This window comes from Calidifontibacillus erzurumensis (genome assembly GCF_013303125.1).
In the GTDB taxonomy this organism is placed as follows: Bacteria; Bacillota; Bacilli; order Bacillales; family Bacillaceae_J; genus Calidifontibacillus; species Calidifontibacillus erzurumensis.
Genome location: NZ_JABTTE010000009.1, coordinates 57,672 through 115,342, shown reverse-complemented (window position 1 = coordinate 115,342; position 57,671 = coordinate 57,672). Strand labels below are relative to the sequence as shown.

The 57,671-nt window shown below is 36.2% G+C and carries 52 protein-coding genes, 2 pseudogenes and 1 riboswitch (2 of these 55 cut by a window edge); of the genes and pseudogenes, 3 read left to right on the top strand and 51 right to left on the bottom strand.

Going from position 1 to position 57,671, the window contains the following annotated elements:
• The 8 genes from hprK to HR057_RS08615 form a co-directional block, all read right to left on the bottom strand.
• Positions 1-747, bottom strand: the 5' portion of a protein-coding gene (gene hprK, locus HR057_RS08650; protein WP_173731036.1) for an HPr(Ser) kinase/phosphatase. The gene continues 189 nt to the left of window position 1, outside the view; only the first 747 of its 936 coding nucleotides appear in the window; its start codon is at positions 745-747; its stop codon lies beyond the left edge, outside the window.
• Positions 748-933: 186 nt separating this feature from the next.
• Entirely contained in the window at positions 934-1,293 is a 360-nt protein-coding gene (locus tag HR057_RS08645) for a phage holin family protein (protein WP_173731035.1), read from the bottom strand.
• Complete coding sequence (locus HR057_RS08640; protein ID WP_173731034.1) at positions 1,290-1,496, bottom strand: PspC domain-containing protein; 207 nt, start codon at positions 1,494-1,496, stop codon at positions 1,290-1,292. The genes HR057_RS08645 and HR057_RS08640 overlap by 4 nt, the downstream gene beginning before the upstream one ends.
• A gap of 130 nt (positions 1,497-1,626) precedes the next feature.
• On the bottom strand, positions 1,627-2,739 hold the full coding sequence (locus tag HR057_RS08635) for a DUF4097 family beta strand repeat-containing protein (RefSeq protein ID WP_173731033.1): 1,113 nt from the start codon (positions 2,737-2,739) through the stop codon (positions 1,627-1,629).
• A 78-nt stretch (positions 2,740-2,817) separates the two neighbouring features.
• Positions 2,818-3,120, bottom strand: coding sequence for a DUF4870 domain-containing protein (locus HR057_RS08630; RefSeq protein WP_173731032.1), 303 nt, complete (start codon positions 3,118-3,120; stop codon positions 2,818-2,820).
• Positions 3,121-3,428: 308 nt separating this feature from the next.
• Positions 3,429-6,302 (bottom strand): excinuclease ABC subunit UvrA, encoded by a 2,874-nt coding sequence (gene uvrA / locus HR057_RS08625; protein WP_173731031.1) that lies wholly within the window; start codon positions 6,300-6,302, stop codon positions 3,429-3,431.
• A gap of 27 nt (positions 6,303-6,329) precedes the next feature.
• Entirely contained in the window at positions 6,330-8,309 is a 1,980-nt protein-coding gene (gene uvrB / locus HR057_RS08620; RefSeq protein WP_173731047.1) for an excinuclease ABC subunit UvrB, read from the bottom strand.
• Between the two features lie 289 nt (positions 8,310-8,598).
• Positions 8,599-8,838: a DUF2198 family protein gene (locus HR057_RS08615; protein ID WP_173731030.1), complete on the bottom strand. Its 240-nt coding sequence runs from the start codon at positions 8,836-8,838 to the stop codon at positions 8,599-8,601.
• Between the two features lie 400 nt (positions 8,839-9,238).
• Here HR057_RS08615 and HR057_RS08610 point away from each other — a divergent pair, with 400 nt between their 5' ends.
• Together HR057_RS08610 and HR057_RS08605 are read left to right on the top strand one after the other, a co-directional pair.
• A complete protein-coding gene (locus HR057_RS08610) occupies positions 9,239-9,556 on the top strand; it encodes an ArsR/SmtB family transcription factor (RefSeq protein ID WP_173731029.1) in 318 nt (105 codons plus the stop codon).
• Positions 9,557-9,558: 2 nt separating this feature from the next.
• Entirely contained in the window at positions 9,559-10,542 is a 984-nt protein-coding gene (locus HR057_RS08605; protein WP_173731028.1) for a cation diffusion facilitator family transporter, read from the top strand.
• A gap of 503 nt (positions 10,543-11,045) precedes the next feature.
• On the opposite strand, the gene HR057_RS08600 is transcribed toward HR057_RS08605, so the two are convergent.
• The 34 genes and pseudogenes from HR057_RS08600 to flaG form a co-directional block, all read right to left on the bottom strand.
• Positions 11,046-11,639, bottom strand: a complete 594-nt coding sequence (locus HR057_RS08600; protein ID WP_173731027.1) for a DNA-binding protein — start codon at positions 11,637-11,639, stop codon at positions 11,046-11,048.
• A gap of 627 nt (positions 11,640-12,266) precedes the next feature.
• Positions 12,267-12,352: riboswitch (cyclic di-GMP riboswitch) on the bottom strand.
• Positions 12,353-12,765: 413 nt separating this feature from the next.
• Complete coding sequence (locus HR057_RS08595; RefSeq protein ID WP_173731026.1) at positions 12,766-13,953, bottom strand: PDZ domain-containing protein; 1,188 nt, start codon at positions 13,951-13,953, stop codon at positions 12,766-12,768.
• A 604-nt stretch (positions 13,954-14,557) separates the two neighbouring features.
• On the bottom strand, positions 14,558-15,982 hold the full coding sequence (locus HR057_RS08590; RefSeq protein WP_173731046.1) for a S41 family peptidase: 1,425 nt from the start codon (positions 15,980-15,982) through the stop codon (positions 14,558-14,560).
• A 746-nt stretch (positions 15,983-16,728) separates the two neighbouring features.
• Positions 16,729-17,187 (bottom strand): SgcJ/EcaC family oxidoreductase, encoded by a 459-nt coding sequence (locus tag HR057_RS08585; protein WP_173731025.1) that lies wholly within the window; start codon positions 17,185-17,187, stop codon positions 16,729-16,731.
• Between the two features lie 1,009 nt (positions 17,188-18,196).
• Positions 18,197-19,096, bottom strand: coding sequence for a nickel transporter permease (nikC, locus tag HR057_RS08580; RefSeq protein ID WP_173731024.1), 900 nt, complete (start codon positions 19,094-19,096; stop codon positions 18,197-18,199).
• 27 nt (positions 19,097-19,123) lie between these two features.
• Positions 19,124-20,128, bottom strand: coding sequence for an ABC transporter permease (locus HR057_RS08575; RefSeq protein WP_173731023.1), 1,005 nt, complete (start codon positions 20,126-20,128; stop codon positions 19,124-19,126).
• Between the two features lie 72 nt (positions 20,129-20,200).
• Positions 20,201-21,826: an ABC transporter substrate-binding protein gene (locus tag HR057_RS08570; protein WP_173731022.1), complete on the bottom strand. Its 1,626-nt coding sequence runs from the start codon at positions 21,824-21,826 to the stop codon at positions 20,201-20,203.
• 66 nt (positions 21,827-21,892) lie between these two features.
• Positions 21,893-22,864, bottom strand: a complete 972-nt coding sequence (locus HR057_RS08565; protein WP_173731021.1) for an ABC transporter ATP-binding protein — start codon at positions 22,862-22,864, stop codon at positions 21,893-21,895.
• A gap of 5 nt (positions 22,865-22,869) precedes the next feature.
• Complete coding sequence (locus HR057_RS08560; protein WP_173731020.1) at positions 22,870-23,850, bottom strand: ABC transporter ATP-binding protein; 981 nt, start codon at positions 23,848-23,850, stop codon at positions 22,870-22,872.
• Between the two features lie 677 nt (positions 23,851-24,527).
• The gene (locus HR057_RS08555) at positions 24,528-25,799 is read right to left on the bottom strand and encodes an RNA-guided endonuclease InsQ/TnpB family protein (RefSeq protein ID WP_173731019.1); all 1,272 of its coding nucleotides are present in this window, start codon (positions 25,797-25,799) and stop codon (positions 24,528-24,530) included.
• A gap of 1 nt (position 25,800) precedes the next feature.
• Positions 25,801-26,268: an IS200/IS605 family transposase gene (gene tnpA / locus HR057_RS08550; RefSeq protein ID WP_407926120.1), complete on the bottom strand. Its 468-nt coding sequence runs from the start codon at positions 26,266-26,268 to the stop codon at positions 25,801-25,803.
• Between the two features lie 86 nt (positions 26,269-26,354).
• A pseudogene (locus HR057_RS08545) lies at positions 26,355-26,725 on the bottom strand (aspartate/glutamate racemase family protein); the annotation flags it as partial.
• Between the two features lie 61 nt (positions 26,726-26,786).
• Positions 26,787-26,957, bottom strand: coding sequence for a hypothetical protein (locus HR057_RS08540; protein ID WP_173731018.1), 171 nt, complete (start codon positions 26,955-26,957; stop codon positions 26,787-26,789).
• A 618-nt stretch (positions 26,958-27,575) separates the two neighbouring features.
• Entirely contained in the window at positions 27,576-27,743 is a 168-nt protein-coding gene (locus tag HR057_RS08535) for a DUF4083 family protein (RefSeq protein WP_196237897.1), read from the bottom strand.
• A 128-nt stretch (positions 27,744-27,871) separates the two neighbouring features.
• Positions 27,872-28,654: an alpha/beta fold hydrolase gene (locus HR057_RS08530; protein WP_173731017.1), complete on the bottom strand. Its 783-nt coding sequence runs from the start codon at positions 28,652-28,654 to the stop codon at positions 27,872-27,874.
• 299 nt (positions 28,655-28,953) lie between these two features.
• Positions 28,954-29,250 carry a hypothetical protein gene (locus tag HR057_RS17015; RefSeq protein WP_230474398.1) on the bottom strand — a complete coding sequence of 99 codons (297 nt, stop codon included), beginning with the start codon at positions 29,248-29,250 and terminating at the stop codon, positions 28,954-28,956.
• A 198-nt stretch (positions 29,251-29,448) separates the two neighbouring features.
• Positions 29,449-29,601, bottom strand: a complete 153-nt coding sequence (locus tag HR057_RS17010; protein ID WP_230474397.1) for a hypothetical protein — start codon at positions 29,599-29,601, stop codon at positions 29,449-29,451.
• 267 nt (positions 29,602-29,868) lie between these two features.
• Positions 29,869-30,342, bottom strand: a complete 474-nt coding sequence (locus HR057_RS08520) for a PCYCGC domain-containing protein (protein WP_173731016.1) — start codon at positions 30,340-30,342, stop codon at positions 29,869-29,871.
• An 842-nt stretch (positions 30,343-31,184) separates the two neighbouring features.
• Entirely contained in the window at positions 31,185-31,985 is an 801-nt protein-coding gene (locus tag HR057_RS08515) for an arsenite methyltransferase (RefSeq protein WP_173731015.1), read from the bottom strand.
• Positions 31,986-32,071: 86 nt separating this feature from the next.
• Entirely contained in the window at positions 32,072-32,398 is a 327-nt protein-coding gene (locus tag HR057_RS08510; RefSeq protein ID WP_173731014.1) for an ArsR/SmtB family transcription factor, read from the bottom strand.
• 121 nt (positions 32,399-32,519) lie between these two features.
• Complete coding sequence (arsC, locus tag HR057_RS08505) at positions 32,520-32,942, bottom strand: arsenate reductase (thioredoxin) (protein ID WP_173731013.1); 423 nt, start codon at positions 32,940-32,942, stop codon at positions 32,520-32,522.
• Positions 32,943-32,955: 13 nt separating this feature from the next.
• Positions 32,956-34,017, bottom strand: coding sequence for an ACR3 family arsenite efflux transporter (gene arsB, locus HR057_RS08500; protein ID WP_173731012.1), 1,062 nt, complete (start codon positions 34,015-34,017; stop codon positions 32,956-32,958).
• A gap of 27 nt (positions 34,018-34,044) precedes the next feature.
• Entirely contained in the window at positions 34,045-34,392 is a 348-nt protein-coding gene (locus HR057_RS08495; RefSeq protein WP_173731011.1) for an ArsR/SmtB family transcription factor, read from the bottom strand.
• A 432-nt stretch (positions 34,393-34,824) separates the two neighbouring features.
• Positions 34,825-36,045 (bottom strand): murein hydrolase activator EnvC family protein, encoded by a 1,221-nt coding sequence (locus HR057_RS08490; RefSeq protein WP_173731010.1) that lies wholly within the window; start codon positions 36,043-36,045, stop codon positions 34,825-34,827.
• Positions 36,046-36,413: 368 nt separating this feature from the next.
• Positions 36,414-37,307 carry a permease-like cell division protein FtsX gene (gene ftsX / locus HR057_RS08485; RefSeq protein WP_173731009.1) on the bottom strand — a complete coding sequence of 298 codons (894 nt, stop codon included), beginning with the start codon at positions 37,305-37,307 and terminating at the stop codon, positions 36,414-36,416.
• Complete coding sequence (gene ftsE / locus HR057_RS08480; protein WP_173731008.1) at positions 37,297-37,983, bottom strand: cell division ATP-binding protein FtsE; 687 nt, start codon at positions 37,981-37,983, stop codon at positions 37,297-37,299. Before ftsE ends, ftsX begins: the two co-directional genes overlap by 11 nt.
• 766 nt (positions 37,984-38,749) lie before the next feature.
• Positions 38,750-39,103 carry a cytochrome c551 gene (cccB, locus tag HR057_RS08475; protein ID WP_173731007.1) on the bottom strand — a complete coding sequence of 118 codons (354 nt, stop codon included), beginning with the start codon at positions 39,101-39,103 and terminating at the stop codon, positions 38,750-38,752.
• 564 nt (positions 39,104-39,667) lie between these two features.
• A protein-coding gene (gene prfB / locus HR057_RS08470; protein ID WP_173731006.1) for a peptide chain release factor 2 occupies positions 39,668-40,778 on the bottom strand; the annotation gives its coding sequence in 2 pieces (ribosomal slippage) (positions 39,668-40,705 and positions 40,707-40,778; 1,110 coding nt in all).
• A gap of 210 nt (positions 40,779-40,988) precedes the next feature.
• Positions 40,989-43,499, bottom strand: a complete 2,511-nt coding sequence (gene secA, locus HR057_RS08465) for a preprotein translocase subunit SecA (RefSeq protein WP_173731005.1) — start codon at positions 43,497-43,499, stop codon at positions 40,989-40,991.
• Positions 43,500-44,229: 730 nt separating this feature from the next.
• A complete protein-coding gene (gene hpf, locus HR057_RS08460; RefSeq protein WP_173731004.1) occupies positions 44,230-44,781 on the bottom strand; it encodes a ribosome hibernation-promoting factor, HPF/YfiA family in 552 nt (183 codons plus the stop codon).
• 563 nt (positions 44,782-45,344) lie between these two features.
• A complete protein-coding gene (locus HR057_RS08455; protein WP_173731003.1) occupies positions 45,345-45,698 on the bottom strand; it encodes a flagellar protein FliT in 354 nt (117 codons plus the stop codon).
• Positions 45,698-46,099, bottom strand: a complete 402-nt coding sequence (gene fliS / locus HR057_RS08450; RefSeq protein ID WP_173731002.1) for a flagellar export chaperone FliS — start codon at positions 46,097-46,099, stop codon at positions 45,698-45,700. Before fliS ends, HR057_RS08455 begins: the two co-directional genes overlap by 1 nt.
• 74 nt (positions 46,100-46,173) lie before the next feature.
• Positions 46,174-47,685, bottom strand: coding sequence for a flagellar hook-associated protein 2 (locus tag HR057_RS08445; RefSeq protein ID WP_173731001.1), 1,512 nt, complete (start codon positions 47,683-47,685; stop codon positions 46,174-46,176).
• A gap of 199 nt (positions 47,686-47,884) precedes the next feature.
• On the bottom strand, positions 47,885-48,250 hold the full coding sequence (flaG, locus tag HR057_RS08440) for a flagellar protein FlaG (RefSeq protein WP_173731000.1): 366 nt from the start codon (positions 48,248-48,250) through the stop codon (positions 47,885-47,887).
• A gap of 179 nt (positions 48,251-48,429) precedes the next feature.
• Between flaG and HR057_RS08435 the strand changes: the two are divergent.
• Positions 48,430-49,036 (top strand): annotated as a pseudogene (locus tag HR057_RS08435) (IS110 family transposase); the annotation flags it as partial.
• 418 nt (positions 49,037-49,454) lie between these two features.
• On the opposite strand, the gene pseI reads toward HR057_RS08435, so the two are convergent.
• The 9 genes from pseI to HR057_RS08390 all read right to left on the bottom strand — a co-directional run.
• Positions 49,455-50,501, bottom strand: a complete 1,047-nt coding sequence (pseI, locus tag HR057_RS08430; RefSeq protein ID WP_173730999.1) for a pseudaminic acid synthase — start codon at positions 50,499-50,501, stop codon at positions 49,455-49,457.
• 15 nt (positions 50,502-50,516) lie between these two features.
• On the bottom strand, positions 50,517-51,365 hold the full coding sequence (locus HR057_RS08425; protein WP_173730998.1) for a methionyl-tRNA formyltransferase: 849 nt from the start codon (positions 51,363-51,365) through the stop codon (positions 50,517-50,519).
• Between the two features lie 14 nt (positions 51,366-51,379).
• Positions 51,380-52,363, bottom strand: coding sequence for a UDP-2,4-diacetamido-2,4,6-trideoxy-beta-L-altropyranose hydrolase (pseG, locus tag HR057_RS08420; RefSeq protein WP_173730997.1), 984 nt, complete (start codon positions 52,361-52,363; stop codon positions 51,380-51,382).
• A 14-nt stretch (positions 52,364-52,377) separates the two neighbouring features.
• Positions 52,378-53,112 carry a cytidylyltransferase domain-containing protein gene (locus tag HR057_RS08415; RefSeq protein WP_173730996.1) on the bottom strand — a complete coding sequence of 245 codons (735 nt, stop codon included), beginning with the start codon at positions 53,110-53,112 and terminating at the stop codon, positions 52,378-52,380.
• 9 nt (positions 53,113-53,121) lie between these two features.
• Positions 53,122-54,294 (bottom strand): UDP-4-amino-4,6-dideoxy-N-acetyl-beta-L-altrosamine transaminase, encoded by a 1,173-nt coding sequence (pseC, locus tag HR057_RS08410; RefSeq protein WP_173730995.1) that lies wholly within the window; start codon positions 54,292-54,294, stop codon positions 53,122-53,124.
• Between the two features lie 38 nt (positions 54,295-54,332).
• Positions 54,333-55,307, bottom strand: coding sequence for a UDP-N-acetylglucosamine 4,6-dehydratase (inverting) (pseB, locus tag HR057_RS08405; protein WP_173730994.1), 975 nt, complete (start codon positions 55,305-55,307; stop codon positions 54,333-54,335).
• A gap of 152 nt (positions 55,308-55,459) precedes the next feature.
• Positions 55,460-56,722, bottom strand: a complete 1,263-nt coding sequence (locus tag HR057_RS08400; RefSeq protein WP_173730993.1) for a motility associated factor glycosyltransferase family protein — start codon at positions 56,720-56,722, stop codon at positions 55,460-55,462.
• On the bottom strand, positions 56,719-57,093 hold the full coding sequence (locus tag HR057_RS08395; RefSeq protein ID WP_173730992.1) for a hypothetical protein: 375 nt from the start codon (positions 57,091-57,093) through the stop codon (positions 56,719-56,721). The genes HR057_RS08400 and HR057_RS08395 overlap by 4 nt, the downstream gene beginning before the upstream one ends.
• Before the next feature lie 86 nt (positions 57,094-57,179).
• On the bottom strand, positions 57,180-57,671 hold the final stretch of the coding sequence (locus HR057_RS08390) for a motility associated factor glycosyltransferase family protein (RefSeq protein ID WP_173730991.1). It continues 1,290 nt past the right edge of the window; the window shows 492 of its 1,782 coding nt (coding positions 1,291-1,782); the start codon falls outside the window, past its right edge; its stop codon occupies positions 57,180-57,182.

Sequence of the window (57,671 nt, the reverse complement as noted above, 5' to 3'; positions counted from 1 at the left end):
CTCTTCATCAAGACCTAATCGGTCATACACTTTCGTTGGATCCCAAAGCTCAAGATTAATAACTAATGAGATTTTTTTATAATTGCGGATAGCCCCTGCCCCGAACAATGTCATGACATTGATGATTCCAAGTCCGCGAATCTCGAGTAAATGTTTTATTAGTTCAGGAGCGCTGCCAATTAGCGTATCTTGGTCTTCTTGGCGAATCTCCACACAGTCATCAGCAATTAAGCGGTGGCCGCGTTTAACGAGCTCAAGCGCCGTTTCACTTTTACCTACACCACTTTTTCCAGTAATTAACACCCCAACACCATAAACATCCACTAAAACACCGTGAATGGCAGTTGTAGGTGCTAACAAACTTTCTAAATAATTTGTCAAACGACTTGATAAACGCGTTGTTTTATACTGCGAACGGATCACCGGCACATCATTTTGCGTCGCAGCCTCAATTAACTCAATTGGGACATCTTGTCCTCTCGAAATAATGATGCCAGGTGTCATATCTGTACATAACATTTCCATTCGTTCCTTACGAACTTCCGGCGGCAATTGAGCAAAGAAAGAAAGTTCAGTTTTCCCCAAAATTTGCAGACGTTCAGCCGGATAAAAATCAAAAAAGCCTGCCAACTCAATGCCCGGCCTTGACAAATCACTCGTTGTAATTGGACGATTAATACCCTCTTCACCGCAAATCAATTCAAAATTAAATTTATCAATGACATCTTTCGTGCGTACTTTCGCCATGTGTTTCCTTTCCTCCACTCCACAAACCCTACATACTATATTTTTATATTTTAGCATTATTTTCATAAAACACGAAATTATTTAGTCCTTTTGTTTTCAATCTGCAAGTCCAACCTATAGCAGTTAAATATAAAAAAATAACGCTCCTGCATAAACAGAAGCGGTGGTCCCAATCTAAAAGTCCATTTAGTCTTTTTTACTGAGCGGTTCGATAATAACTTTTTGAATGAGTAAATTTAATATTGAAATAAAAACTGCTGCCAGTAGAGCTGCACCAAAACTTTCAATTTCAAACGCTGAACCCATAATTTCGTCAGTTATTAATAATGTAATTGCATTAATGACAAAGAGAAATAATCCAAAGGTCAACACTGTAACTGGAAGAGTAATTAAAACAAGCAACGGTTTTACAAAAATATTTAAAATAGAAATGATTAAACTAGCTATAATCGCTGAACCAACGCCATCAATATGAAATGATTTGACATAGCCCGCAACTACGATGAGAACTAAACTGTTTATTAAAATGTGGGCTAGCCATCTCATCCATCGATCACGCCGTCATCATAAGGGATGATAAAGGCTAAAATAATATAAATGAATATACCAGGAAAAGCACCAGTAAAAATTAATAACAACACATACAAAACTCTTAAAATTGTTGGGTCAATGCCGGTATATTCTCCTAAACCGCCAAGAATACCCGCTATTTTTCTATTGTATCTTGATCTGTACAATTTTTTCTTCATAACTGAACATCCTTTCTAATAGTTTTCGGCAAGAGCTTCATCCACAAATTCATTCTTGGAGGAAGCCCCTTATGAAATTTGATAGAACCCTTGGCATATATAATCATGTACCTGTTTTCCCAACTGCAAATTAATTTTCTTCATTTTTTACTACGATCGAACCTGTTGTTGAGCTAGCTTCAACATATAGTTTGCCCGTTTTTCCTTTGTTAGCGGAAAAATGCATTTCTTTTTGAATCATATCTTTCTTTTCATCGATGATTTCTAAATCAGAAAGGTCGCATGTAAAGCCGCCGATATTTGATTTCACTTTACCTTTTACTTCGATTGTATTTGGCACCGTTAAATCAATATTACCTGTTGTTGTATTTAGAACAACGAATTTACCTGAAGCATCCGTCAATTTACAGTTAATATTGCTGCTGAAAGTTTGCAAGTCTACTTTTTCAAACGATCCTGTAACATCGATTTGCCCATTAATAGTTTCCGCCTCAATTTCTTGAGCACGGCCGCCCTCAATTTTAATATGACCATTCGCTGTTTCGAGTTCAAAGTCTTTCCCATCAATATCAGCGAACTCTATATTTCCGTTAGCTGTATTCACCTTTAACTTGCTTACGCGCAATTGTTTACCGTCAACATGGCCATTAAACAGACGTAATTGTATTTTATCGTACAGCACATCAGGAATATAAATGACCGTCTTCAATTTTAATTGCTTCGGTTCAACGGAAAAACGCATGCTTTCTCCATCGATGAAAAAACGGGTATTTTTTAAGAAATATGTTTTTGCTCCTTCAAACGATTCATGTCTGTAGACTTTCGCTTTACATTCGATCCGTACATCTTGTTCTTTCCATGGAATGATCGTTAAAGATCCGTTGGAAATATCCACATGGATATGAGACAAAATGACATCACGATGCTGAAAAATATGGTTCACTTCCTGATATGGGCCAAAATTAAAATCAAAATCGACATCTTTGATTTTTTGCAAGGCACTATCAATAAACTCCGTAAACTTGTCCTTAAAAGACTGCCGTTTCTCAAATTTTCTTTCCTCTTCTCGATAAGTGGAATCTTCTGAAATGTAAGTTGAGATTTCTGTTCCTTCAGATTTTGATACCGGCTCTTGTGCGTCCTTTTTCGGTCCTTCAATGGCTTCCAATAATTTTAAAGCTTCATCAACAGTAATTTTGCCATCATCTAACATTTGTAAAATTTGCTTGCGTTCTTCATTCATTTTTATTCCTCCATCCATTGAAAAATTATATTGATTTCGAAAAACTATCGATTATTTAATTTTTATAGGCCAATGTTTTTAATAGATCAAAACTTTGATGCCTTTGACAATATTCCAGACAACGACCGCAATATTGATCAAACCAATCGCTAATAGGATGGAAAAACCGCCAATGATAGAAGGATGTCCGCCAGATAGTAGAAATAAAAAGATAAAACCTATCACTGATAAAAAAGGAATTACATGGGAAATCAGTGCTTTTTTTGCATGTTCTTTTACTTCATAGCTATCAACAATAAAATAAATAGCAATTGGAAAAAGAAAACCTGCAAAGAAAATGCTGAAATAACATAATGACGAAATAAGCCGGTTTGTATCCACTGAAAACATCTCCTTTTTTTATTCATAGATATATACGAACGAATTAGGCATTTCGTTTCATGATTCGAGAAAAATGTTATGAAATTAAAAAAAAAGATGGCTATATAACAGCCATCCAACAGCCATCCATGGAATTTAATTTTCTAATATTCTATTTCGATGATAGTTTTAGAAATCAAAGAGCTTAGAAGGCAGTCAAAGATCACATGCACTGCACTTCCTAACGCTTTCCGATCAGCTTGATTGTTGGAATACCGTGATCAAATGTATCCGTGTGCGTCTTGTCTTTTTTGATCCAATCTATGATTTTAATTGCCAATGGCTTCAATTTTTTCAAGCCGTTCTTCCATTCGGGCGCGGTCGCGTTCTATGATCGGCTTTAAATATTTGCCCGTGTAAGAGCCTTCGACTTCGCAAATCTCTTCCGGCGTGCCAGTTGCAATAATCTGGCCGCCCCGGCTTCCACCCTCTGGTCCTAAATCGATAATATAGTCAGCCGTTTTTATCACGTCTAAATTATGTTCAATGACAAGGACGGTATCGCCGTTTTCCACAAGCCGCTGCAATACTTTAAGGAGACGTGCAATGTCATCAACATGCAAGCCGGTCGTCGGTTCATCTAAAATGTACAATGAGCGGCCGGTAGAGCGGCGATGCAGTTCTGATGCTAGTTTTACACGTTGGGCTTCCCCGCCGGATAAAGTTGTTGCTGGCTGACCCAACTTAATATATCCGAGACCAACATCAGCAATCGTCTGAAGCTTACGCTTAATTTTTGGGATATTGGCAAAAAACTCAAGCGCATCATCGACAGTCATGTTTAATACATCGGAAATGTTTTTATCTTTATATTTCACTTCCAACGTTTCACGGTTATAACGTTTGCCATGGCAAACTTCACACGGAACGTAAACGTCTGGCAAAAAGTGCATTTCAATCTTTATAATACCGTCGCCGCGGCAAGCTTCACAACGGCCGCCTTTCACATTAAAGCTAAAGCGTCCTTTCTGGTAGCCGCGCATTTTTGCTTCATTCGTCTGGGCAAATACATCGCGAATATCATCGAAAACGCCTGTATACGTAGCCGGATTGGAACGCGGTGTCCGGCCAATCGGCGACTGATCGATGTCAATCACTTTATCTAAATAATCGATTCCTTTAATTTCTTTATGAGCTCCCGGTTTATGTTTCGATTTATACAAATGATGGGCAACTGCTTTATACAATACTTCATTAACAAGCGTACTTTTTCCTGAGCCAGATACACCGGTTACGCAAATGAAAGTTCCAAGCGGGATTTTAACCGAAATATTTTTAAGATTGTTTTCTTTTGCTTTGACAACTTCCAAATAACGGCCATCACCTTTCCGGCGTTCCACCGGCAGCGGGATAAATTTTTTACCGGACAAATATTGGCCAGTGAGCGAATTTGGATCATTCATCACTTCTTCCGGAGTCCCTTGGGATGTCACTGTACCACCATGGACACCAGCACCAGGCCCAATATCGATAATATAATCGGCTGCAAGCATCGTATCTTCGTCATGTTCGACGACAATAAGCGTGTTGCCGAGATCACGCATATCTTTCAACGTTTGAATAAGACGGTCATTGTCACGCTGATGCAAACCGATCGATGGTTCGTCTAATATATAAAGCACACCCGTCAGACGGGAACCGATTTGCGTTGCCAAACGGATCCGCTGTGCTTCTCCCCCAGACAATGTTCCAGCAGACCGCGAAAGTGTTAAATAATCAAGACCGACATTGATTAAAAATCCTAAGCGCTCATTAATTTCGCGAAGAACGAGCCGCGCAATATTCTTTTCTTTTTCCGTCAATTGAAGGTTTGAAAAAAATTGATAGGCTTCTTCAACTGATAAATTCGTAATTTCTCCGATATGTTTTCCGTCAATCAATACGGCCAAACTTTCTTTTTTCAGGCGGTGCCCTTTACAAGTAGGACAAGCCTTGTGCGCCATATATTGTTCCATTTGTTCGCGAATATAATCGGAAGATGTCTCATGATAGCGCCGTTCAATATTTTTAATAACACCTTCAAACTCAACATAATTTTCGCGGATTTGGCCAAAATCATTTTCATAGCGGAAATGAATTTTTTCCCCGCCGCTGCCATATAAAACCTTATCTAATAAATGTTTCGGAATATCTTTGACCGGAATTTCCATGTCTATGCCATAATGATCGCAAACAGCTTTTAAAAGCTGCGGGTAATATTGCGAACTCGTAGGTTCCCAAGGTGCAATCGCATGCTCAATGAGCGAGCGGTCCCAATGTGGAATGACAAGATCGAGATCCACTTCAAGCTTTACTCCCAATCCATCGCATTCAAGGCAGGCACCAAACGGACTATTAAATGAAAACATTCTTGGCTCGAGCTCTCCGATTGAAAACCCGCATTCAGGACAAGCATGGTGCTCACTGAAAAACAGCTCTTCCTCACCGATAATATCAACGATGACATAGCCTTCCCCAAGCTTTAGAGCTGTTTCAATGGAATCCGCAAGCCGTGAGGAAATGCCTTCTTTTACAACGACACGGTCGACGATCACTTCGATCGAATGCTTTTTATTTTTTTCTAGTTTAATGTCGTCGTTAATTTCCATCATTTCGCCGTCGACCCGCACGCGTACATAACCTTGTTTTTTAATATTTTCAAACACTTTGATATGTTCGCCTTTTTTACCGCGTACGACTGGCGCTAAAATTTGCAATTTTGTCCGTTCCGGGTATTCAAGAATCCGGTCAACCATTTGTTCAATCGTCTGTGATGTAATTTCAATCCCATGATTCGGACAGACAGGGCGGCCGATGCGGGCGTATAAAAGGCGCAAATAATCATAAATCTCCGTTACGGTTCCAACGGTTGAGCGCGGATTGTTGCTCGTTGTTTTTTGATCAATCGAAATAGCAGGTGACAGCCCTTCAATCGTATCAACATCCGGTTTGTCCATTTGCCCTAAAAACTGGCGGGCATAAGCTGATAGCGATTCTACATAGCGGCGCTGCCCTTCAGCGTAAATCGTATCAAAGGCAAGCGATGATTTTCCGGACCCGGACAACCCGGTCAAGACGACTAGTTTATCACGCGGGATGGTGACATCGATATTTTTTAAGTTGTGGGTGCGGGCACCTTTTATGACTATATTTTCAACTGTCATTGTAGTCTCCTTTCTTTTTAATACCCATTACCTTTCAGCTTTTAATTCTAAAAGCAGGTCGCGCAGTTCAGCAGCACGTTCGAATTCAAGCGCTTTGGCTGCTTCTTTCATTTCTTTTTCTACTTGAATAATTAATTTTTCCCGTTCTTGTTTGCTTAGTTTTCCTTTTGGTTTCTTCTCATCATATGTTTCTTGGTCTTCCGCTGCAGTCGTTGCACGGATGAGATCGTGAACCGCTTTTTGAATCGTTTTCGGTGTGATGCCATGCTTTTTGTTAAATTCTTCTTGGATTCTGCGGCGGCGCCTTGTTTCATCGATCGCAATTTTCATAGAATTTGTGATTGTGTCTGCATACATGATCACATGGCCATTGGCATTCCGGGCAGCACGGCCAATTGTTTGGATCAGGGATCGTTCTGAGCGTAAGAAACCTTCTTTATCTGCATCTAAAATAGCAACGAGCGAAACTTCAGGAATATCCAGTCCTTCCCTGAGCAAGTTGATGCCAACTAAAACATCAAATTTTCCAAGGCGCAAATCGCGGATGATTTCAATCCGTTCCAATGTTTTTATTTCAGAATGTAAATACGCAACTTTGATGCCGATATCTTTTAAATAATCGGTTAAATCTTCCGCCATTTTCTTAGTCAATGTCGTTACAAGGACGCGCTCATTTCTTTCGACCCTCGTTTGAATTTCACCGATTAAATCATCAATCTGTCCTTCAATTGGGCGCACATCAATCGTAGGGTCAAGCAGCCCTGTCGGACGGATAATTTGCTCAATGACATCCGGTGCATGTTCAAGTTCATACGGTCCTGGTGTAGCTGATACAAAAATAGCTTGGTGAATCGCCTTCTCAAATTCTTCAAATGTTAACGGGCGGTTATCAAGAGCTGATGGCAAACGAAAACCGTGGTCAACGAGCACTTGCTTGCGCGCTCTATCCCCGTTGTACATGCCGCGCACTTGTGGTAATGTCACGTGTGATTCATCGACAATAAGCAAGAAATCGTCCGGGAAGTAATCGAACAATGTATAAGGAGTTGAGCCCGGCGGTCTGAGCGTCAAATGGCGTGAATAGTTTTCGATCCCAGAGCAAAAGCCCATTTCCCTCATCATTTCAATATCATAGCGTGTCCGTTGTTCTAGCCTTTGCGCTTCCAGCAGCTTGCCGTTGTCCCTTAGCTCTTTCAGCCGTTCTTCTAGTTCTGCTTCAATATTTTGAATAGCAATTTTCATTTTTTCTTCACGAGTAACGAAGTGGGAAGCCGGAAAAATAGCGACATGTTCACGGTCGCCGATAATTTCGCCGGTCAGGGCATCGACTTCGCGGATCCGGTCGATCTCATCGCCGAAAAATTCAACACGAATGCAGTGTTCATCGCGTGAAGCCGGGAAAATTTCGACGACATCCCCACGCACCCTGAATGTACCGCGCGTAAAGTTAATATCATTGCGTGCATATTGGATATCTACAAGATCACGAAGCAATTGGTCCCGGTCTTTTTCCATTCCTACCCTAAGTGATACGACCAATTCCCGGTATTCTTCCGGTGAACCTAAACCGTAGATGCAAGATACACTGGCAACGATGATCACATCATTCCGTTCAAAAAGGGCAGATGTTGCCGAGTGGCGCAGCTTGTCGATCTCGTCATTAATGCTGGCGTCTTTTTCAATATACGTGTCTGTATGTGGTACGTACGCTTCCGGCTGATAATAGTCGTAATAGCTGACGAAATATTCAACGGCATTGTTTGGGAAAAACTCTTTTAACTCGCTGTAAAGCTGGCCAGCGAGTGTTTTATTGTGAGCTAGAACTAGCGTTGGTTTATTCACTTCTTTAATGACGTTAGAAACCGTAAATGTTTTCCCTGTCCCTGTTGCACCAAGGAGCGTCTGAAACTTTTTCCCTTGGCGAATGCCTTCCACAAGCTTGGCAATCGCTTGAGGCTGATCCCCTTGCGGCTGATATTTCGACTTCAGCTCAAATTGTTTCACAATCACACCAAGTACCTCCGTTCAAACCATTTACTCCATTTCATTTTATCATAGGATAGAAAGCGACTCCAATTTTAACGAACGAATGTTGGGTTTTTTCGTAGAGGGAGGCAGAAGGGTAGGTAGAGGGGTCAGGCACCTACCCCCAGAGGTGCCTGACCCCTCTGCGGTACCGTCTCCGGCACCGTCTGCGGGGCGGTGACAGACCCCTCTGTTGTACCGTCTCCGGCACCTTCTCTGGCAACAAATAAAAAAGCATGGACAATCGAGTGGATTTCCATGCTTGATCTTTTTAGTATTTTCTTCTATTTATATTTTTCAGCTTTTTCATCATTCTCCCAGCCACTAGAAAGCCGACGATGACGGAGAGAATCCATGTTATGGTAACGGTTTTCGGTTCCCCATATCCTTGAAAAATTGCAAAAATAATTCCAATTGTTAGCAGGGTACTAATATAATGATTAAAAGTAACTCTCGTTAAAAATATTATCATTAAAAAGGGCGCCACAACGGCTAGTATCACTTTAGTCATTTAAATAAAAGTCCCCTTCCCGATCAAAAAAAATAATTCTCAATTGATTTTACTACAACCATATGATCCATACAATCGAAAGGGTTTTCTTACAATAATTATATTTAATACGTTTTACGTAAAGAGATTAGCTTCCACTTGTTACCACCTTTATGTAATGGGTCAAACTTCACTTTCCTAACCGGAAAAAAGTGAAAATTTCTCCGCAGCCTTTTTCTTAAACAATATTCATACATGTTCTGTCAAAACGCCCCCTTTCAAGTTATCGAAAATTATTCTTAAAATTCCGAATTTATCTATTTTTCCCCTTTACAAAATGCCTATCTTCGCTTATTCTATATTTAAACATATGAGCAAGTGTTCATATGTTAATATTTGAATCATTGGAGGAACCTCATTCATGTTAAAGGAAGAACATCTTTTTTTAGATGATGAAATCGTTGAAATTGTTTCTAGAAATTTTAAAGCAATGGGGGACCCAACTAGAATTAAGTTATTGTATTTGTTATCGCAAGAAGAATGTTCTGTAGGTCATATTGCTGAAGTTTTAAATATGTCTCAATCGGCCATTTCCCATCAGTTATCGTTTTTAAAAAATCTTAGATTAGTCAAATCACGTCGAGATGGAAAATCAGTTTATTATACATGCGATGACGAACATGTCATTGAGATATTAAATATCATGATTCGTCATTCAACTCATCATTTGGAGGAATGAAAATGTGTCATCATCATTTTGGAAATGGCGGCCATCATCATGAACATAGCCATTGCGGGCATCACCACGGACACCACTTTCACGCACATCACCATGGACACGACCACCATTCATCAAGAGAAGGAAATAGAAAAGGGCTAACGATTGCATTAATTATAACAACAGGCATCATGCTTCTGGAATTTTTCGGCGGATTATTGACGAACAGCTTAGCTTTGCTTTCTGATTCAGGCCATATGCTGAGTGATGCCAGTTCTTTAGCTCTTAGCTTAGTTGCCATGTGGTTTGCGGCAAAACCTGCATCCCCTAGCAAAACATATGGTTTTTACCGATTTGAAATTTTAGCTGCTCTTTTTAACGGAATTACACTCTTTTTAATTGCAGGGTTCATTATTTATGAAGCATACGGACGATTTTTATCACCCCCTGCTGTGGCAAGTGGTTCCATGATGCTTATTGCTTTCATCGGCCTTTTTGCAAATTTGATGAGCATGTGGGCATTAATGAAAAAAGGAGACATAGAAGGCAATGTGAATTTGCGGAGTGCCTATCTTCATATATTGGGAGATGCTTTAGGTTCAGTCGGTGCCATACTAGCGGGTTTATCGATGTATTTCTTTGAATGGTATATAGCCGACCCAATCATCAGTGTTGTTGTTGCCCTTCTCATCTTGAAAAGTGCTTGGGGAGTTATTACGCATACCATCCATATTTTAATGGAAGGAACACCAACCACCATTAACCAACAAGAAGTAAAAAAGGTGCTCGAAGAAATACCAGGTGTTATTAATATTCATGACTTGCACATTTGGACAATCACATCAGGATTAAACTCTTTAAGCTGCCATATTTTAATTGAAGATCATCAAGATAGCCAATTTGTTCTTCAAGAAGCGATTATTAAAATAGAAACAATCTTTCATATTAAACATGCAACAATCCAAGTTGAAAAATCAAATCTCCGACATGCAGAAATAGAAGTATAGGTACATCAAGCCGCTCTTGACCTCATCAGCGATTCAAAGATTTTACTTAAAAAAGGTAGACCATTTTCACAATGGATGCCTTTTTATTTTGTTTTGGTTAACCAAACTGACAGTCCAATTTCCATCACGAAAGCTATACTTTCCATTGCTTGTTAGGAAGGTTCAATTTTCATATCGAGGTTAAAAAATCTTTAATGAGGCATGATAGGTACAAAAAGTGGATGGTCTTCAATCAACAGCAAACCAATCATGCCTCTTATGAAATTTAAAGCCTATGTTTTTCAACTGTATTCTCCTAAACAATAAAATGATGTATCCAAAATTTCAGTCTTCTGCCTAAACAGACATCATCGCAGTATGTAGTCTACAATTCATGCTGTTATCCTAGACAATAACACTTGCTGCTTCATGTTAAATTGCTTAAAAATTTCTTCAGTAGAAAAAGGTATTGACAGCTATGATCAAACTTTGTAAAGTTGCAATTGAGTTGTTTTTCTGTAAGTTTAAGAATCTTGAATTTGTAACATAAATTGTTTTATTCTCTTATGACGATTTCCTACACTTATAGCACTGCGGTTTAATCTCTTACCAATTTCTTTATAAGTAAGTCCCTTTTCACGTAATGTTAAAAGAAGTTGATCCTCTACTGTCGTCCATCCTTTATAAACTCTCCTTTTATTCATCTGATAATCTTTTTGCCTTTCTTTCTCTACCCAATCAGGCTCAGGTAATAATGTATTTGGTTCAATATTTGAAAACTGTACTTTTTCTTTATTTTCTTCAGCCCATTTCCAAAAGTCTAAAATGTCAACTAAGTAAAAAGTTTTGGTATTTCGGGTCTTTTTTTTCGTACATGGCAACCCATGTCTATCAACCCATCCTTTTACAATATTACGATCTACTTTCAAGTGTTTCGCCAATTCTCCTAGGGTAACGAGCCCTGTTTGCTCTCTAGTATTAGAAAGTCCTAAACGATTTAATTTCATTACTACCGCATCATAAGAGCGATTGATTCTTTTAGCTATTGTTGTTAGTTTTATAACACCAATATTTTCTTTCAAATCATTTAATTCTTCGCTCGTCCATGCTCGGCGCATTTTTAATCCCCCCTAAATACTTTTTATTGCTTTGAAATAGTAGACAATCTATACCATAAATTTTGTATAGGTTGATTCTGCTAAATCGTTCGTACTTGCGGACTAGTTGATCTAATTAAGAAAAAGAATCTTTCTCAATATATTAGTCCACCATACTAGTAGATAGGATAATTTTGTATAGATTTTCATTTATAGAAATTATTACTATTAATTTAGTTAAACAAACGAGAATCATTCTCAAAAATAAATCTTTATATCTTGTAGATAAGTGATCCCTATTACTTATAAACTATTTGTTAATCAAAATAATATCTTTTTTAGTTTTCGTTCAAGCCCAGAATCCTATATGAATTATTTTTCACATAGTATCAAACTTTCATACTATTAAAAGATTGTTTTGAAAGAATTTTTTGTAAATTCACTGTTCATTTAGCACTTTTACGGATCCCAGAGCCTCCATTTTCAAAAATTAATTATTCCAATTTAAAAACTTGGTATTATTAATAATATGAAAGGGGTGATCCAAATTAACCTTTAGTGATAAATTTGGACAACCTCCCTCATCATTTAAAATATTGTTTTTAATCCAAAAAAAATCCAACCTTCATTCAGTTGGATTTTTGAATGAGAGGTAACCCGGCTATCATTGGTGTAAAACCTTTAGACCCGTGGCTTTGCGTCCCAACCTTTCAGTTGGTTTGCCTTTATCACCATTGGTATTTAATTGTAAAAAAAACGCTTTCACTTTATTACTTTATCGGAATGGGTAATAAGGATTAATTACTTTATACCCATATTTTCACAAAAATGTTTAGTAATTTCAATATGTAAGTATATATATTTAGGTAGTATTTTTTAATCCTGAAAATTCCCTTTTTTTGCGAAAAAATCCACTGTTTTCACTGTTTTCTCCCTATTATCTAGCTATTTCTTAAAATTTTGATATTTTTTAATTACTTTTTGTATTTTTATGTATAATAACTTTAATATCTGTATGACCTAATTTGAATTAACTAGTAAATATACCATAATATAGTAAATTTGGAGTAAATAAAGTCCTTTAAGAAAATGAAAAAATCCCCACCGATAACGATGAGGACTATATTTAATAGTTTCTACCATTCTATTATTTTGTTAATGCCCAATCATTTTCATCATTAACGAAAAGCAAACCAAGTTCATGATGCTCGTTTTCATATAGCGCCCGTTGGACGAAACGAACTTCTCCATTGTAGTCCAATACATCCAATTTACAGAAAGCCCGGTTGACATGAAGTGCTTCATAAAATTGTTTTGCAGTTTTCACTTGGATGCCATTCACTTTTGTAATAATCTCTCCAACTTTTAATCCCATTTTATCCGCTGGCGAATCCGGAATGATTCCTAAAATAACTAAACCTTTATTATTAGAAAAGTACGGTGCGCTGCCCATATCGGCCACTTTCTGTTTAAGTGCAATTAATTCGCGGCCGATGATTGCAACAACAGATGCTGCAACAGCTAATATAGGAAGCCAATAAGATGCAACGGTCAATATAGTGACGAATATCGCCAATAAAAGCACTCGTCTCCCTGCCAATTGGATTGCTTCTTTCGGCAATGATGCTTGAATAAATTGGTGGAATCCAATTCCAAATGGTACAGCTAAAAGGGCAAAGTTAGCGAACGGTGTCTTAATGACTGGCCACCATGGCAATGTTGATGACAGAGCATCACCCGGTATGAATAAAAGTACAGGTACAAGCCACAATTTTTTTGCTTCATGGACACCAATTTGTTTTCCTCTTTTACTTTTTTTCAAAGCCGGTGAAGTTTGGAGATGACCTTTACGAACAATTAAAAAACCTTCAGCAAGAAGCATCAGTGATAGAAGCACCGCCATCATAAAAAGCGGACTTTCTTCTAATTCTGTCATCCAGTTTGCAAGCAGTTGATTTTCAACTGTAATGTTCGGAACAAATAACGAAATGAGCATCGCGCCCCCAATGACATAAGCGGGTGAAAGCAACCGCGGCTGCATGATTAAAAGAACAAGTATTGCTAAAACCGACGTAAGAGCAATAAAACCTACTGGGATGACAATCCCTAAACCAAGGAGCACTATTGATACGCATACGCCAGATATAAGTCCATACAAAATGCACTCAACGATTTCACTATTAAAAGGGAAAATGCGCACACTAAAATCTTTCCGTTCTTTTTTTGTCCGCTGTATCCCGATAAGCCATGCAAAAAGGAGTAATATGTAAAAGGCCGGATTTAGAAAAAAACGGCCAAGACCGTACAAAAGCTCTAGCAGCCAAACTTCTGCCATAAAGCACCATCCTTTAATTGATCAAAACTACTGCCATTAAAATGTTCTGCAAATAATTCCAAATCAACTGTACAAAAATAGCCGTATATTCATAACGGATATATTCGACAACTTTTCTCGTATTCCTGCCAGTTTTATTTCCTATACCTCTTTATAGCGTTTCAGAAAATGTTATGGATCTAAGGATATGATTTTATATGTACGATCTCTTGCCTGCTTGGTCGCACAGCAAACAACATCAACAGTTACATCCTTCCAGCATCCAAAAAGTTTTTGGAAAAATGCTGCTTCTTAAGGACCTTTTCAACAGACCAAACTGTACTACTTCACAACATATGATCAGCCTGCTGGAACATTCTAGGAAACACCTGCCCTCGACAGCTTTACAGTATATGAAGCTTTTATTGGAACGTTCTGGGCAACGTCAACTTCGCAGCTTGACAGTTTGTAGGGCTTTTGCTGGAACGTTAGGCTTCCTCCTTCTCAACTGCTTTACTTATTACTAGACGCTTCTACCTTGCTCCCTCCAAACTGTATCCATAGCAAATTCCAAAAAAAATCGGCCGCTTCACAAGCGGCCTTCTCAATCATCATATGTCTCTTACTATTTAAACAACATTTTAATGGCTGTTTGCAATTGAATGTCATTTTTTTCATCTCTGACAGCTTCGATAATTTTTTCTTCCAGTTTTGATGATGTTGCTTTGTCGATCTGTCCGGTCACTGGGAGATTATTTGCTTTTTGGAATGCTCGGACAGCAACTTCTGTTTGTTTGTCAAAATAACCATCAGCTCTGCCTGGCTCAAAGCCAATTCCTTTCAGCATCAATTGAGCACTTTTTACTTTTTCGTTATTCATATCATAGACCAACGGCTCTTTTTCAATTTGCAGCGGACTTGTGTAGAAGTAATCTGGTTGTTTTACTTCCACGGTCGGCTTCACTCCTGTTTTGTGAATCCAGTTGCCCTCTGGTGTCAACCATTTATAAATAGTCAACTTAATATTGCTGCCATCACCTAGAGGAACAGCCTGTTGCACCGTACCTTTTCCAAAAGATGTTTCACCGACAATTTCATAGCCCCCTGCTTCTTTTAAAGCAGCTGCTAATATTTCAGAAGCTGAAGCACTGCCTTTATCAATCAATACCGTAATTGGATAATTTTTCGGTTCTTTTAAAGTTGAGAAATAGCGTTCTTTCTGACCGTTTCGGTTTTCAATTTGGACATATGGCTTATCTTTCGTTACAAAGTGTTTTAAAATTTCTTCTACGCTTTGTAGATATCCTCCTGGATTGCCGCGGACATCAATAACGAGACCGGTGATCTTTTGTTTTTCAAGATCTTCTAAATGTTTCGCAAAATCTTTAGCCGTGTCTTCTGAAAAACTTGTAATTTCAATGTAACCAATTTTGTTTCCGCGATAATCTTTCACTGAACTATATACAGTTTCAATCGGGATTTCATCTCTCGTCACCTTAATCGTTAAAGTTCCTTCCACGCCAGGACGTTCGATTTCAAGTGTTGCCACCGATCCTTTTTTGCCGCGGATTTTCAAAACAGCTTCAAAAAGATCAAGCCCAGCTAAACTTTCACCATCAACACTTAAAATGCGATCATTTGGTTTTAAGCCGGCTTTTTCCGCTGGAGAATCTTTGAACGGAGCAACGATCGTCACTTTGCCGTCGGTCATACTCACCTCGGCACCAATTCCTTCAAATGAGGAATCCAATGATTGCTCAAATTGGAGGGCCGTTTCTTTATCCATATAAACAGAGTAAGGATCTTCCAATGTATTGACCATCCCGGAGATAGCTCCCTCTACCAATTGCTCACGATCAACTTTTTCCACATAACTTGTAGAAATGAGCTCTAATGCTTGCCTAATTTTAGCAACATCCCCTTCAAGTGTCGGGTCTCCTTTCGCAAACACATTGCTAAAGAAGGACGTTCCATTTAATACAAAATAAGTAATACCCGCTCCAGCCAAAAGAGAGAGCGCCATCAATATAACTACAATTCTTGCGCGTATTCGCAACATACACACCCCTCTATGGATCTATTTCATTTCCCTGCATCTTTGTTACCACGAACATATCTCTCAATTACATATTGTACGATTAACGCTCTACTTGTCGAGAACGAGCCACATTTGCATAAAAAATATGTAATGAAAGAACCTTTTCAAAACTGCTTTCAACTGATTAGTCTACAATAACGGTGCATAAAACAACAAGTTTGCCTCCAATGTGTTGATTTCGCTTGAACCTGCGTCAATCCAAGAATGAAGAGGATGAGCATACATTGATCAAAAACTCTTCGGATCGAGTTCAATCCTAAAAGAATAGAATTTGCCTCTATTCGTTTTTTGTCTTTCTAACAAAAGACTAATCCGGATCGTGCTCAATTCTAAAAATAGAAATGGCCTCACTTCCCTTTTAAATTTCCAAACAAAAAACGTGATTGATCGAGCTCAATCCTAAAAAGATCAGCATTGGCCCCACTTTTCTTTAAACAGGACAGCTTACCATTAATCTTCCTTTTTATGCACTACGCGGCCATTTTTCACGTTTCGTTCTTTAGATTCATTGTACCACATCTACCATTGTGCAGAAAAAGAAGGTGCCCGAAAAATGGAAATCCTCTAAAATGCTGAAGGATGAAGGAAGCATTGGTATGGGGCATCGAAAATCATGATAGAACTTCCTATATAGCCCCTTGATGGTCACTACAAACTATATGCCATGCTTGTACGATTTATGTTATTAGCTTGCCGCATTAATTATCCTGATTTAATACTTCTCTAAGTTCAGCTGTCATTTCCTCTACTAAATGCGGCCTTCCGTGAAACTGAGCAGGTGTATTTTGAAATAGTTCAATTACCCATTTTCCGCCATTTCTTTTTGCGACAACCGTGTGATGTGTGTTTGCCGCAGGGTTAATATCGGATTGCTGCGCTGGCACCATCCCTGCTATCGCCCGCAAAATAGCTATATCTGGACCTAACAGACGGACGTTTCTCACTTTGCTTATAAATTTTCCTGTTGGATGGTCATCAAAAATAGGTTTTAAATGTGAGAAAATTTCTTCTTTGCCAATGGCAAGGCTGCCATCAAACCCTATCATTTCCCCATCTTCTGCAAATACGTCAGCCATTTCACGGGCATTTCGGTTATTCCACCCATTTAATAACTGTTTATAAACTGTTTCTATTTCTTTCATAACAGAATTATTCATAAATAATATATTCTCCTTTCGATCAATCAGAACCAAGGTCTAAGAACAATCGTGTTATTTATGTTAAATAAAATATATAAAAACTTCCTTCCAAAAATTCGGATTTTGGAAAAGCATTCGGTAAATTGAATTCTTATACCGGCCCTTTCCCATTACCAAAACCAATATCTAGAACGTTGAGCCACTATAAACCGGTCCAACCACTTTTCAAAGTTTAGGGGTATATCTTTTCGATTCCCAACTTGGATATACACAAGATAAGAACTATTATTTTTGGCTTCTTTTTCTGAATCAATGAATTGGTATTCGCCATAACCTTTATAATAACCTATCATATACCAACTTTTCTCATAGGCGTCCTTATAATAAATTTCGTATTTCCGATAATATTGCATGATTTGCTCTAAATCAAATAGCTCAAAAAAATCAAAGCCCAGTAGAAAATATTTTTGCCCCATTATGCAATTTTAAGAACTGTTTGTAATCATCTGTTTAATGAAAAATCCTCCAGTTCTCTCTCAGAAGCCGGATCATTCCATTCACAGGTTACTTCTATAAGTTCACCATTTTCTTGTTGAAGCGTTCGTTAATTTACCAGTTGTTCTAACCTATGTTTTAAAGCCTGGAGGACTACATCAACGGCCATACATACCCTTACTATAACAAATATATCAATTTCGATTATAAAAGTATTCATTTGATGCTTAAACAAAAGATGTCTATTACTATGAAACAATAGGTTACTAAGCCTATCATGAGAAACTATCATAAGGTTGTTCAGGAAGCAGTATTTTTTAACTTAAAATTGTCTTATCCCATCTGGCAGTCTACCATTTTGATTATTGCACTTATGCACTTTTTTACTTTTGTGACTGCCCGGACCGTGCGGAATGATTTATAGATCTGAAAATAAAAAAGGACCGCCTCAAAGGTCATTGCTTCAACTTTATTGAGCAATAGTGGTTATAGCAAAAAGTTTGCAAATACCTTTGAGGCTGTCCCATTTGTATTAATTTTTCATTTTTGGATCGAGTGCATCGCGCAAACCGTCGCCCATGAGGTTAAAACCTAAAACGGTCAGCATAATGGCAAGTCCAGGGAATATCATGGTCCACGGTGCTTGAATTAAATACTGCCTTGAATCGGCGAGCATTTTTCCCCATTCAGCTGTAGGTGGTTGAGCACCTAAGCCTAGGAAACCTAATGCGGCACACTCAATAATGGCCGTCGCAATGGCCAGTGTCCCTTGGACAATAATAGGAGCAATACTATTCGGAAGGATATGCTTAAATAATATACGGCTGTCGTTCATTCCGAGCGCTTTGGCAGCCATAATATATTCTTCCTGTTTAACACTTAAAACTTTCGAGCGGATTAACCGTCCGAAGTTTGGAACGTTAATGATAGCAATAGCTATTAATGCATTTTGCAAAGATGGTCCTAATACGGCAACGATGGCAATCGCAAGGAGAATACTAGGAAAAGCAAGCATAATATCAAAAAATCGAGAAATAATGGTATCCACCCATTTTCCATAATAGCCTGCAATAATACCGAGCGCACAACCGATAACAATGGACCCTAATACAGAGAAAAATCCGACCCATAATGAAACGCGGGCACCGAAAATCACTCTAGATAAAATATCGCGGCCGAAATCGTCCGTGCCAAACCAATGTTCACTTGATGGCGGCTGCAACGTTTTTCCATATTCATGTTCGTTAAAGCCGCTTGGTGCAATGATAGGAGCAAAAATAGCTAAAATGATAAAAAATAAGACGATGCAAGCTCCAACAACAGCTAATTTATTTTTCTTAAACCCTTTCCAAGCTTCAAGCCATGGAGAAGAGACTTTTTCACTTTTTATTACGACCGTTTGATTATTTAAATTTTTAGCCGGCTCAACCATTTTATGTACCCCCTTCCACGCAATCTCTTAGTTGTATTTAATTCTTGGATCAAATGCAGCATAGAGCAAATCAACGATTAGATTGATTAAGACAAAGATCGTTGCAATGACTAAAATACCGGATTGAACAACAGGATAATCCCGGAAACCTATTGCTTCATATATATAACGACCGATTCCTGGCCAACCGAAAATCGTTTCTGTTAAAATAGCTCCGCCCAATAAAAGTCCCATTTGTAAACCGATAACTGTTAAAACAGGTATAACTGCATTTCTAAGTGCATGTTTATAAACAACTCTGAACATGCTTAACCCTTTTGCACGTGCTGTACGAATATAGTCAGACCGCATAACTTCCAACATACTAGAGCGAGTAATGCGGGCAATAATAGCCATCGGGATTGTAGCGAGGGCAAAACCAGGCAAGATTAAATGTTTAATAACGTCAACAAATTGATCGAATCTTCCTTGAATAAGTGTGTCAATTAAATAAAGGTGAGTAATGGCTTCAACCGGGTTACGGATCGATTCCCTTCCTGTCGTAGGAAGCAAATCTAATTTAATAGCAAAAAGCCATTGTTCCATTAAACCTAACCAGAAAATTGGCATGGAAACACCAATTAATGCTAAAACCATTGCCGTATAATCGAACCATGAATTTTGAAACCAAGCACTAATAATTCCAGCATTCACTCCAATAAACACGGCAATAATCATAGCGAAAAGGGAAAGTTCAAACGTTGCTGCTAAATACGGCCAAATTTCTTCACTAATAGGAGAAGAAGTACGTAATGATTCACCTAAATCTCCTTGGAGCAAACCTTTTAGATAGTCAAAATATTGGATATACCATGGCCGATCAAGTCCTAATTTTTGATTTAGAGCTTCAATCGCTTCCTTTGAAGCTTGCTGACCTAAAATAACTTGAGCTGGGTCACCTGGAATGGCACGAATCATAAAAAATACAATGAATGTCATCCCGATTAACACAGGAACTAACATGAGAAGGCGCCTAATTGTATATGCCAGCATAAAAACACCTCAGTTTTTCTGTAATTCATATACGTTTTAAAAAGGGGAGTGAAACCACTCCCCAGCAATTTCTTATTTAAACTCTACAGTCATAAGCTCATCTGTTCCTGTTGGATGAGGAATGAATCCAGAAATATTAGCTTTTCCAGCTAAAAGTGGTGTAGAGTGAACGAGCGGAACCCAAGGTGCATCTTCGTGAATAATTTCTTGGGCTTTTTTGTAAAGTTCATTTCTAGTTGCCTGATCTGGTGTAGATTGAGCTTGAACTAGAATTTCATGCAATTCATCGTTTGCATAGTACGTATAGTTATTGCTTCCGATTGAATCTTTATCAAGTAAAGCGTATAAGAAGTTGTCTGCATCCCCGTTGTCACCAGTCCAACCGAGCAAGAATGCTTCCGCTTCACCTTTTGATGCTTTATCTAAATACGTTGCCCATTCAAAAGATACGATTTTTGTTTTTACCCCGATTTCAGCAAAGGTTGCTTGAATAGCTTCAGCAACTTTACGTCCATCTGGCATATAAGGACGTGCAACAGGCATTGCCCATAATTCCATTTCAAAACCATTTGGATAACCAGCTTCAGCTAGCAACGCTTTTGCTTTCTCTAAGTCAAATGGATATGGCTCGATTCCATCATAATACCCTTGAATAGAAGGTGGCATTGGGTTTTTGGCAGGCTCTGCAAGGCCGTTAAATAATGCATCGATAATCCCTTGTTTGTCTACCGCATGGTTTAATGCTTGGCGCACAAGTTTATTATTTAATGGATGATTAGGATCCTTTTGTTGTGTTAAACCAAGATAACCAACATTCATAGAAGGACGTTTAAATACTTGTAAATCTTTATTTGCTTCAATTTGTTGTAAATCACTAGGATTTAAGCCATCAGCGATATCAATTTCTCCAGTTACCAAAGCATTTAGACGAGATGAATTATCCGGAATCACTTGATAAATCACTTGATCTACCTTTGGATAGCCTTCCAACCAGAAGTCTTCATTTTTCTCTAAAACAATCTTGTCGTTGCGAGACCAGCTAACAAATTTAAATGGTCCGGTGCCAACTGGATTTTCACCAAATTTATCACCATATTTTTCAATGGCAGCAGGGCTTGCGATTCCGAATGGTTTCATTGCAATATTAGCTAAGAAAGGAGCTTGCGGGCGATTTAAAGTAAATTCTACAGTATATGGGTCAATCGCTTTAACTTCTTTAATAACGTGGCCTTCATCGCCTTTGAAGCCGCCAAACATAGAGTTATAGTATGGGAATTGGTCAGCCGTACCGTTCATCCAACGTTCGAAGTTGTAAACAACGGCATCCGCATTAAAGTCTGTACCATCATGGAACTTAACGCCTTCACGTAATTTGAAAGTGTACGTTAAACCATCTTCAGATATTGTCCACTCCGTTGCTAGAGATGGTTGGATGGAAGTATCTTGCTCACCATACTTTACTAAAGTATCAAAAATTTGTCTCGTTACATTTAAAGATTCTCCGTCGGTAACTGTGATTGGATCAAGTGCAACAGCATCTCCGCCTTTACCGAATACGAGTGTCCCACCTGAGCTTTTAGATTCTTCTTTTTCTTCTGTTGAATTATTAGCTGTTTCTTTATTGGAGGAACAGCCAACCAAAGCAACAGAAAGAAGCATCATGAAAACAAGTGTCAAAAGTAAGCTCTTCTTTTTCATTCAGTTCCCTCCTAAATTTTTTTATATGTAAAAATTTATTGTCAATGTCGCTGCCAATCTTGAAAACTATTTATTGTAAAGATGGCAGGCAACATAATGACCTTGTTCAACTTCCTTAAATTCAGGACGTTCCGTCTTACAAATGTCCATACATTCCGAACATCTTGTGTGGAATGCACAACCTTTCGGAGGATTTGATGGACTTGGAATATCACCAGTTAATAATGTATCCGTTTTCACAAAATCCGGATCTGGAATCGGAACAGCAGCTAATAATGCTTTTGTATACGGATGGAGCGGTTTTGAATATAAATTTTCACTACAGGTAAGCTCTACCATCCGACCTAAATACATGACAGCCACCCGATCGCTAATATGTCGTACAACACCTAAATCATGGGCGATGAAAATATATGTTAAGTTAAATTCCTTCTGCAAATCTTCTAATAGATTTAAAACTTGCGATTGAATCGACACATCCAGTGCCGATACCGGTTCATCGGCAATAATTAGTTTTGGTCTTGTCATTAATGCCCTTGCAATGCCAATCCGTTGTCTTTGCCCCCCGCTGAACTGGTGTGGATACCGCTTCGCATGATAACTGCTCAAACCGACCACATGAAGCATTTCCTGAACCATCTTTTTCCGTTCATGAGCTTCACCGATTTTATGTACAATTAATGGTTCTTCTAAAATTTCTTCCACTGTTTGCCGCGGATTTAAAGAAGCGTATGGATCTTGAAAAACCATTTGCAATTCCCTTCTTAACTTCCGCATTTCATTCATTGATAGTTTTGTAATGTCTTGGTTGTCAAAAATTATCTTTCCATCTGACGGTTCTATTAATCTCATAATAAGCCGGCCTGTGGTAGACTTCCCGCAACCGCTTTCACCAACGATGCCTAAAGTCTCTCCTTTTTTCACAAAGAAGCTTAAACCATCGACGGCTTTAACTTCACCAACTTGTTTTTGAAAAACTCCAGCTCTAATAGGAAAATATTTTTTTAGATTTTCTACTTGCAATAAAATATCTGTCATTCTCTTCAAACCTCCTGCTCATGTAAGAAACAACGCACTTTATGACCGGTTTCTACTTCATAAAGTTCAGGAGTTTCGATTCTGCATTTCTCAAAAGCTTTTTCACAACGCGCTGCAAAACGACAGCCTTGCTTAATGGAACCAGGCTTAGGAACGTTTCCAGGAATAGAGTAAAGCCGCTCTTGTTTGTATCGCATATCAGGAATAGACTTAATAAGTCCAGCTGTATACGGATGCTTAGGGTTTTTAAAAATCGTCCTCACGTCACCTTCTTCAACGATTTTTCCTGAATACATTACAATGACCCGCTGGCACACTTCTGCTACGACTCCTAAGTCATGGGTTATTAGCATAATGGCTGTATTAAAATCTCTATTTAACTTTTTCATCAAACCGAGAATTTGCGCTTGAATCGTAACATCGAGTGCAGTCGTAGGCTCGTCTGCAATAAGTACTTTCGGATTACATACCATCGCCATTGCAATCATCACGCGCTGGCGCATACCACCCGATAGTTGATGGGGGTATTCATTCATCAATTCTTCAGCACGCGGGAGACCAACAAGTTTTAAGATTTCAACCGCACGATTGTAAGCTTGCTTTTTACTCCAATTTTTATTATGTATTTTAATAGCTTCGATTAATTGGTTCCCAATCGTAAATACAGGATTTAGGGAAGTCATCGGTTCTTGGAAAATCATCGCAATATCATTTCCACGAATTTCCCTCATTCGTTTCTCCGAAGCTTGACATAAATCCTCACCATTATACAGAATCTTTCCCCCAACAATTTTTCCCGGCGGTTTCGGAATCAGTCCCATAATTGAAAGGGAGGTGACGCTTTTTCCACAACCGGATTCACCGACAATTCCTAAAATCTCTCCTTCATTTATATGAAAATCAATGTGATCGACAGCAGGGATTTCTTCATCATCTGTAAAAAACGATGTCTGTAATCCTTGTATTTGTAATATAGGATCGTTCATAGATTCACTCCCTTTTCCTTGATGATCTAATCACAACCTTTTTCAACTGTTTGTCCAGAGCAATTGCTGGTATAACTGCAAATTAATTGGGCAGCATCTGTTAAAAAGATCCGGTTTTCACGAAACTTTAGACACTACCTTGGTTAGTAATATGTAGTTCAAATGGACTAATATGTAAAAAAAGGTGTAAAATTCTGAAATTATTTTACAATCATTTACTATTATGCCACTATATTTTATAAAACTCAATATAAATTTTAAGAAAATAACATATATTTATATTATTTGATAAATAACAAAAAGTTAAATCTACTGAAAGTCTTTATATTACTTAAGTATCGTTGCAATGTTTCAAATTACCTCTCTTAAAGATTGGGAATATATAGAAAAAATCTTAATTTTATAATAATTAATTATTCCAATATATAGAAAAAATTCTTATTTTAATATGTTAATAGCTTAATACGTTAAAGTGGTAGTAGATAAAATTTACAATTTTGGAATAGGTAATGGGGTCATAGATAAGGGATAAAAAATCCCAAGTGAACAACCTTCACTTGGGAAAGACATTTTAACTTTGGTAGGAAAAGTTATGTATCAAAGTGTTTTTCATCGGCTTCATTATTTCTACTTTTTTCTTGTGAACTACTCGTCATTAAAATGACGAGCTTCCAGTTCTACGCAACGAACTGATGTCCGTTGAACGTATACACTGTCGGCGTGTCCAACACCACTACTGATTGAGATAGATCATCTATCTCTTTCAGATACTTTTTAGCTATATTGATTGCTCCATTGACATCAGCATTTAGTGCTGTGTGACAATCTTTACACACATATAATCCACGATGTTTTCGATTGGATTGATGAGCAAATTCCTTAGATGGAAACGGCTTGCAAACTGCACAGGTTTGCGATGTGTATTCTTCTGAAATCTTGACGACTTCTATGCCTTTTTCTTCAGCTTTATATTTTATCTGTTTAAAAATTTGGTCGTATGGGAGTTGATGCAATTTTTGATTCGTTTTCTTGCCAAGATGAGTATTTTCTCGGATACCAGTGATGTCGCCTATGATAATGGTTTCTACTCCTTGTTTGACAGCGAGATCGATGACTTTCTTCGTCATGCAATGAAGAATATGAAAGGTTTGCGCCTTTCTTTTGCGGTATAGCTGCAGCACTCGTTTCGACTTCTTTGGATATTGAATGCCCTTAGCTGCTTGCTGAGCGTCAGAAATAGCTTGGTAATGCGCTATTTTCTTATGAAAATACCGCTCAACGGAAAGCCATTGGCGACCTGATAGAATGTGAGATTTTCCTTGATAGTCGTAACAAGTAAGAGCATTGGCTATTCCCATGTCGATTGACATAAACTTGGCAGATCCTTTTTTGATAGGAACATCGTTATATTCTTGAGCCAAAATAATTTTGTATTTCCCATCACTCAATGGTTTTACTTCCACTGTTTTTACATGATGAATTTCGATATGTTTCGGAATCGGAATATAAGCATATTTGACTTTGATCCCACAGGTTTCTTGCAAATAAGTCTTTTGTTTTGCAGGAATAGATAAGCGAATGCGATGATCTTCGATTCGAAAACCATTGTTTAAGAACTTGACATTGAAATTTCTATGCTTATATCGTGGCGGTTTTGGATGTTCGATCTCCCCCGATTTTTTCAATTCATAGAATGATTTCCACGCTTCGTGCAAGACTTTTAGTACTTCTTGTGCCGATTGAGAAGGAAGATGTTTATACCAAAAGTGATCTTTTAACCGCTTTTTTTGCTCATACCAGTCAGGATATGGAACTCCACTATCTTTTGTCCAGTTACGTCTCTCGAAATTTGCCACATTCCATAATTTTCTGCTTGCATAGCATAGGTGATGGAGGATGAGGGCGTTTATCTTATTTGGTCTGTATTCAAAATAAGAAACCCGAATCATCCTATTCACCACCTTTCTTTTGTTTAGCTATATACTTCTTAATGGCTTCTTCGCTTATGGAACCGATGGTTTCAATGTAGTAACTGCTATTCCATAAATGACCTTTCCAAAGTTTTTCTTTTATTTCTGGAAACCGCCAGAATAGTTTCCTTCCCGATATGCCTTTTAGCATTTTGACAATATAAGAAGGAGAGACTTTTGGATGTGCAGAAGCAAATACATGAATATGGTCTTGATCACCTACCTCCATCATGACAACTTTAAATCCTTTTTCTTCTGCAATCTCTTGAAAAAGAGTTTTTAGATATTGTTCGATTTCTTTGTTTAAAACTTTTCTTCGATATTTAACAGACCAAACAATATGGTAATTAACGTTATAAACACATGTTCTAGCGTGGGTAATAGTAGCTTTCTTGTTCATACATATAGTGTACATAAAATATAGTAATTCTTCAATATTTACAGGCATTAAATAAAGCACATATAGTTTATAATTGTATAAAAAGAGCGACGATTCATCTCCTCATTGAAATGGGGAGGATTCTCGTCGCTTTATCCTAAAAGCCCCACCGTATGAAGATTTGACTTTTTTATTTGGTTCGTAGTTGCGTCGGCAATATGTAGAATAGGAATTCTTATTTTTTCTTGAACAAAGTCGACGACTTTATGCATTGTATTTGTGCAAATAATAATAAAATCCGCTCCAGCTTTTTCTAATGAGCAGGCTGCATCTCCTATTCGTTTACCTGCTTCCTCCCACTTACCTGCCGATTGAAGGCGCTCGATTTCATCAAAATCAACGCTGTATAAAATACATTTTGCCGAATGTAATCCACCCAATCTTCTTTTACCTCTTCATTAATGATTCGATAGTATTTAACTGTAGATTCCCAGCTCATGCCACCTATTAACCCTATTGTTTTCACTAAAGTTCCCTCCATAACTTAATTGAAATATGCATCTATTATTTTAAGAAGCGGCCTTTATTCAACGATTGCCTCCATTCATCTTTATTAAAATTGTTAAAAGAAGTCCAATGATTGCACTATTGTTTATTTGATTTGCAATAATAGGCTCTTTTTCAAAAAGGGAAATCATAATAACAGTATATGCAAACAAACCAATCAAAAGGGATCCAATCCATTTATCGTCACGCATTAAAACCACTCACTATTTACATAAATTACCAACCAACACTGTTAGTACTATAACTTCAACAAAAAAGCGTTAATCCCTTCTTGGATCAACGCTTCCGTCTGTGAAATATTCAAGTTAAAACTAATATACAAAATATAGCAATTACACTTCCCAAAATAAATGACACCTTTAATTGCAGCTCAATTTTCTTATTGCCATTTGCGATTTTGCTTATATATTTCTTTACTGAAATTCCAACGACCCATATTAAAACTTTCATAATAATTAGGGAGGAAATAAATTGTAAATTTGGAAATGTTGTTTTCATCGCAGAGTCAATCAGTGAATTTACTGAAAAATAAAATATTATGATGAGAGCTAATAAATAAGCGAATAAAGTTGGGTATACCTTCTTAATAATAATCACTCCTACAACTTTATATTGAATGTGCTTCGTTCCTGTCGCTTCCAATCAATGCACTTTGGATATCCTCCAAATAATGATCGGCAGTCAAGTTCCCATTTCCATCAAAAGCTCTAATAGTACGGGATAAGGAAATGTTTAAGAATTTTTTACTTCCTTATGTAGCATACGAAATGGGCATAAAAGCTCGACTATTAAAGCCGAGCTTATGAAACCTATTCTTTAGGTATTTGTCTTAATACTCTATCCAACTTTTCTTCTATTCTATCTAACTGATCTTTCCTTTTTTTCGAAGAACGAGCGACAAATACAATAATTGCGATAAAAAAGACAAGTACTAAAATTCCGAATAACTGAAAAAGGATATCACCGATATTTATCATTTCATTCACCTCACTTTGGTATATTATACCATTTTTATTATACCGGAAATATCCTATTTTAATAGAAACTTTTTTAGAAAAGAAAAAACCGTTAACATTTAATTTTAATTAACTAATATTATATACTTTCACCCAATAAAATCTCTTAAAAGCAAGTTAAACTTGTCACGTTCCTCCCAGAAACAACCATGACCGCTATAATGAAACGGGACAAGCTGTGAATTTTTTATTTGCTGATTAAGTTCCTGTGCCTGTGCAAATGGAATCACTTTATCATGTACACCATGAACGATCAAAGTAGGAACATTAATTTTTGGCAAATCTGCAAAAAGCTGTTCATCTCTTAATGTTTGAATAATCGTTGCTGTTGACCAGCCCGCCGCCTCCAAGCCCATTTGAAAAAACCACTCAGAAAACGAGCATGTTATATATTGAAAGAAAAAATGATCGATTACTTCCCGCATCATTTTAGGGCGGTCATTTAAAGCTTGGGTAAGAAATTGATTCGCTGTTTCAGTTGTAAATCCTGTAGGGGCTGCAGCGGCAATTAAGACTAGTTTGGATACTCCGCAACCATTATGGCGGGACATATATCGAATCGCAATGGCTCCTCCCGTAGAGTGACCCACAAGTGTAAAATTGTCTAATTGAAGTACTTTAACGACTGTACATAAATCATCAGCTAATTGATCAAAATTGTATCCGCTTATTGGCTTATCTGACTTTCCAAATCCTCTCCAGTCAATTCCAATACAACGGTAACCCATGAAAGGAAGAACATCAAATTGATACTCAAACTGTTTATGGCTTAACGGCCACCCATGCAAAAATACAATCGCTTTCCTGCCCATTGGATTTATATCTTCTATATATAAATTAACACCTGATTCTACCGTAACATAGTAACCCACACCGATTCCCCCTTAAATGGCTTTACAAAAAACATATTCATTTAAGGAGATATAGGTGAATACCTATTATTCGTTATACGTAGGATGTATTGTGGTTGAGACGGGGTTCTGTTTTTTTATTTTTCGATTTGTGCGATAAAACATATTTTTTAATCTCCTATGTTAACTTCAAATCGTTGTTTATAAGATGATTAGTGCTGCATAATTTCAGGGAAAATAATGGAAAGTATAATAAATACAATTTCTCCTCCTATGAATACAATCGTCCAAAATATTGCCTTACGTGAAGGTGGCGGGCCTTACCGCAACACTTTGATACCTAAAGGAATTAAGGCAATACAAAGACCAAGTAGAATGAAAGTTGACTCAAATCTTGTTCCTTTGAGAGTGCCTAGCGGCAGGAAGAACATGGATCCTAATGCAATCGAACGAATAAGACCCATCGTGCCTGACCGGTATGCACCGATGGCCAAAAGAACCCAACCTGCCATCATCCAGCCATTTAAATAACGGACAACGTGGAAAGCCTGATATGAATCATTCACTGCTTGAATGGCGAGTTCTAAGCTTTGTACATTCACAAGCTGAAATGCCATATGATCAATTCCTCCATGAAAAACACGCCCCACTAATCCTAGAATGGTAAACATTCCAGCCCAAATTGCTAAAACGGGATATTTCCTGCCAATAAACCTGACTAAAGTAAGAATTCCCGGCAAAAGGAAAATACAACCAAGCACAAAACAACTATAAGCAGCAGTAATGAGCACAGGATGATTCGCATACGCTTCCAGCTATGCATCAAAAAAGAAGTGAAATTGAATTCTAAGAAGAGCTGCAGCTAGTAACAAAAGTGGTCCGATGATTAAGGATAGTCCACCAATCCATCGCCCAGGAAACCAGAAAGTAGTATTTTCAACAATGTTGGATGTATTTTTATCCTCCATTTACTTTTCCACCACCAGAATGACATTTCTTTGATTTTTAAACAGTATCACCCATTGGAAGACTTCTATAAACTTCTATGTTGTATATGCTACTTCATTTACTTCCCTATGATTCATTGTTCCTTCCTAAAAATAAGAAAAGCACATCATCGTCGAATGCATTGACTTTGATGTACTTTCTATAAATTTATATTTGATAGACACAAAAAAATATTTCAAGTTCGTTTTAAAAGATTATGATCCAATCATTTTTTGTCATTAAATTGATTATAAAGGCATTGGAGTATTCGTTGGTTTTGCATAGCCTTCTTTGTATTTTTCATCAATGTAATAACGAATGTCCTTTACAGATTTGCCTTCTTGTTTCATCGCAATAGATTCAGCTGCGATTTGTAAGCAAATTCCACAACGAGTACCGTGATCATCCCAGACAACGGAACCATCTTCATTGATATTTTTGACAAAGCAATTCATACTACTTTGATGTCCAGCACTCTCTGCACAACCACAATAACAAGGAATCCATTGTAACAACTCTGCTGATTTTCCTGCAGCTTGATATACTAAGCGAATCTCTTCCCTTTGATCTTTTAAAAAGGTCGGTAAAACATCAGCAGAAGCAGTTTTTTCTTGCAGATCTCCATTGGGAGCATACTCTTGATTTGATTGTTCTTTATTGGAACTGCAAGCCGAAATGAATAAAGTAAGTATAAGTAAAACAATTATACCTTTATATTTCATCGTGTCACCTCTGATCACTTTAGATATGACTAATATATCATAAGTGATAGACTAATATAAAATATCCGGATTAAGGAATATGAGAAGCAAGGATTAGAAGGATTACAAAGATCATCGTGGAAATATATTCTAAGGAGTTAAAGGAAGCTTTTCCAAAAGAAGATGAAAGCGCGGCGCTTCTTTCGGATGTGCATTTACAACATCCTGAATATTGCCACCAGAGCTTTACCATAATTGCCCTGTGATTCCAAAAATAAAAAACACATCATCGTCGAATACATTGACTCTGATGTGCTTTCTATGGATTTATTTCTGTCTATTTACAATTAAATTCTTAAAAAATGACTTTAAAAATCATTGATAAATCAATGGTTTTTATTTTTGTACATACAATTAAATTCTTAAATAAAATTATAATTTCAATTTAGAGTTACAATTAAATTCTTAAAAAAGCACTTATGGTGATTAAATCTTTATGCATTATTTTATGCATTTTATTTATTACTTTCCTTTAATTAATTTTTATCATAAAAAAATAAGAGTGATAAACAAAAAATACGGTCTACTTTTCGTGGAAAGACCATCAAATCACAGAACAAAAGCATAGTGTTACATAGCCTTTTTAACAACCATTTTAACTAAATAGCATTAACATACAAAGACATTTCCTTTATTATTTTTCCTATTCAATAAATGCAACCGTTTGGTTTTAGTACATTTTTTCATAACTGTTAACAATAATAATAACTTAGAAAAAAGTGATTGTTTTAATATTGCAATTTTTCCCTTACCCCTTGACTTTATATATTAGAAAAGCCAGCAAATATGCTGGCTAAATATTTTTATGGTTTGACAGCTTTTATTATAGATGAAACAATATAATCTTCTATGTTAGAACCCTCTACCCAGTCCTTAATAAATTCCCTAGACTCATCTTTTGGTTCAATACTAATTTGTATAAATCCACTTTGTTTCAGCATTAATTCTAGTTCTTTAATTGTAGAAGCTCCGGAAACACAGCTTGCATAAAATTCATCCATATTATTTTTAATTTCTTCTGGAAACTCTGTTGTTTTTACAATATCTGAAATAGCGATTCTTCCACCAGATTTCAGTACACGGTAGGCTTCCTTAAAAACTTGTTGTTTATCAGGAGATAAGTTAATAACACAATTTGAGATAATGACATCTACGCTATTATCCGCCACAGGTAAATGTTCAATTTCTCCTAATCTGAATTCAACATTGGTAAAACCACCCTTTTCGGCATTACTCCGTGCTCTGCTAATCATTTCTGGTGTCATATCAACCCCGATTACCTTCCCTGTTTCAGTAACCTGACGTGCAGCTAAAAAACAATCAAAACCTCCACCACTACCTAAATCTAATACAACTTCACCCTTTTTTAAGTCTGCAATAGCTATTGGATTTCCACAGCCTAATCCAAGATTAGCCCCTTCAGGTACCGAAGATAATTCCTGTTTTGAATATCCTAGCTGGGAAGAAACCTCATTAAAATCCATGGAAGGAGTACAAGAATTTGAAGAAGAACAGCAACTGCTTTGATTCGCCCCTTGTAATGCAATTTCTTTGTACCTGTTTCGAACTTTTTGACGAATTTGATCCTTTTCCTGATTACTCATAAAAAACGCCTCCCGCAAAATTTTTTAATCAAGTTTTTTTGATTAATAAATCAAAAATTTTTGATTAATTATAGTATTTTAAAGACCTAACAATGGCTAGGTCTAAATAAACAACAAAGACTTGGCGATAGTAGTTTATTTATCTCTTCAGCATTTATTTGATAGTAACTCCAAGTACCTTTTGTTTCTTTTATAATTAAGTTTGCATCAAGGAGTATTTTTAAATGATAAGATAGCTTGGATTGTGGCATATCAATTAAAGTGCATAAATCACATACACATATCGAATCTTGTTGACACAATAGGTTTAATATATGCAACCTTTTTTTGTCAGCTAAAGCCTTAAATTTACTTTCATATTCAGCAAATATCTTTTCCTTTGAAGCATCCTTAAACTGTAAAATAGGATTCATCTGGATTACACCCTTGTTTAATCAATTTTTTTGATATACGTATCATATTATTAATTTTTCGAAATTGCAACCTATTAATCAAAAAAAATTGATTAAAAAATCTCATCTTTAATTAGGGACATTATTCTCCAGTCTCTGCAAATTTTTTTATTCTTTCACCAATCTCATCTCGAACACGTTGGAAAACTGCCCACTTTTCTTCTTCTGTACCTTTAGCTTTTGCAGGATCATCAAAACCCCAATGGACGCGTTTCACATGAGGTGGTGTCATCGGGCATTTGTCAGCAGCATCTCCGCATAGTGTTACAACAACAGCTGCATTATTTAAAATGTCTGGATCAATAACATCTGAAGTTTGATTTGAAATATCAATACCTACTTCCTTCATTACTTTGACTGCGTTAGGATTTAGACCATGTGCCTCAATTCCGGCACTCTTTACATCCCACTCATCATTTAGATATTTCTTCGCCCACCCCTCAGCCATTTGACTGCGGCATGAATTGCCTGTACATAAGAAATAAATTATTTTTTTATTATCCATGACATGACTCCTTCTAATTAGTAGTCTGTGTATTAAAGTATTTTCTCTGAAACCATAAAGCAACATTTACTAAGGCAATCATGACCGGTACTTCCACTAGCGGACCAATAACTGCAGCAAAAGCAGCACCAGAATGAATACCAAATACACCTACTGCAACAGCAATCGCTAATTCAAAATTGTTGCTTCCTGCTGTAAACGCAAGTGTAGTCGTCACAGGGTAACCAGCACCAATTTTCTTGCCCAAGTAGAAAGATACAAAGAACATAAGAATAAAATAGATTAATAATGGAATTGCAACTCGTACAACATCTAATGGTAAGCTGACAATTATATCACCTTTTAATGAAAACATCACAATAATTGTAAATAGTAATGCAATCAATGTAATAGGACTGATTTTGGGAACGAACTTTGTTTCATACCATTGTCTTCCATTTACTTTCACAAAAATAAATCTTGTTAACATACCAGCAAGAAAAGGAATGCCTAAATAAATGAAGACTGATTTTGAAACCTCAACCATCGTTATATCAACAATTGCCCCTTCAATCCCCAACCATTTTGGAATAACGGTTACAAACACATATGCATAAACAGAAAAAAACAAAGTTTGGAATACTGCATTAAAGGCAACTAACCCTGCTGCATATTCTGTATCCCCTTTGGCAAGATCATTCCAAACAATAACCATTGCAATACAGCGTGCTAAACCAATAAGAATTAACCCAACCATATATTCTGGTTTATCTGGTAAAAATACAATCGCTAGAAAAAACATAAGGACAGGACCAATAATCCAGTTCTGTACAAGTGATAGAAGCAATACTTTTACATCTTTAAATACTCTCCCCATCTCTTCATAACGAACCTTCGCTAAAGGCGGATACATCATCAAAATTAAGCCGATAGCTAGTGGAATTGAAGTTGTTCCTACTTGTAAATTGTTTAATCCATCTACAAAGTCCGGTACAACATTACCGATCCAAATTCCAATTACCATAGCAAGAAAGATCCAAAGTGTAAGATATCGGTCTAAAAAGGAAAGACGCTTTTTCCCTATTTCTTTGCTCATTTTTCCATTCCTTTCTATTTTACGATGCTAACAATCAAAACGTGATTTAACATCGATACTATCAATATTTGCATTACCCTCTTTTTGTTCATGAATATGCAGCAATATATCATTTATAAGCGGATAATACTCACTGGATTTATTTAAGGAATAATAAATCCATTGGCCTTTTCTCTCTTCAATAATAAGTCCAGCATCTTTAAGCTTGCGTAAATGCTGACTAATCGAAGGCTGACTCATATCAAATAATTCAACAAGCTCACAAACACAACAATCCTGTTTTTTCAAAACAGAAATAATTGTAAGCCTTGTTTTATCTCCAAGAAGCTTTAAAACTTGCGCGGCTTTCACAATTTCTACTGTTGTTTGTTTCATGATAAAAACACCTCCCGTCAACATTAATTATTAAATTTCTATGTTATTCATTATTTTCTCTTATAACTATATAATTAAATACTTATATGTTCAATAAATTAAATCATTCTTAAGCATTATATTTACAATTAGCATAAATGTTCTAGGAATAGACGTAATAGAAAACAAACACGCTAATAATCCCAATTCATCCCGAACTAAATTGCACAATAATCAAAGAAGGCGACAGCCTTGTTCGGCTATCGCACTAGTTTTTGAATAAATTTATCATTAATATTTTGAAATTGCCACTTGTTTAAATACAATGAATTTTTCCTCCAAAATAAGAGCACATCGTTATCTACCTTTAGGTATTGACTAGATGTGCTCACTCTATAAAAGTATATGAATATTTATTCTATTTTTTAAAAACTTTTTTGTAGGTAAACATTTTTAGAAGTTTATATACTTCTTAGGATTGACCGCATTTGATTTTGAGGCGTTCCAAGCACCTTCATGAATTTCGAAGTGGAGGTGGGCGCCGTATGAGCGGCCGGTGTTGCCCATATATCCTAGCAAGTCGCCTTTCTTGACAGCTTGTCCTTCTGAAACGCTGCGGCTTTCTAGATGTGCATAAACTGTAGTATACATTTTTCCATTAATATTATGAGAGACAAACACAACGTTTCCATAGGATGATGAATAGTAAGAACGGAAAACGATACCATCTGCTGCTGCAACTACTGGCACTTCAGAACCACGTTTTCCGATATCAACGCCGGCATGCAATTTGCCCCAACGTTGGCCGAAATTTGAAGTGATCGGACCGTTGGCTGGTCTCATAAACGTTCCGTCAGTCACTGGCGGTTTTTCGCCCCTCTGTTTCGCTTCTTGAATGCGGCGCTGCTCTTCAAGCCATTGCTGGTAAAGCTTCTTATAAGCAGCTTCCTGTCTTCTTAAAATTTCAGCTTCTTCTGCTTTATCTAACATTTCTTCTTCAATTTGCTGTTCTTTTTCCTTGAGCTCTGCCATTAGCTTTTCTTTTTGGCCTTTTTGAGCAATGAGCGTTTCTTGGTCAGTTTTTAACTCAGCACGGATTTGTTCTAGTTTGGCAAGCTTCGCCTGTTGTTCTTTTTTCATGTCTTCAAGCGCCTGTTTATCATTAATATGCGCCTGTAAAATATCTTTATCTTGCTGAACAATGATTGAAATCGCATTGGCACGGTCGATAAAATCACCGAAACTTTTCGCACCGAGCAATACATCTAAATAGCTGACAACTCCACCGCTTTCTTGCACAGAAAGAACCCGTGTTTTTAGAGCTTCATCCCGTTTTGTAATTTTTATTTGCAGTTCTTTAATTTTAAAAGCAAGCTTGTCAATCTCTGCTTTCGTTGTTTTAATTTCAGCTTCTTTTTTGCGAATTCTTTCAGCTGTTTCCGCAACGGCTAAATCAAGTTTTTTGATCTCTGCATTAACTTTTGCTTGCTCATTTTCAAGTTGATTGATTTCATTCTTTTTTTGTTGAACCTCTTTATTCAATTCTTTACGCTTGCCGTGTACTTCATTGATTTTATTCTTAAGTTGCTGGTTGGCAGATGCGTGTTCGCTTAAAAATGTCGTGCCTCCGATTGCAATCGTGGCTGACAAAATAACTGTAAACAACTTTCGCACTTCGCTTCCACCTTTCCCTGTTCTTTCACAATGATTGATAGATTTTTAATTACAAATCTGCAAAGCTATATTTTTCAAAACTGAACCTAAGCGTTTTTTTGTTCCAGCACTGCTAATCTATTTTTCTATTTTTTGAAACTTTGCACGGCTATAAATGGTAAGTTTTTATTTTCACAAACTTCTTCTGGTCATCAGACTTTCATGAACAAACCATATTAGGATTATAAAGTTCCCCTATAGACATCCGTACAGTGATAAATGAACAGCCGACTTGTCATTCCGGCGCAGTAAACTAGCACCTATTCAAATCCATTATGTAATGGGGCGGTTCATCTCCAGCAAATGAGGAGAATTCTCACCGCTTTATCCTAAACTTTCAAAAACTTTCTTACAGACATTAAGCTGCCCCAAACACCGATAAAAGCGCCTATAGCAACGAGAATGAACGCCACTTGGTAGGCGAACGGATTAAATGGAAGCAGTTGAACAAATGTGTTTGCCAGTTTTGGCTGGAATGTGTCGTATATATAAGAATAGCCTGATAATATTAAAACGACTGGAATAACGGCTCCCATCACGCCTAGCAAAAGTCCCTCAAGAAAAAATGGCCAACGTATAAAGGCATTCGTTGCACCGACGAGCCTCATAATTTCAATTTCCCTTCTTCTTGCCATAATTGTAATTTTTATCGTATTTGATATGAGGAACATCGCCGTAAAGACGAGGCCGATGATCAGGCCAATACCGATATTTCTTGAAATATTTACAAACTTAAATAATTTTTCAACGGTTCCTTGTCCATAATTGACACGTTCTACATTGTCGAACTTTTCAATTTTTTTTGCAACAGCAGGAGTCATTTGCGGGTCTTTTGTTTTGACCACATAAACGTCCCGAAGCGGATTTTCTGATTTTAATGATTCAAAAGCTTTTCCTTCTTCACCGAAACTTTTAATAATTTCCTCTAGCTCTTGCTCTTTCGATGAAAAAGCAACTTGATCCACTTCGCTAATTCGTTTGATCCGTTGACCAAGTTCTTTTATTTGTGCTTCATTCGCAATAGGATCAATATGTACTCGAATTTCTACATCCTCTTCTACAGTTGTTGCAAAGTTATTTAAATTCATCATAATGACTAGAAAAATACCAACTAAAAGCAATGTCACCGTTACGGCACTGACAGATGCAAACGTCATCCACCCATTTCGGGCGATGTTTTTGCAGCCTTCTCTTAGATGTCGAACCATGGTGTTAACTGTCATAGCCGTATTCACCTCGGTTTTCATCTCTTACAATTCGTCCGCTTTCAATGGCAATGACGCGTTTGCGGATCGTATTGACGATTTCTCTATTATGGGTTGCCATCACGACTGTTGTCCCTCGGTTATTGATTTCTTCAAAAATTTCCATGATCCCCCATGATGAGTCAGGATCAAGATTCCCTGTTGGCTCATCAGCAATAACTATTTTCGGATAGTTGACAATCGATCTGGCAATCGATACGCGCTGCTGTTCACCGCCGGAAAGCTCAGAGGGCAGGAAGCGCGCTTTATGTTTTAATCTTACAAGATCAAGCACTTCAAGAACCCGCCGCTTAATATTGCGCGGATGTTCTTCGATTACTTCCAGTGCAAACGCAACATTTTCGTACACAGTAAGCTTTGGAAGCAGTTTAAAATCTTGGAAAACTACGCCGATATTACGACGAAGTAGTGGTACTTTACTTGTCCTTAGTTTAGAAAGATTAATTCCATTGATCATAATCGTCCCTTTCGTAGGCTTCTCTTCACGGTACATCATTTTAATGAACGTTGATTTGCCCGCACCGCTTGGACCTACGACATAGACGAACTCACCTTGTTTGATTTGAACACTAATGCCGTTTACAGCCCATACCCCATTTGGATATTTCTTATAAACGTCTTCCATTTCTATCATAAATATCACACCTAATTTTTTAGTCTTTTCGACAGCCGCAAAAAAACTGCCTAGCAAAACTATTTATTATATTCGTCTATCATTTTTTATTTAAGTTCCTATGTTCCGACATTTGTGGAAAATTTCAATTTTCATGTAAGTGCTATAGCGTAAGCGTATAGAATGACGGTAAATTACGGCTTGAAAAGAGGTCGAATTCTATTTTTGTATAGAGTTTTTACCCAGTACTGTATTTTATTTTTTACGACAGGAAAAAGCGCCATGAAATGATAAAACATGACACACGTTAATATTATACCATCAATGTTCGTGTTTTTCAGGTAAAAAATTGATAAAATTTTGGAAGAAAATATAAGAATAATAGACAAACGACTGTTATCATGCGGTTTAATGAAATATTTTGTAGGTAGAAAAATTTAAATGGTTTTTGCGGGATTTACTGTAACGACAGCGAGTAGCTAAAGGGGACTATATTGTGGCGGTGTTCCTCTAAATGGAGGAAAAAGAATTTTTCACAATATATGGTCTATCGCTCTAGCTGCTGAAATCCGTATGGAGAGTTTAAAAGAATTTCGAACGGCACTTGCGGCAACGATCCACACGGAAAGTATAAATAAAACAGGCGTTCAGCTGATTAAATTAGCGACCATTGAGCCATATGAAGAGGAATAAATGTAAACTAAAAAACATTTCCAGCAAGAATATATTAAAAACAAAAAGGACTTTCTGTATAAGTAAGAGAAAGCCCTTTTTATCGACACTAGATTTATTTTTTAGCTGCAAGCCATTCTGCTACAGCTTTTGCATCGTCACCTTTAATTAATCCGCCTGGCATTGCATTTCTTCCGTTTATGATTACATCCTCAATGCCAGCTGCATCTAATCTGCTTCCAACAGTAGCTAATTCTGGGCCTACGCCACCTTCAAGATTTTGACCATGGCAGCTTGCACAGCTTTGAGCGTAGATACCTTCAGCTGCTGCAGTGTTGTCTGCTGGTGCTGTAGTTTCACCACCATTTCCGCCATTATCAGCAGGTTCTTGAGTAGTGTCGCCACCTCCGCCACATGCGCCAAGCACAAGTGCAGAACCCATGAACAATGCTAGTAACTTTTTCTTCACTAGTTACTCCCCCTTGTTAATAAGAAATTATTGTTATGTGTACCATATGTTTGTACACTTCCCTATTATAAACAATTTTATTCCTTAGGAAAATGCTTCTCCTAATCCTTTGTTACTTAACACCCGAGATTGTGACAACTTTTTGAACAGTTAAAATTCGTAATGTTTGACCTAACTATACAAAAATAATTTTTTCAATTAGATGGCTTAATTATAAAACCGGTGAGCTTGGAACGGTGGAATTGCAATCGTGGTGATGCTTAACTCTTAATATGAATTTTGGAGTTGAGTTTAGTGTTTCCAACTGGAGTTTTTTTATTAATTAGTACTTTTTTACAAATTTAGAAATAGGCGTGTGCCGTCTTGGTGCTTGATGTGAGAAAATTAAGAGGAAAATTGGAAATAACTTCTAAGCAGAGGTACAAATTTTCAGGGGAATATGTAAAATTTTATTATTGAATTTTATAAAGGGCTTTTTCATAGCTAATGTTAAGCCTACAACGTGTGGCTTATTTTCCAGCTATTGAAAAAGCCCACTCAGGGAAATTCCTTGTTGGATCCGTGTTATGAATTGGAACGTAATTTAGATCTCAAGAATGCATCGATGAAAATATCGATTTCACCGTCCATAACAGACTGTGTGTTGCCGACTTCAACGTTTGTACGATGGTCTTTAACCAATGAATACGGATGGAAAACGTAAGAACGAATTTGGCTTCCCCATCCAATTTCTTTTTGTTCTCCACGGATTTCTTCTAATTCCGCTTGCTGTTCTTCTATTTTTTTCTGATAAAGTTTTGCTTTTAACATTTTCATAGCTTGTTCACGGTTTTTAATTTGTGAACGCTCGGATTGGCATGTAACGACGATTCCAGTTGGCAAGTGAGTAATCCGAACGGCAGAATCAGTCGTATTTACATGCTGGCCGCCAGCGCCGCTGGAACGGTACGTATCAATTTTTAAATCAGCTTCGCGGACTTCAATTTCTATTTCATCGTTAAACTCCGGCATAACATCGACGGATACAAACGATGTATGGCGACGGCCTGATGCATCGAATGGTGAAATCCGGACAAGTCGATGGACCCCTTTTTCAGCTTTTAAATAACCATAAGCATTATGACCTTTGATGAGTAGGGTTACACTTTTGATCCCTGCTTCATCGCCAGCTAAATAATCAAGCGTTTCAACTTTGAACCCTTTTTTATCAGCCCATCGCGTATACATACGGAGAAGCATCGATCCCCAGTCCTGAGATTCTGTACCACCGGCACCAGGATGCAATTCTAAAATGGCATTGTTTTTATCATAAGGCTCATTGAGCAACAATTCTAGTTCAAATTGGCCAACTTCTTTGGATAGTGTCTTGATTTCTTCTTCTAGTTCTTTTTGAAGATCTTCATCATGTTCTTCTTTTAAGAGTTCATGAGTCACTTCAAGATTTTCCAAGCTTTCAACTAATTCTGTAAACCGGTTGACGATATCTTTTAAACCATTTGCTTCGTTAATCACTTTTTGGGCGGCCTGTTGGTCATCCCAAAAGTTTGGCATGGCCATCACTTCATCGAGTTCAGCAATCCGTCTTTCTTTCTGTTCGAGGTCAAAGAGACCCCCTAAAGCCATCCAATTTCTTGGAGATTTTATCAAGTTCTTGCCTAATTTCAGCTAATTCCATCAATGTATGTCACCTCATTAAGTTGTATTTCTGATTAGCACTTATACTCAGTATTCATAAAGACTCCCCCATAGGAGGGGGAGCAGTCAAACAGAGGCAGAAGGTGCCGGAGACGGTACACCAGAAGGGTCTGACCCCGTACCGCAGATGGTGCATCAGAGGGGTCTGGCACCGCGCTGCAGATGGTACGCCAGAGGGGTCTGGCACCATTTATTTTCCGCAGCAGTGTTTGTATTTTTTGCCGCTGCCGCATGGACATGGGGCATTGCGGCTAATGTCTTGTCGTTTGACGTATGGTTTTCTCTTTGTTTCGCCTTCGCTGCTGTCCGGTTTGACTGCTTGGCCTTCAGCTACTTGTTGGCGCTGCAGGTTGTTACGGATTTGAGCTTTCATGATGTATTTAGCAACATCATCTTCGATAGATGCGATCATGTTTTCAAACATCGTGAAGCCTTCCATTTGATATTCACGCAATGGATCGATTTGGCCGTAAGCGCGCAAGTGGATACCTTGGCGAAGTTGATCCATAGCATCGATATGGTCCATCCATTTCGTATCAACGGAACGCAATACGATGACTTTTTCGAATTCGCGCATTTGTTCAGGAGTAATTTCAGCTTCTTTCTTATCGTATTCTTGCTTCACTTTCTCCATGATCAAATCAACGACTTCTTCAGGCTCTTTGCCTTTTATATCTGCTTCAGTCAAGATGCCTTCATCCAAAAGGTTGCCTTCCACATAAGTAATGATTCCTTTGTAATCCCATTCTTCCGGCAAAGCATCTTTTGGCATGTGGGCTTCTACATTGCGTTCAACAGAAGAACGGATCATACGCTCAACAACATCCCGCAAGTTTTCTGCATCAAGCACTTCATAACGTTGTTTATAAATGATATCACGCTGTTGACGCAATACATCATCATATTGCAACAATGTTTTACGGGCATCAAAGTTATTTCCTTCAACCCGTTTTTGGGCAGATTCTACTGCTTTCGTCACCAGTTTACTTTCAATCGGTTGGTCATCATCCATGCCAAGACGATCCATCATCGCTCTCATATTATCGGAACCGAAACGGCGCATTAATTCATCTTCCATTGATAAGTAAAATTGCGTGACACCAGGGTCCCCTTGACGTCCAGCACGGCCGCGCAACTGATTGTCGATCCGGCGGCTTTCATGGCGCTCTGTACCGATAACTGCTAAACCTCCAAGCTCCTTCACACCTTCACCAAGCTTAATATCGGTACCGCGTCCAGCCATGTTAGTCGCAATCGTAACAGCTCCACGCTGACCAGCTTTTTCAATGATTTCCGCTTCTTTTTCATGATTTTTAGCATTCAAAACATGATGCGGAATCCCTTTTTTCTTTAACATTTGTGAAATTAATTCCGAAGTATCAACGTTGACCGTACCGACTAGCACCGGCTGCCCAGTTTTGTGGCGGGCAACGATATCCTCTACAACCGCTTTAAATTTTCCTTCCATTGTTTTATAAATTAAATCCGGCTTATCGATCCGCGCAATAGGCTTGTTCGTTGGAATGACAATGACTTGCATATTATAAATATTGCGAAATTCTTCTTCTTCCGTTTTAGCTGTACCGGTCATCCCAGCGAGTTTTTCATACATCCGGAAATAGTTTTGGAATGTCGTTGTTGCAAGCGTCATGCTTTCATTTTGAATTTTCAAACCTTCTTTTGCTTCAATCGCTTGGTGTAAACCTTCACTATACCGGCGGCCTTTCATCAAACGGCCTGTAAATTGGTCAACGATAATAACCTCGCCATCTTGAACGACGTAATCTACATCTCGATGCATGCTCACATGCGCTTTTAATGCTTGGTTAATATGATGAACGAGCGTTACATTGGAAAGATCAAATAAATTCTCTACTTTAAATGCCCTTTCCGCTTTTTCGATCCCTTCTTCAGTCAATTGAACTCCTTTTGTTTTTACATCATAGGTATAATCAACATCTTGCTTCAATGTCCGGACAAACGTGTCAGCCATCGTATAAAGGGCTGTTGACTTTTTCGCTGTACCGGAAATAATAAGCGGTGTACGAGCTTCGTCAATTAAAATGGAGTCAACCTCGTCGATAATCGCATAATGGAGCGGACGCTGCACCATATGTTCTTTATAAAGCACCATATTGTCGCGCAAATAATCAAAACCAAACTCATTATTTGTCCCATACGTAATATCGGCATTATAAGCAGCTTGCTTTTCTTCCTGGGATAGACTGTTCAAATTCAATCCGACGGTTAAACCTAAAAACTGATGGAGCTTGCCCATTTCTGTTGCGTCACGGCGAGCCAAATATTCGTTAACTGTGACAACATGAACACCTTTACCAGTGAGCGCATTTAAGTAAGACGGCATTGTTGCCACAAGCGTTTTACCTTCCCCGGTTTTCATTTCGGCAATATTTCCTTCATGAAGGGCAATCGCACCCATCAACTGCACAGGATACGGGCGCATCCCTAATACGCGCACAGAACCTTCACGGACAACTGCATATGCCTCTGGCAACAAGTCATCCAACGATTCTCCATTTTGCAATCGCGTTTTAAATTCGTCTGTTTTTGCGCGAAGCTGATCGTCTGAAAGCTTTTGCATTTCAGGCTCAAGTGCTTCAATTTGATCAACAATTTTTTGATAACGATTTAAATAGCGTTGATTTGGGTCCCCGAAAACTTTCTTTAAAATTCCTAGCATTTCGTCTTACGCTCCTCTATATTCATTTCCAATGAAAAATTGAAAGTATAGCAGATTTGCATTCGGCAATGTACATTTGTTTCATACCATCAACAAATTAATTTTCAAAGGCAGTGTAGAAAAAATTATATTGATACACCTGCCCGATGTGTTTCATTCGTTTCAAAAATATTTATGTTAAAAAAGAACAACCAAATAATATTAATAAAGTCCTAACTTCTATATTAACACTTTATTCAAACGTATTACAACCATTGGAAAATGCGAAATGTGAGAGGATTTTGTAAAATAAAAGGATTTTATTATGGAAGTTGAAGGAGTAGTATAATATGGTGTTTTGTTTTTGTTTGTGAATATTTCCACAAAATAAAAATTTACTGCCATTTAGTTAAATTTTACCAAATTATAAATCAAAATTACCCACTGTTACATATGCCTAAACTGTATTACAAAACCCCTTAATGTTCCTGCAGCATGTTGTGGCAAAAGATTAGCCCTAACGTCTACTTGAACTGGTACCAAGACTTTTAGAGCAATAGATGATTGGAATTTCAGACATTTTCCATATTATACGTACTATTTGATGTCTTTTCGATGAATTTCCTACCCCACAATTGCAAACCAACAGATGATTTCCAGTAAATATCAACGACCTTTAAATTCTGTTAAAACCATAAAAAGAAGCGCAGCCAAATAGGTCTGCGCCTTTCTTCTTTTTTTATCTATTCAATTATTGCGCTTCGATTAAGCCGTATTTACCGTCATTGCGGCGGTAAACAACGTTTGTTGTATTAGTTTCTGAATTTAGGAAAACGAAGAAGTTATGGCCAAGCATATTCATTTGCAAGATAGCTTCTTCTGAATCCATTGGTTTTAAGTCAAAACGCTTGTTGCGTACGACTTCGAAACCTTCTTCAGCAATTTCATCATCTTTATTGCCATTTGTATTTTCAGCAAAAACATAGCGTGGTGATTCATCTGTTTGACGCCACTTGCGGTTTACCTTTGTTTTATGCTTGCGGATTTGACGTTCAAGTTTATTCACAACAAGGTCAACAGCCGCATACATATCAATATGGCTTTCCTCTGCGCGCAACAACAGATTTTTCATTGGAATTGTTACTTCGATTTTTTGTTCATTATTATATACACTCATATTAACATTAACATCAGATGTTGGTTTTTGTTCGAAATACTTTTCAAGCTTGCCGATCTTTTTCTCCACATATTCTCTAAGAGCTGGAGTTACTGAGATGTTTTCGCCCCGAATGTTGAACTTCATATGGGTAACCTCCTTGATTTATGCTATGTTATTATATTTCTATTTTATCCTATCCAATTCCTGCTGAACCAGAGAAACTTTCTAAACAAATTTGTAAAATTTGGACGTTTTTTGACAATTTACAATCGAACTCTTGACATATTTACAAGTTGTTTTTATAAGGACTTTAGGTACATAAAAGTGTATATTTTCTGTATCCACGTTCCTAAGACGCCCCTGTCAATCGCTTGGATGGATAATCGTATGGCAATATGCCGCTAAAATCAGTGTCAACTACTTAGGTCTTATTGGACACCAACTGCGATGTTCAAACCCAAACAACATGGTTTCGTACTGGTAAAGTAATGATGTCTATTCCCACTCATATTTTTCGTTTTTAATGAAACCATATAAATTGGTTTTCTTACAGCAGGAAGGACAAGGTGGGGTTCAGACTCTTATGAGCTATCATAATTGAAATGATTGAAGTTGTAATCTTTTTAAAACATGTAAAAGCCTTAAATTAGAGGAAAAAGATCGTGGATTCAAGGAGAAGGAGTAGCAAAAAGCCACCCCTTGTCCCCTTAATTTCTTTTATCAATAAACATCCCGTCAATCGCTAAAGATTCATAAGGGTTAGAATACTTATTTGCCTTTTCTTTTTTTACTTTCAGTTGTTTCATGTCCATTTTGATCATATTCAAAATGTCTTTTAATTTTTGATCGATTTCTTTATTGAGGCGGATAATTTCTTGGCCGAGATGCTTTTCTTCTTCCTGAAAAGGTGGGGCTAATTGCCCCATAAGCTGCTCCCGTTTATCAAGCAGTTTTGTTATTTCCTCAATTTGCCGATCACGTTCTTCTAATTGGGCTTGTGGACGTTGAACCGTTTCATAAAGCAATCGGGTGAGATCATATAATTGTTTGACAATACTCACTATACATGCCCACCAGCTACGTATTTTTGCTGCCGTGTAATTCGAATGACTTCTTTCCATGTATCGCGAAATTCAACGACATAACCTTCAACTTCATTTAAAATTTCAATGTCATTTTTCATATTGGCTTCGATTAAGCGCTGCTTCATATAGTCATACATCGCCATCATGTTTTTGCTGATTTCATAATCCATGTTCAATGTAACCATCAATTCTGTAATAATATTTTGCGCTTTGATTAAATTCGTATGTTTCGTTTCAAAATCTTTATTCTGAATGGCTGTTTTTGCTAAATTGATAAACTTCAAGCACCCATTATATAACATTAAAGTCAACTCGCCTGGTGAAGCGGTATTAACGGCGTTGTTTTGATAAGCTTGGTATGGTTGATTTATTGACATAAAGCCTTCACTCCTACGGAATAAATAGAGATCTTTCGTATTTATTGATGTTTCCTACAGTTTTTATTTAATCATCAATAACCAAAGTTAAATTGCTGCATTAAATACATCGTTTGAGAATTTGCCTTTTGAATGGCTTTTTCCATCGCTGTAAACTGGCGCCAGTAGCGGTCTTCGATTTTAAGCAAGCGGTCTTCGAAACGGTCAATACTTTTCTCAATATCTAAAAGATCCCGTCCTATAACGAACTGTTGATTTGTTCGGAGGGCATTTCCTGCTTTTTCTTCGATTTTCTTTATTGTGTTACTTATTGTTTCTCGCATCCGTCTCGCAATACCTTTACTTTCATAAGAATCCCCATCTTGATTAAACAATTTATAAATAGCATCAGGATCTTCAGCTATTTTTTCTCGAAGCTTTCCTTCATCAATTATTAATTTTCCGCGTTCCAAATAGTTAGAAGATGTTTTTATCCCAATTTCAGCCAACTGAGATAAGCTTGCTCCTAAAACTTTTGAATATAAATCAACCCTCATTTGATTTAATCCACTAAAAAGAATAGAATCGTTCCGAAGCAAGCCGCTTTTTGCTTTTTCTTCCCACATTTCAATTTGTTTTTCTGTCATTGCTTCTTTTTCTTCATCAGATAGCGGATGATAGGAGCGATATCTATCTTGTGTGATTTTACCATTAATAATTTCTATTACTTTATTGTACTTGTCCACGAACTGAACGATCGTATCTAATATTGCATCTACATCCGTTGAGGTAGAGATAGTTACAGGAGAAGTTGTTACATTTTTTAAAGTAATATTTATACCATTAAAAGTAAATTCATTTGATTTTTGAGTAATTTCATACCCATTTATTTTTATCTTTGCATCTAATTCTTCCTCATTTTGATCAGGTATCAGTGTATATTCATTTTGTTCTGTTTCAAATCGAAAACCGAGAATTTCATTCATAAATGTCATCGTATCATCATTTTTAGCTTTTATAACAGCTCCGCTTCCGGTTTTATTATTCGTGAAAACTAATTTTACATTTCCAGAACCTGTGTCAATCTTAAACGCTGTCACTCCTAATGACGATTTATTAAATTTAGTAATCACGTCATCTAATGTATCCCCTTCTGAAAAGGAAATTTTCACTTCCCTCTCTTTATCAGCTCCAGGGTCAAGTACAGAAAAAGTTAATTCCTTTGCTTCATTTATAGCAAAATCTTTATTAATTGAATAATTAGGATCAGAAGAACTCCATGAAGCAGCCGTTGCTAATTTTTCAACTTCCAATTGTAATGATAAATTAGCAGGTACATTCACCGCTTTTGCTGTCAATTTCGTTTCATCTGAAACGGATACAGTCTTTTTCAAATAAGTTGATTGTCTAAAGATGCCATCAAAGATTAAGTCATCAAGTTCTTTCAACAATTTATTCATTTCGCGATAATCGTCCCGCTGCCATTCTAATATCTGCTTTTTTTGTTTTAGCTTCTCAAGCGGCATCCGTTCTACTTTCATTAAATCTTTTACAATAGAATCGATATCCATACCGCTTGCTAAGCCGCCAATACGCATTGTGCTCATTTGAGTTTCACCACCATAAATATTATTTAGTCGAAGTTGTCCCTTTGAAAATATTGTCGCTTATATAAAATAAAAAAACATTATAATGTTGGCTTTGTTAGTAGTATTTTTTCTTTCATAACTGTTATTTCACTATTTCATTTAGGAATCTGAATTTTCTGCAAGTGCAGTCTAAAACTACTTTTTTATAAAATAAAATCTATATTTTTCTGTCAAATAAAACACCAATAAATTCTTTCATGGAGGCATATAAATCTAGCATTTTCTTCGGTGGAATTTCTCGTACAACTTCATCCGTCTCACTATCAATGACTGTCACATAATACTCTTGCAATTCTTCATGCAACTCAAAACGAATACTTGTCTGAGTTGGCACCAAAAATTGGTTCATACTATTGATAATTTCTTCTAGTTTCTTCTTATCAATCTGTTTCTCTTCCCCTTGCGAATGAATTTGCTGTGCAGCGGGAGTAGGGACACTTCTTTTTTCTGAAACAGATTCAACCATTATTCGGCTTTTTATTTGTGGGGAAAATTTCCCTGATGAAAGACTGCCAATCTCCATTTCGATTCTCCTCTCAAACAATCGAATCCTATACCTATTTTTTATATCGGATAGATTTTTCCATTTTAAAGTAAGAAGCTGGGGTTTTTTAATGTTTTGGAAATCAATTTTGAAATAATGTTTTGTAAAAAAAGAGAATGTATCATTTCATATTAAACACTTTACTTAGAGTGGAGGTCATGATAGATTGTGTGCCTGCAAAGTTCTACTATTTGCTCCTTTGTAGGAAATCACGTTGTGCAGGTTTAGATGTGCATTCTGAATCTATTGTTGCTTGTATTCTTATAGAGAATGAGAACAATGAAGTAACTAAAGAATTTGAAACCTTCGGGACATTAACAAAAGATTTGTTTCAACTATTAAAGTGGCTGGAAAACCATAAAGTCTCACATACCGCCATGGAAAGTACAGACATTTATTGGAAACCTGTTTGCAATATCCTTGAAGATTTTTTCGATATTACTTTGGCAAATGCTCAACGAATTAAGAACGTTCCAGGTAGAAAAACTGATGTTTCGGATGTAGAATGGATTGCAAAATTATTGAGACACGGACTTATTGAAAAGAGCTTCGTTCCGCCAGAGGGTATCTGTCAACTTCGTGACTTAACACGATATCAGAAGAAATTAATGAATTACTGCACAAAAAAATCGAATTCAAAAAGTCCTAGAAGCATCAACTATTAAACTAGCAACTATCATATCAGATGATTTTGGAGCTCCCGGAAGAAGACTGCTGGAGCACTTAATTTCACAAGGCTATATTGATGAAGCTGATGTAGAACAAAAATTCATAAACGGTTATGTCTATCAGTGTTTAATTACTTTTATGATTTCTTTCTTAATTTAAGAAGAGCAGTGAAGGTGTCGATTTTTATGGCCAATGATAAGAGCCTAATTTCCAACAATGCCCTTCAATCATTTAGGTTGAAAAACTTTCCAATCCCCTTTTGCAAAGGGGCGTAAATTAAAAGCGCTAAAAGAAGATATGGAATTTCACTTTTGAATTAAAATTTACAATAATTCGAAGAAAAAGGTTCTTGTAGATTATACAAAGTGACTCTCTCTTTATGGATTTTGTGTTTTTAGTCACTTCAGATTTATACAAAAATAGGCGTGAAACCCTTATTTACTATTGGTTTAAAAAATGTTCAAAATACTCATATTAAGATTTTTCATTTAGAAAGTATCGTGTCATCATTAAATCACTCAATAATATCCCAACTCAACGGGCTCCCTTTAGTAATATTTTGTCTCGCTTTTTTACCAAGTATCGTTTTAATATATTGAGGTTTTAACCCATAACCAGGTCTAATTGATCTAACATTTTCTTCAGTAAAGATTTCTCCTTTTTTAATATCCTTCACAACAAATAAAGAACGAGAAAACTCCCTACTTCTTAACATTTTCTCATTAAGTTCATAATCAACTTTTCCCAATGCTTTCTCCGCATCCCTTACTGAGTCAACAAGTAATTTAAACTCATTTTTATCCAATGAAAAACTTGCATCTGGTCCACCAATACTTTTATCTAAAATAAAATGCTTTTCTATAACTTTTGCTCCTAATGCAACTGAAACAATAGGTACTGTTACACCTAAAGTATGATCTGATAAACCCACTTCAACATTAAAAGTCTCTTTTAAATTCTTCATTGTTAATAAGTTTGCATCTTCAATCTTTGCGGGATATGAAGATGTACATTTTAGCAAAATAATTTGGTCATTTCCTACTCTTCTACATGCTTGTACAGCTTCATCAATTTCACCAAGCGTTGCTATACCAGTAGAAATAATAACAGGTTTCCCTTTTGATGCAATATATTCAATCAAAGGTATATCTGTTATTTCAAAAGAAGCTACCTTATAAGCAGGTACATTTAAGCCTTCTAAGAAGTCCACTGCTGTTTTATCAAAAGGACTCGAAAAGCAAATTAAACCTATTTCGTTTGCATAATTTATTAATTCTTCATGCCACTCCCATGGAGTATAAGCTTCTTTGTAAAGATCATATAAGGTCCGACCATCCCAAATTGTCCCGCTCTTAATTTTAAAATAATCATTATCACAATCAATTGTGATTGTATCTGCAGTATAAGTTTGTAATTTTATTGCATCTGCCCCGGCTTCTTTTGCAGCTTTTATTGTTTCTTTCGCAATATTTATATCATGTCCATGATTTGCCGAAAGTTCTGCAATGATAAACGTTTTACTTTTTGAATCTATAGTAAAATTACCGATACTAATTGCCATTATTTTAGCCCCCAATTAATAATTAACTATTTTGTAGTCAACTATTTTCAATACATTATCCTTACATTTAACATAATAATCATTATTAATGTTGGTAATAACTCCAATTGGTAGATTTAAAGAAATAGATTCCTCAACTATTAAACGATTAATTATTATTTTTTTTCCATCAATTAAATAATAATAAGCTCCTGGATAGGGATGAGCCTGAGCTCTCACAAAATTAATAATTTCATATGATTCCTTATAAAAATCAATATAACCCATTTCAGGTGTTCGTTTACCAAAAAAACTAGCATTATTTTCATTTTGCTTAAGTAACGGCTCATTATTTTCAAGTTTATTAATAGAATTTATTAGTAAATCAGGATATAGTCCTTCAAACTTTTTGAGTAGACTATATCCTGTATCATTAGGGTCAATCTTCACAGGAATTTGAGCAATTATGTCTCCTGTATCAACTGTTTCTTCAATAATATGGGCTGTTATACCACTATATTCCTCCCCATTTATAATACTCCAAACATGAGGAGTTCTTCCTCTATATTTTGGTAATAATGATCCATGAATGTTTATTGCAAATTTAGGTATTTCAAAAATCTCTCTAGGAATAATATATCTATAGTTTACACTAACTAAATAGTCAGGCCTCAACTGAATAATCCTTGGTTTTACTTCATCTAAGTATTTCCTTGCATCTTTATAACAATATTCAAGATTTTTCATTTTTGCGAAAGTATCAACACTTTCCTCCTGCAGTTCTTTATGAGTAAATATAAAAGATATTGTATACCCTTCGTCTATTAGTCTTTCTAAGCAGTCTTTCCCTAATTTACCAAACCCGCAAAAGACTATTTTTTTCATAGTCATTTCACCTCTTAATTAGTTACCAATCTATCTACTATCCTTCTTCTCCCTAATCCATCTATAACATTCTCGTATAATTTAGCTATTTCTTTTCTCTTACTATAATCTAATAGATTATCAAATTCCTTCTGTAATTGATGTAAAAAGTCTACGTCTCTATAATCTAGAACTGTATTAACTAGATTATATTCTTTCAATCCAACTATATTAATATTCTGATTTTCGATAACTTTTATTGGAATAAAAGGTGTTTGCGTGGCTATCAATTCATAAATGGTCTGTCCAGCTGCAGTTATTGCAAAATCAGACCTTAACATAAGAGATTTCATTTCAGAAGCTGTTACATTCTCGTAAAATTTGATATTTCTTGTGGTAATGCTCTTTATTTCTTCAACATTTTCAAATGCGCTTCCTATAACTACATTAAAAATAATATCTGATCTTTTACTACTAAGTTGCTTTAAAATACTTGAAGTTAAATTGTGTATATCAGATCCACCAAGAGTAATTAATACTTCTATTACCTGAGAATTAATGCCCTCTCTTCTAACTTGAATAAAGGGGCTTCTCAAGATAATATATTTTGGTCCAATTAAATAGCAATTATTATCATTTTTAGGATATTTAACTGCTCTGGTACTGAGAGATGGATTCACAACGATTCCTTGTGGATATTGAATCCTACCATTATCATCAATATATAATGCCTTTTTCGCTTGAGTTGATATAATTTGATATAACTCTTCATCGGCTAAATAAGAGTCTACAATACAATAGTCACTCTTTCGTATATAATTTTTTAAGAAGCTTTTTGATAACCAATTAACAACTTTGTATTGCTTGTCTTGTATTATCTCAAATTGATCCATGTCACCATTTATTATAAATTCAACTTCAATTCCTCTTTGTTGTAATTCATCGTATAAAGAGCTGCACCTAGAAATATGTCCCAGTCCAATTTGACTTCCACCTTCTGTGAATATCAACGCCCTCATGATTTCCATCCCTTTTACTTAATCTTCTTTTGTTCAATATGTGCATTAATAGTAAATAAATCTGGTTCTTCTGCAAATAATTCAATGATATCAGGTAGATAGAAGTCATGAGTTCCTTTATATAGTCTGTTATATATTTCACTTATCAACTTGTAATCTTCTTCTGTATCTAACGTCCAGCGATGTTTAGAATAATCCACTTTATTTTTGTAATAATAGATTTTTTTACTATCTTCATAAATGAAAGGAGTGACGTGTTCTCGATGATAACTTTCTTTACCATTTAAAAATGTATTTTCCAGAACTTCAAAAGAAAAAACTTCTGTATCCAATCCTCTAGGATATGTTCTTTGCATAAGATCTGATCCAGCGTTTGTTACAAGATCATAGGTACCCTTGAGATAGAATTCAATTATTTCATCGATAACAAATGGATCTATTAGTGGGCAGTCTGAGGTAATCCTTATGATGACATCAATATTATTTTCTTTTGCAGCATAGTAATAACGGCTGAGGACATCTTCTTCGCTACCTCGAAAGACTTTACAACCACAATTTAATGCTTCCTTCTCAATAATATCGTCTCGTTTATGAATAGTTGTTGCAATAATAATCTCTTCTATAAATTTAGATTGCTTTACTCGTTCAATTACATGAGATAATACTGTTGTTCCCTTTAATTCTTTCATGACTTTTCCTGAAAGTCTTGTTGAACCCATTCTAGCTTGTATTATAGCTGCAATTTTCATTTAATTGCCCTACTTTCGATAATAATTTATCACTTTTTTTACAGCTGATATTACATCCTTCACATCATCTTCAGTCATTGCAGGAAAAAGTGGCAACGTGATAATTTCTTCATATAACTTTTCCGCATTCGGACATATTCCTCGCTCATAGCCTAGTTGTGCATAGTATGGGTGTAAATGAACAGGAATATAGTGCACATTAACACCAATATTTTCTTTCAATAAAGCTTCAAAAATATCTGTCCTGTTCCCTGATAACTTCTCTAAATCAAGGCGAATAATATACAAATGCCAACTCGATGAGCAATTTGGATCTTGATAAGGTGTTTGGATTTCATCAATCTCTTTAAATGCATCATTATACATTGATACATATTTCTTTCTCAGATCGATAAATTTATCAATTTTCTTTAATTGACTAGTACCTAATGCGGCTTGAATATCTGTCAAACGATAATTGAATCCTAAGAATTGCATTTCATAATACCACGGACCATGATATCCCATTAATTTTTCTGTATCCCTTGTAATTCCATGAGACCGGAATTGAAGTAGTTTTTGATAATATTCTTCATTATTTGTTGTAATAATTCCACCTTCACCTGATGTAATATGTTTAACTGGATGGAAACTAAACATAGTCATATCACTTAATGAACCTATCATCTGTCCTTTATAAGTGGCCCCTAATGCATGTGCCGCGTCCTCAATTACAACTAAATTGTGCGCTTTAGCAATTTGATGAATTTCATCTAATGCTGCCGGCTGTCCTGTAAAATGTACAGGAATGATAGCCTTTGTTTTATCAGTAATTAATTCCTCAACTTTTTGCGGATCAATATTATACGTTTTTGGATTGATATCGGCAAAAACAGGCTTTCCTCCTTGATAAAGAACGCAATTTGCACTTGCAGCAAAGGTCATTGGCGTTGTAATCACCTCATCACCATTACCTATACCTGCAGCAAAACAAGCCCCATGAAGGGCAGCTGTTCCATTAGAAAATGCAACAGCATATTTGGCACCAACGTAATTTGCAATGGCTTTCTCAAATTCAACAACGGCAGGACCAGTTGTTAAGTAATCACCTTTTAAAATTTTAATTACTGCTTGAATATCATCTTCATCAATCCATTGTCGACCATATGGTAAATAACTGTCTCTAACCGGTTTTTCTCTCAAGTTAAACTTCCTTTCTATTTTATTTACTGAATTTATTGTTATTCTTTGACTAATTTCCTTAACTCATCGACAGTTAACCAATGGTCATTTGTATTACTTACATAGGAAAAACCATCTGGTAATGGCTTACCGCCATTTGAATATTCTTCTCTCCACCAAGGAAATTCTGGTTGAATTACATAATAAGAATCATATTCTAATGTATGACGGGCATCATCTTCTGTAATCATTACTTCGTGTAATTTTTCTCCTGGACGAATTCCAACTATTTTAATACTACATTCAGGAGCAATTGCCTCAGCTAAATCAATAACCTTCATGCTTGGAATCTTTGGTACAAAAATTTCTCCACCCTTCATTCTTTGAAGATTATCTATTACGAATTGTACGCCTTGGTCTAAAGTGATCCAAAAACGTGTCATTCGTTCATCTGTAATTGGCAGTTCAGTTGCGCCGTTTTCCTTCAATTTTTTAAAGAAAGGTACAACACTTCCCCGGCTTCCAACGACGTTACCGTAACGAACAACAGAAAATCTTGTTTCTTTGTTACCAACATAAGAATTTCCAGCAACAAATAATTTGTCTGATGCTAATTTAGTTGCTCCATATAAATTTATTGGTGCTGCTGCTTTATCAGTACTTAATGCTATAACACGTTGTACTCCTCTATCAATGGCTGCTTCAATGATATTTTGAGCGCCATATATATTCGTTTTAACAGCTTCGAAAGGATTGTATTCACACGCTCCCACATGTTTTAATGCTGCAGCATGAACAACAATATCCACACCATCAAACGCTCTATATAAACGATCTTTGTCACGAACATCTCCAATAAAGAAACGAATTCGAGGATCTGTATATTCTTGAGCCATTTCATATTGTTTTAATTCATCTCGGCTAAAAACAATAACTTTTTTTACATCATATTCTAAAACCTTAGAAACAAATTTTTTTCCGAAAGAACCTGTTCCACCTGTTACTAAAATTGTCTTATCTGATAACCACTTCATGATGTTGATGATCCCTTCTTATTCATCTTGTATTCCTTTATTTACTTTTTTGCTATACTTTACTAATTAAATTTCAAATAAACTGTCAAATCTTCTAATTTTTATTTAATAAAAAAAGTTTTCATAACAAAAACTGCTATTTTAAAAAAATACTATTCAGCACTATTTACGTTGTTTAGAAACTCTTTTAAAGTTTTATGCTTCCAACCTTTAATATGGGCTCCGCCTTCCGTGCAATTCCATAATTCAACATGATTTATTTTTTCTGCATACATTTCAAACCATCTTAAATAAATATATAAATTCCGAGAGGTATAAATTTTATTTTTAAGATAATAATCATCAACCTTTATTAGATTACTAAACCCCTTTATCTTCCTATATGCATGTGTTCCTTGTGCATGGGATTGGAAGTCTGTAAAGGCTAAATCCTGACCTACTAAAGCAATCTTATTAAACCCCATTTTTACTAACAGGTCTAATAAGCAAGTTGCCACTGAACCGCCTGTTTCAACTAGAGGAACACCGACTGCTTTTGCTTGTACTTCTGCTGGACCGTATCCCTTTTGCCAAACAACATATCTTGGACCATTATATGTTTTCACAGTAAGATTATTGGCGGTGCTTAAGTAAAATAAGGGGATATTCAAATTATATAAATTCTCAAATTGTTCTAAAATTTTATCATTAGGATCAGAGATCATAATAAAACTAGGAATAATTCCAGCACTTATTAATGGTTTTAACGCTGTACCAACACATGCAATTTGTATTTTACTTTCTAAGGCCTTTTTTAATAATGAAAGATGCTTTGTTAAAGACGGACCTGCAGATGCAAGTATGATTGGATGATTCTTATAAAGACTTAAAAAAGGACGAATATCTTTATCATTTAATTCAATATTTTTTTTATAATTAAAATCTAACAACTCTCCGTGATCATTAATCGTATCTCTTTTTATGATAAATGACTGCAGCATCAATTTAATTTCATAGTTTTCAATTAAGTTTAATGATGGCTTATGAATAAAAAAATTATTTTGTGCTTTAATCATTATAGAGGATAATTCCGCCAATAACTTACGCAAATCCTTTTGATAATAAAATTTAATATTTTTATTTGAATCGATAAAATTTAATAATTCATTTTTTATTAACCATTCAGCAAATGCATTGTTGAATTCAAAAACATGAATTTGATAATTGTTATATTTTTGTGCTAGATGTAAAACATGATAGCCTAACCCCATTCCAATAATAATAATATCTTTAGATTGTTTATTTATTTGAATGCCATCTATCCATGTTATGACATCTTTCATCGGGTCATATTTGCTGTATAAAAGAATATCTTTTTGATTTTCGTGAATTATCAAAGTTGGTACTGTTTTAGTATTTTTCAGATGCCATTTCATTTTACATATTCACCATGAAAACTTTGAACTTCTGCTATCCATTTTTCTATAATTGGACAAATTTCATATTCAAACATATCTGCAATTAACACTAAATCATTTAATTCCAACCCTTTTTTTGCTTCGGACAAGAACTCATTAATCTCATTCGTATCAATATTTAAGGAGCTTTCCAAATTTTTTATTCCATTAATTGCTTGAATCGACCAATCAATGGCTTCAATAAATTGTTGGATATATTTAAATGCTTCACCATCTTTATTTGCTCTAAATAAATCTGCAATAGATAAACAAGTATTAGCTATCTTTGGTAGAAAATCCGATAAACTATGCAAAGTATTTTGAATTAATTGTTGATTTTTTTCTTTCATAAAAATTACCCCATAACTTTTATTTTATTAGTCATATTCGTACGCATCGTTTTTCAGGAATAAAAAGAAGGTTAAAGAAATTTATTCTAGCAATTTCTGGTTAATACTTTTTCAAATATTTTTAATGTAGACTCTGTAGCCTTTAAAATACCAGAATACAATGCTTCAGATTTGTTTAATATCCGTTTCGCAAACTCTTCTCTCGATTCATTTTTACCTTCTTGATATAAATAATTTACTCTGAATATAATTGGATTGACTATGTAAACTAAAATATTATTATTTACACAATCAACAAGCTTTGAATCAATTTCATCTAATTTAGTCAATATTTCTTCATCTATTTTTTCATGTTCTCCTTTTACATTTTTTATAATATCCATAGCCTCTTTTGATAAATCCACTACTCTCTCCAGATTTTTCTTCTCTAGTTTCAAATTTTCTTCTATAAATTGTTTTTGATTCAAATCATGTTTATAAAATGCAAACAAGTTTTGAAAATCCACAGCATGATTTTGTGTACAATAAGTATCTACAAATTGTTTAAAAGGCAAATTTTCAAAACCTTCAATAAAAAC

What these genes read in the sequence shown, in the direction of transcription:
- ftsX (WP_173731009.1), bottom strand. Translation starts at nt 37,307, where the DNA reads ATGACAGTTAACACCATGGTTCGACATCTAAGAGAAGGCTGCAAAAAC.
- hpf (WP_173731004.1), bottom strand. Translation starts at nt 44,781, where the DNA reads ATGAAGTTCAACATTCGGGGCGAAAACATCTCAGTAACTCCAGCTCTT.
- HR057_RS08520 (WP_173731016.1), bottom strand. Translation starts at nt 30,342, where the DNA reads ATGAAATATAAAGGTATAATTGTTTTACTTATACTTACTTTATTCATT.
- tnpA (WP_407926120.1), bottom strand. Translation starts at nt 26,268, where the DNA reads ATGCCTGTAAATATTGAAGAATTACTATATTTTATGTACACTATATGT.
- HR057_RS08565 (WP_173731021.1), bottom strand. Translation starts at nt 22,864, where the DNA reads ATGACAGATATTTTATTGCAAGTAGAAAATCTAAAAAAATATTTTCCT.
- secA (WP_173731005.1), bottom strand. Translation starts at nt 43,499, where the DNA reads ATGCTAGGAATTTTAAAGAAAGTTTTCGGGGACCCAAATCAACGCTAT.
- HR057_RS08615 (WP_173731030.1), bottom strand. Translation starts at nt 8,838, where the DNA reads ATGACTAAAGTGATACTAGCCGTTGTGGCGCCCTTTTTAATGATAATA.
- HR057_RS08395 (WP_173730992.1), bottom strand. Translation starts at nt 57,093, where the DNA reads ATGAAAGAAAAAAATCAACAATTAATTCAAAATACTTTGCATAGTTTA.
- pseG (WP_173730997.1), bottom strand. Translation starts at nt 52,363, where the DNA reads ATGAGGGCGTTGATATTCACAGAAGGTGGAAGTCAAATTGGACTGGGA.
- arsC (WP_173731013.1), bottom strand. Translation starts at nt 32,942, where the DNA reads ATGGATAATAAAAAAATAATTTATTTCTTATGTACAGGCAATTCATGC.
- uvrA (WP_173731031.1), bottom strand. Translation starts at nt 6,302, where the DNA reads ATGACAGTTGAAAATATAGTCATAAAAGGTGCCCGCACCCACAACTTA.
- nikC (WP_173731024.1), bottom strand. Translation starts at nt 19,096, where the DNA reads ATGGTTGAGCCGGCTAAAAATTTAAATAATCAAACGGTCGTAATAAAA.
- arsB (WP_173731012.1), bottom strand. Translation starts at nt 34,017, where the DNA reads ATGAGCAAAGAAATAGGGAAAAAGCGTCTTTCCTTTTTAGACCGATAT.
- HR057_RS08445 (WP_173731001.1), bottom strand. Translation starts at nt 47,685, where the DNA reads ATGAGCACAATGCGTATTGGCGGCTTAGCAAGCGGTATGGATATCGAT.
- HR057_RS08585 (WP_173731025.1), bottom strand. Translation starts at nt 17,187, where the DNA reads ATGAATAATTCTGTTATGAAAGAAATAGAAACAGTTTATAAACAGTTA.
- HR057_RS08600 (WP_173731027.1), bottom strand. Translation starts at nt 11,639, where the DNA reads ATGCGCCGAGCATGGACGAGCGAAGAATTAAATGATTTGAAAGAAAAT.
- HR057_RS08605 (WP_173731028.1), top strand. Translation starts at nt 9,559, where the DNA reads ATGTGTCATCATCATTTTGGAAATGGCGGCCATCATCATGAACATAGC.
- HR057_RS08560 (WP_173731020.1), bottom strand. Translation starts at nt 23,850, where the DNA reads ATGAACGATCCTATATTACAAATACAAGGATTACAGACATCGTTTTTT.
- HR057_RS08595 (WP_173731026.1), bottom strand. Translation starts at nt 13,953, where the DNA reads ATGGCAGAAGTTTGGCTGCTAGAGCTTTTGTACGGTCTTGGCCGTTTT.
- HR057_RS08415 (WP_173730996.1), bottom strand. Translation starts at nt 53,112, where the DNA reads ATGAAAATTGCAGCTATAATACAAGCTAGAATGGGTTCAACAAGACTT.
- HR057_RS08425 (WP_173730998.1), bottom strand. Translation starts at nt 51,365, where the DNA reads ATGAAAAAAATAGTCTTTTGCGGGTTTGGTAAATTAGGGAAAGACTGC.
- pseI (WP_173730999.1), bottom strand. Translation starts at nt 50,501, where the DNA reads ATGGCAATTAGTATCGGTAATTTTACTATAGATTCAAAAAGTAAAACG.
- HR057_RS08535 (WP_196237897.1), bottom strand. Translation starts at nt 27,743, where the DNA reads ATGATAAATATCGGTGATATCCTTTTTCAGTTATTCGGAATTTTAGTA.
- HR057_RS17010 (WP_230474397.1), bottom strand. Translation starts at nt 29,601, where the DNA reads ATGGAGGATAAAAATACATCCAACATTGTTGAAAATACTACTTTCTGG.
- HR057_RS08495 (WP_173731011.1), bottom strand. Translation starts at nt 34,392, where the DNA reads ATGAAACAAACAACAGTAGAAATTGTGAAAGCCGCGCAAGTTTTAAAG.
- HR057_RS08555 (WP_173731019.1), bottom strand. Translation starts at nt 25,799, where the DNA reads ATGATTCGGGTTTCTTATTTTGAATACAGACCAAATAAGATAAACGCC.
- HR057_RS08575 (WP_173731023.1), bottom strand. Translation starts at nt 20,128, where the DNA reads ATGCTGGCATATACAATTAGGCGCCTTCTCATGTTAGTTCCTGTGTTA.
- ftsE (WP_173731008.1), bottom strand. Translation starts at nt 37,983, where the DNA reads ATGATAGAAATGGAAGACGTTTATAAGAAATATCCAAATGGGGTATGG.
- HR057_RS08635 (WP_173731033.1), bottom strand. Translation starts at nt 2,739, where the DNA reads ATGAATGAAGAACGCAAGCAAATTTTACAAATGTTAGATGATGGCAAA.
- HR057_RS17015 (WP_230474398.1), bottom strand. Translation starts at nt 29,250, where the DNA reads ATGGCATTTCAGCTTGTGAATGTACAAAGCTTAGAACTCGCCATTCAA.
- HR057_RS08640 (WP_173731034.1), bottom strand. Translation starts at nt 1,496, where the DNA reads ATGAAGAAAAAATTGTACAGATCAAGATACAATAGAAAAATAGCGGGT.
- flaG (WP_173731000.1), bottom strand. Translation starts at nt 48,250, where the DNA reads ATGGAGATTGGCAGTCTTTCATCAGGGAAATTTTCCCCACAAATAAAA.
- fliS (WP_173731002.1), bottom strand. Translation starts at nt 46,099, where the DNA reads ATGTCAATAAATCAACCATACCAAGCTTATCAAAACAACGCCGTTAAT.
- HR057_RS08400 (WP_173730993.1), bottom strand. Translation starts at nt 56,722, where the DNA reads ATGAAATGGCATCTGAAAAATACTAAAACAGTACCAACTTTGATAATT.
- HR057_RS08515 (WP_173731015.1), bottom strand. Translation starts at nt 31,985, where the DNA reads ATGAGTAATCAGGAAAAGGATCAAATTCGTCAAAAAGTTCGAAACAGG.
- HR057_RS08610 (WP_173731029.1), top strand. Translation starts at nt 9,239, where the DNA reads ATGTTAAAGGAAGAACATCTTTTTTTAGATGATGAAATCGTTGAAATT.
- pseB (WP_173730994.1), bottom strand. Translation starts at nt 55,307, where the DNA reads ATGAAGTGGTTATCAGATAAGACAATTTTAGTAACAGGTGGAACAGGT.
- HR057_RS08645 (WP_173731035.1), bottom strand. Translation starts at nt 1,293, where the DNA reads ATGAGATGGCTAGCCCACATTTTAATAAACAGTTTAGTTCTCATCGTA.
- HR057_RS08510 (WP_173731014.1), bottom strand. Translation starts at nt 32,398, where the DNA reads ATGAATCCTATTTTACAGTTTAAGGATGCTTCAAAGGAAAAGATATTT.
- HR057_RS08570 (WP_173731022.1), bottom strand. Translation starts at nt 21,826, where the DNA reads ATGAAAAAGAAGAGCTTACTTTTGACACTTGTTTTCATGATGCTTCTT.
- HR057_RS08540 (WP_173731018.1), bottom strand. Translation starts at nt 26,957, where the DNA reads ATGCGTGACGATAAATGGATTGGATCCCTTTTGATTGGTTTGTTTGCA.